This window comes from Streptomyces sp. NPDC044064, assembly GCF_056434245.1.
The window spans coordinates 1-57,499 of the sequence record NZ_JBWKFN010000034.1 but is presented as its reverse complement, the minus strand read 5'-3'; the positions used below and the strand labels follow the sequence as shown (position 1 = coordinate 57,499).

The following is a 57,499-nucleotide window of genomic DNA, read 5'->3' as shown; positions in this document are numbered from 1 at the left end:
GGCCACGTGCTGCCGGAGCAGGACGGCGCGCTGCGCGTGACCGGGCTGCCGCTGCCCCGGATCAGTGATCTGGCGCACGAGGCGGACGTACGGCTGTGGGAGCTCTCGCCGCACCAGGCCTCGCTGGAGGAGGCGTACATGCGGATGACGCAGGGCGCGGTCGACTTCCGCTCGACCATCGACCAGAAGACGGGCCTGCAGCAGCCCCTGCCGCCCGGCGCCCAGCCGCCCATGCCGGTTCCCGGCCAGGGCCAGCCGGGCTGGTACGCCCCGCCGCCGCCCCAGCAGGGCGGCGCACAGCCGTTCGCGATGCCGGCGCCCCCCGCGGGGCCGTACGGCGCCGCGCCCGCCGGTGCGCAGGGCGCTCCGGGCGCGGGTGCGCCCAACCCGTACGCGGCCCCGCAGGGGCAGCCCCCGGTGGCCGCTCCCCCGGCCCCGGCCGCAGCACCGTCCCAGCCCGCTCCCGCGGCCCCGGCCGCCGACCTGACCAAGTCCGAGGACGCCCGATGAGCACCCACCAGCCCCCGATGCCGCAGGCAACCGCGGCCGCGCCCGAGTGGCAGGCGGCGCCCGGCGGTCCGTACCCCGGTTACAACTCGCCGATCCCGGTCGTGCGCACCCACCTCGGGCACGCGCTGGCGTCCGAGTGGACGAAGATCAAGTCGGTGCGGTCGACGATGTGGACGCTCGGCGTCTTCGTCCTGCTCGTGGTCGGCATCGGCCTGCTGGCCGGTGTCACCGTGTCGAACTCCAGCTCCGACCTGGGCGGCGAGAGCCCGCTCACCCTCGGCTTCTTCGGCCTGCTGATCGGCATCATGTGCATCATCACGCTCGGCGTGCTGACCACGGCCTCCGAGTACGGCACGGGCATGATCCGTACGACGATGACCGCGTGCCCGAGCCGGGGCCGGGTGCTGGCGGCCAAGTCGATCGTGTTCTTCGTGATCGCCTTCGTGGTGACGCTGGCCACCGTGTCGTTCGTGGCGATGGTGCAGGCGTCGATGCTGAAGGGCCACGGCGCGGGCACCCCGTCCAGCGGGGAGTGGCTGAAGGCCACGTTCGGCATCAGCCTCTACATCGCTCTGCTCGGGCTGCTCTCGCTGCTCGTCGGCTCGATCATCCGGCACTCCGCGGGCGCCATCACGATCATGATCGGCACGGTGCTCGCCCCGCTGGTGCTCGCGCTGTTCATGAACGCGGAGTCGCTGCAGAAGGTGCAGAAGGCGCTGCTCGAGTACTCGATCCCGAGCCAGATGGGCGTCTTCTACGACAACACCCTGAGCCAGTCCGGCCCGACGGGCTGGGACCCGCTGTGGATCATCCTGGGCGTCACGGCGGCCGTGTACGCCGGCGCCTACGCGCTGCTGCAGAGCCGGGACGTGTAGCTCAGAACCTCGGCGCGTGACGGGACCGCTGCACCCGGGTGGTGCGGCGGTCCTTCGCGTTCCAGCACGCCTTGTGCCAGTGGCGGCGGTCGTCGACGCCCGAGTGCTCCGGCCAGGCCACCACGTGCGGGACACCGGAGGGGATCATCTGGTCGCAGCCGGGGCAGCGGTAGGTCTTGCCCTCGGCGCTCGCCCCGGCGACATGGCGCACGCTCCACTCCTCGCCCTGCCAGCTCTCCGTGGACTGCCAGCCGCCGTACCGGCCGGCACGGTCGTCCTCGGCGCTCAGGCCGGACGGCCCGGCTGCCTTCGGTCGGTTGCGACGCGGGGACACGGGACACCTCTCGGAGCTATACAGGGAGCACGGGCTGCATCCAAGCCTACGCGGCCCCGATGGGGGTACCCGTAGCGCACCAACCCGTACAAGTCCCCCTCCCGGGCGGCTCATTCTGCAGACAATCCGCAAATCTCCCCGCCAGGCCGTGTCCTAGGCACGTGTCAGACGGTTATGCCGGTCGGGGGAGCTCCGGTCGGAGCCAAGGAAGCAGGAAGAGCGATGCACGTAGGAAGTTTTGTGCTGGCGGCCCAGTTCCCGGGCCAGGGGCCGGGGGAGGCCCTCTACCGGGCGGTCCGCTCGGCGGAGGTCTCCGAGGAGGCCGGGCTGGACACGGTGTGGCTGGCCGAGCACCACTTCGTGCCGTACGGCACATGCCCGTCGGCGATCACCCTGGCCGCGCTGCTGCTCGGCCGCACCCAGCGTATCCGGGTCGGTACGGCGGTCAGTGTGCTGCCGACCGCACACCCGGTCGCCCTCGGCGAACAGGCGGCGCTGCTGCACATGACGAGCGGCGGCCGGTTCACGCTGGGCGTGGGTCGCGGCGGCCCATGGGTGGACCTGGAAGTGTTCGGCACGGGCCTGGACGCGTACGAGCACGGGTTCCCGGAATCACTCGATCTGCTGGTTCGCTGGCTGCGCGAACCGTCGGTGTCGGCCTCGGGTAAACGGTTCTCCTTCCGTGAGGTGCCCGTCGTGCCGCGCCCGTCGGAGGCGCTGACGGAGACGCCGGGGCCCGAGGTCGTCGTCGCCTGCACCTCGCCGGCCAGCGTGCGGCTGGCCGCCGAGCGCGGGCTGCCGATGCTGCTCGGCATGCACGTCGGGGACGAGGAAAAGGCCGAGATGGTCGCCCTGTGGCGGCAGTTCGCGCGGGCCGCGGGACGGCCCGGCGAGGAGATCGCGGGTGCGGCCCACGTCTCGGCCGGCGTCTGCCAGATCGCGGACCGGCGCACGGACGCGGCGGAGACGCTGCTGAAGGCGATGCCGGGGTGGCTGAAACAGGGCCTCGACGCCCACGTCACGGTCGACGGCCGGACGCGTGCGATGCGCGATCCGCTCGCCTACACCGAACTGCTCTGCGGGCTGCACCCGGTGGGTACCCCGCGGCTGGCCGCCGACCGGCTCGCAGCCACTTCGGAGCGGACCGGAATCTCCCGGTTCGCCCTGCTCGTCGAGGGGTCGGGCGACCTCGCCGCGACGGAGGAGAACCTGCGGCGACTGGGCGCCGAGGTGCTGCCCCAGCTGCGCTGACAGGCCGTCGACTCCCTTCCGCCGTAGGGCGCTTGCCGCCCCAGTACGAACGCACCTCCCCGCGGGTGGAGCGGCAAGCAAGCGGCTCACAGAGTCGGGAGCACGGCAGCCGCGTGTCAGCAGTCCCGAAGCTCCGGCGACTGGTTCAGCAACTGGCTGCGCACCGAGGTGAAGCGGGCCAATGTCTCGTCAACCGAGGCCTCCAGAGGGAACACCGCCACCCGGTGGCAGTTCTGGAAGGCCAGCCGCACACCGAAGTGCCGCTGCAGCGCTCCGCGTATGGCGTCACTCGCGAGCGCACGCAGCAGCTGACCGCGTGCCTGCTCGTCCGGCGGGGGCGTCTGGTTGTCGGCGAAGGGACCGCCGTCCACCTTCAGCTGGGCCACCAGGGAGCTGATCATCTCCCACGCATAGGGCAGGGAGGTCCGGACGCAGTCGACGAAAGCTGCTTCGTCGACCTCGCCTCGCTCGGCCTGTTCGAGTAGGGCCGGTGAGACGTCGAGCGACATGGGTTCTCCTCTCGCACCCCCGACGAGCAGGGGTTGCCTGACAGATAAGGAAGTTCGCGATTTCGAACACGCTCGGTACACGGGTCGCGACCTCCCGTTTACTACGGTAGGCAACGGTCGGTGACCACACCAGCAGAATGCGTATATGGAACGACCCCTTTGGGCACACAATCGGCCAGGGATGAACACGAGTTTCCCGGATGAATGGGGTGACCCACCGGGTCACGGTTGACGCCGGGGGCGGGCGGTGGGGAGGGCGAATCGCGTCCACCCATGGGTGTCGAGTAGCGTTGCCGACCATGCGTCTCGTCATTGCCCGATGCTCGGTCGACTACGCCGGCCGGCTCACCGCCCACCTGCCCTCGGCGCCCCGCCTGATCCTGGTCAAGGCGGACGGCAGCGTCTCCATCCACGCGGACGACCGGGCCTACAAGCCCCTCAACTGGATGTCGCCGCCCTGCACCCTCAAGGAGGGCACGGGCGAGGACGAGGGCGTGTGGACCGTCGTCAACAAGGCGGGCGAGAAACTGATCATCACGATGGAGGAGATCCTCCACGACTCCTCGCACGAGCTCGGTGTGGACCCCGGTCTGATCAAGGACGGCGTGGAAGCGCACCTGCAGGAACTGCTCGCCGACCGCATCGAGACGCTCGGCGAGGGCTACACCCTCATCCGCCGCGAGTACATGACCGCGATCGGCCCGGTGGACATCCTGTGCCGGGACGCGGACGGGCAGACGGTCGCCGTGGAGATCAAGCGCCGCGGTGAGATCGACGGCGTGGAGCAACTCACGCGCTACCTGGAGCTGTTGAACCGCGACCCGCATCTCGCGCCGGTCCGCGGCGTCTTCGCCGCCCAGGAGATCAAGCCCCAGGCCCGGGTCCTCGCCACGGACCGCGGCATCAACTGCCAGGTCCTGGACTACGACGCGATGCGCGGGATCGAGGACGACAAACTGCGGCTGTTCTGACCGGCCGGCCAGGTACGAGCAGAAGGGCGGGTCCGGACCGGACCCGCCCTTCTGCCGTGCGCGCGGGACGTCACATCACGACGGCCTGACCGCTGCCCACCGGCGCGCTCGCCGAGTCGCTCGAGGTGGGGGACGACGAGCCGGTCGTCGTGCTCCCGGTCGTGCCGGCGTCGGTGCCGCCCGTGGTCGTACCGCCGGTGGTGCTTCCGCCCGACGTGCCGCCCGTGGTCGAACCGCCGGTGGTGCCTCCCGTGGTCCCGCCCGTGGTCCCACCGGTGGAGCCGCCGGTGCTGCCCCCGGTCGTGCCGCCCGTGGAGCCACCGGTGCTCCCGCCCGTCGAGCCGCCCGTGGAGCCACCCGTCGTCCCACCCGTCGAGCCGCCGGTCGTGCCGCCCGTGGAGCCACCGGTGCTCCCGCCGGTCGAGCCGCCGCCCGGCGAGCTGGACGAGCCCGACGGCCTGGGCGTCCTGGACGGCGTGCCCGAGGTCTTGCCACCGGTCGGCTTGCCGCTGCCGGAGGGCCGGGTCGTGGCCGAGGGCGACGACGGGTCGTCCGAGGTGCCGGCGGTGTCCGGGTCCGTCGGGGTGTCGGCGGGCTTACTGGTACTGCCGGTCGAGCCGCTGTCCTTCTTCGGGTCCGCGCCCAGGCCGCCGTCGTCCAGTCCCTGGGTCGCGGACGGATTGACGCCGACCTGTCCGGCCGGGTTCTTGTCCGCGCTCTCGTGGGACGTCATGCCGAGCGTGACGACCGTGCCGAGGACGGCGGCGAGCAGGGCGCCGGAGCCGGCCGCGACCATGTTGCGCCGGGCCAGACGGCGGAAGCCGCCGATCGACTTGAGGGACGGGGGCTCGTGGGTGACCAGGGTGTCGTCGGCTGGGGCGTACATCGGCTGGTAAGGCACCGGCAGCCCGCCCGGAGGCGACGCCGACTCCTCGTGGCGGGCGTCCGGTATCTCCTCGCCCGCCATCGGCCCGGGCACATCGCCCGCGATGTCGGCGACCAGGGCAAGGGCCCGGCGTCCGGCGACGGTGCCCCGCTTGTCGGCGAGTGCCGCGCGCAGGCCGCTCGAGGACTCCAGCTCGGCGCGGGCCCGGTCGAGCTGTCCACCGCAGAGCGCGAGGATGCCCAACTCGTGGTGGAACCAGGCCTGTTCGGATACCTCGGCGGAGAGCCGGGAGGCCTCGGCACCGGACCGCAGCGCCCGTTCCCAGGCGCTCCAGTGCAGCCCGGCGGCGAAGGCGGGCGCGGCCGTGCGGGCGAGCCGTACCGCGACACTCTCCTCGCCCTCGACCGGTGGCACGGTGTCCGGCACCACGACCGCGAGCGCGGCGAGGACCGCGTCGGCCTCGGCGGACACCCGCCCGGGCGTGACCGAGGGGTGCCCGGCCCACCAGGCGTAGTGCTCGGCTGCGGTCAGGGCCTGGGCAGCCGCGTCGGCGGCGTACCCGGCGGCCTCGAGCTGGGCGGGCACCCCGGCCGCGAGGCGGTAGCGGGAGCCGACCGGAGAGACCAGTGCGCAGCTCGCGAGTTCACCGAGCGCGGCGTCCGCGTGGGTGTCGCCGACCAGCGCGGGCAGATGTGCCTGGTGCGGCACCTCGCCGCCGAGGGCGACGGCGAAGCGCAGGGTGGCGCGGGCGGAGGCGCTGAGCCGGGAGGCGAGCAGCGGCGCGGGCGCGGCGGCCTCGCCGAGGGACGGCAGCGGGACGTCCTCCGCCTCCGCCGCGTCCAGGGGTTCCTCGACCGGAATGCGTACGTCCTCGAAGACGCCGTACTCGTCCACCGCGCCGGTGCTGGCGCGCAGTTGGTCGCGCTGCCGGAGCAGGGCGCCGGCCTGGACGAACCGCAGCGGCAGCCCCTCGGACTCGAACCACAGGTCGCCGGCCCAGTTGGCCTCGTCCTCGGTGAGGACCCGGCCCACGGCGCGCTCCAGGATCTCCACGCCGGCCGCGCGGTCCAGGCCGGTGAGGAAGACCTCCTCGACGTCGGAGTCGGCGGCGGGCGCGGGGACGTCCGGGGTGGCGGCGAGCAGGAAGGCGCACTCGGGGGTGGCGGCGAGCAGTTCGTCCAGGGCGGCGCCGCCGAGTTCGAGGTCGTCCACGACCACGACCGCGCCGATCTCTGCGACCAGTTCGAGCAACCGGCCCCGTTCGGGCCGGTACAGGGGGGCGTCGTAGACGGCGTGGAAGAGGTCGTGCAGCAGGTCGGTGGCCGTGCGGCGGAAGCCGGTGAGGTGGACCACGCCGTCGGGGGCGAGGTCCAGGCAGTCCTCGGCGACCAGGTCGAGCAGCGCGGTGCGGCCGGAGCCGGCGGGGCCGGTGAGGCGCGCGGACCGGCCGCGGGCGAGGAGGCGGACCAGGCGCTCGCGGTCGTCCTGACGCTCGAGGAGGGCGGGCGTGGGCTGCGCCGGACCCGCCGGCACGGGCGGGCGGGCGGCGCGCTCGGTCTCGGCGCGCTCGGCAGCGGTCCGCTTGCGCGGGGACCCCGGCCGCTGGTGCGGCGGGCAGGGTTCTATCTCGCTGCCGTCGACCGGATTGACGGTCAGCAGGAAGTCGCCGGAGACCAGCTGCACCGTGCGGGCGACCGCGGGCGTGCTCTGGCCGAAGTCGGAGGTGAGGGATTCCCGGGGCGGGCGGCGGCTCTGAGCCTGGCCGTGCTCCCCGGGTCCCGGAGTGATCGGGTCCATAGGTTCAAGCCCCCCAAGAGCGTCGTGTGCCCGGACGTACCGGCCCCTCCCGGCCTTGCTGCACACCGCGCTGTCGCGTCTGGTCCGGGCCCGCTCGATCGAGGGTTGCGAGGCAGCGGGCGACCGAACCCTAAACCTTCGCACAGTATCTACGACAGAGCGGGGTGCCGCGCGGTCCGAAGCATCACGGTCCGGTGAGGATTGCCCTCGACGTACGCTTCGGCAGCTGCGTCCGGGTCTCCCCTGTCGCCCGGTTCACACCCGATCGGGGTGTTCACCCGGGACGCGTCATACGCGGGGGAGCGACTCCACCCCGATGCCGCCCTCGATGGCGAGGATGCGGTGCAGCCGGGTGGCCACCAGGAGGCGCTGCATCTGCGGCGGGACACCGCGCAGCACCAGACGGCGCCCGCAGCGGCCGGCCCGCCGGTGGGCGCCCATGATCACCCCGAGTCCGGTGGCGTCCCAGGAGTCCAGTTCGGACAGGTCGAGCACCAGGTCGCCGACTCCGGTGTCGACGGCCGAGTGCAGGGCCGTACGGGCGTCCGCCGCGCTGCGGACGTCGAGGCGGCCCCCGACGACCAGCTCGGCGTGGTCGCCCCTGATGTACATATGCGCTCCCCGTTGAGTGCGGTGTGGCGTACTCCGTGACGGTGCTGGTGCTGTGCAACGTCTGACTGCCTGAACGGCAGAGCGGTTGCTGCTTGTAAGCGAACCGATACCGAATTCACCCCCGGGAGTGAAGCTCCCGGGGTGTGCGTCCGGTCCTGTACGGATCAGTACTTGTAGAAGCCCTGCCCGCTCTTGCGCCCGATGTCACCGGCGTCCACCATCCGGCGCATCAGCTCCGGCGCGGCGAACTTCTCGTCCTGGGACTCGGTGTAGATGTTGCTGGTGGCGTGCAGCAGGATGTCGACGCCGGTCAGGTCCGCGGTGGCCAGCGGGCCCATGGCGTGGCCGAAGCCCAGCTTGCAGGCGAGGTCGATGTCCTCGGCGGTCGCGACGCCGGACTCGTAGAGCTTGGTCGCCTCGACGACGAGCGCGGAGATGAGCCGGGTGGTCACGAACCCGGCGACATCGCGGTTGACGACGATGCAGGTCTTGCCGACGGACTCGGCGAACTCCCGCGCGGCGGCGAGGGTTTCGTCGCTGGTCTTGTAGCCGCGGACGAGCTCGACGAGCTGCATCATCGGCACCGGCGAGAAGAAGTGCACACCGACGACCCGCTCGGGGTGCTCGGTGGCCGCCGCGATCTTGGTGATCGGGATGGCGGAGGTGTTGGAGGCGAGCACGGTCTCCGGGCGCACGATCTTGTCGAGCGCGCGGAAGATCTCGTGCTTGACCTCCAGCTTCTCGAAGACGGCCTCCACGACGATGTCGGCGTCGGCGGCGGCGTCCAGGTCGGTGGTGGCGGTGATGCGGGCGAGGGCGGCCTCGGCGTCGTGCGCCGCCAGCTTGCCCTTGCCCACGAACTTGTCGTACGAGGCCTTGATGCCGTCGGTGCCACGCTTGATTGCCTCGTCGGTGACGTCGCGCAGAACGACGTCCCAGCCCGCCTGTGCGGCGACCTGGGCGATGCCGGATCCCATGAGACCGGCCCCGATGACGGCGAGCTTCCGTGCCACTCCGACTCCCTCAACGCTGTTGACGTCTGGCTCTTCGGCGGACCATAGCGCTCCGGAGCCGCTGTGTGACCGGTAAGTAACGCGCGTCACGTCTCAATTGACGGACATCACACCGGCAGGGGTCAGGACGAGCCACGGACGGCGTAGTTGAGGACCTTTTCGCTCAACAGGTCCTCGATGTCGTCGAGGAGAACGAGCACCTCTCGTGACACTTCGCGCGGTTCGCCCCCCTTGACCATCTCGCGTGAGATGACCGCCATGACCGTACTGTGCACCCAGCCGATCTGACCTGCCATCAGAGTGGGCAGTTCGTCGTCGTCGGCGGCGCCGGTCTCCTCGCGCAGCGCCTGTTCCAGGTTGGCCTGGACCTCCTGGGCGATGGCCCACAGCCGGGAGCGCAGCGCGGGGGCCTCCTCGATGACCCGCATGAAGCTCGCGTACCCGGGGATCAGACCGACCCGGGGCGAGACCGCCTCGACCTCCTCGCGCAGCTCGCGCAGGACCGCGCCGATCGCGGACTCGCCCACGGGGCGGCCCCGCACCCAGCGGGCGAGCCGGTCGACCATGCCAGCGGAGCGGTCGAAGAAGAGGTCCTCCTTCGCCGGGAAGTAGTTGTAGACGGTGTTGACGGAGACGTTCGCGGCCTCGGCGATCTCCGCGACCGTCACGGCGTCGAAGCCGCGCTCCAGGAACAGCCCCGTGGCGACATCCGAGATGTACTGCCTGGTCTGCCGCTTCTTCCGCTCCCTGAGCCCCTCGGTCATGTCCGCATCCTAACTTTGCTGGGCCCACTGAAAACTTGGGGTCATTGCAAAATTTCAGGGACTCTGTTTTTCTGAGGGCATGGCAGCAGTCATCAGCGCGGCCGGACTGGCCCGCACCTTCCAGACGAGATCCGGCCCGGTGGAGGCCGTGCGATGCGTCGACCTCACCGTCCGCGAGGGCGAGATCCTCGGCTTCCTCGGCCCCAACGGCGCCGGCAAGACGACCACTCTGCGCATGCTCACCACGCTGCTGAAACCCAGCGGCGGCGCGGCCACCGTCGCCGGGTGCGACCTGGCGACCGACCCGGCCGGAGTGCGCCGGGCCTCCGGCTACGTCGCCCAGTCCGGCGGGGTGGACCCGCAGATCACCGTCCGGGAGGAGCTGGTCACCCAGGCCCGGATGTACCGCCTGCCGAAGGCCGAGGCCGTCGGACGCGCCGCGGAACTCGCCCGGGAGCTGGGCCTCACCGAACTGCTCGACCGGAAGACGGGCGCCCTGTCCGGCGGGCAGCGGCGGCGCCTCGACATCGCGATGGCGCTCACCCACCGGCCGAAGGTGCTGTTCCTGGACGAGCCGACGACCGGACTGGACCCGGGCAGCCGGGCCGACCTGTGGGACCTGGTCCGCCGGCTGCGCGACGAGCACGGCACCACGGTCTTCCTGACCACCCACTACCTGGACGAGGCCGACGCCCTCGCCGACCGCCTGGTGGTCGTCGACCGGGGCGTCGTAGTGGCCGACGGCACGCCGAGCGCGCTCAAGCTCGCCCACGGCGGCTCGATCGACGCCACCCTCCAGGACACCTTCCTCGCCATCACCGGCCGCGGCCCCGCTCCGTCTGCCGACACCGCCCCCGTCGCCGTATAGGACCGTTCACATCGGACCGCTCACGGAATCAGAGAGATGCTTCTTCACGACACCGGCCTCGTCTACGGCCGTTACCTCCGCCAGTCCCTGCGCTCCCGCTTCGCGCTGCTCTTCGGCGTGCTGACCCCACTCCTCTATCTCCTGTTCTTCGGCCCGCTCCTCACCGGCCTGCCGCTCGGCGGGAAGGGCAGTTCCTGGCAGGTGCTGGTGCCCGGACTGCTGCTCCAGCTCGGGCTGTTCGGGGCACTGTTCGCGGGTTTCACGATCATCATGGAGAACGCCCAGGGGGTGGTGGAGCGGATGCGGGTGACGCCGGTCAGCCGGCTCGCCCTGCTCCTGGGCCGGGTGCTGCGCGACGCCACGGTCTTCGTCTTCCAGGCGGTGCTGCTGGTGCTCGCCGCGGTGGTGATGGGCCTGCGCGCACCCCTGCCGGGCATCCTCATCGGCTTCGGGTTCGTCGCCCTGCTCACGCTCTCGCTGGCCTCGCTGTCGTACGCGCTGGGCATGCGGGTCCGCACCCCGCAGGAGTTCGGTCCGCTGATCAACGCGCTGTCGATGCCGTCGATGCTGCTGTCCGGCCTGATGCTCCCGATGACCCTCGCGCCCACCTGGCTGGACGTGCTCTCGCACTTCGTCCCGTTCCGCTACCTGGTGGACGCGGTGCGCGACGCGTACGTCGGCCAGTACACGAGCGCGCACATGCTGTACGGCGTCCTCGTCGCGGTCGGCTTCACGGGGCTCGCCGTGACAGTGGGCACACGGGTGTTCCGGACGGCCGGAGCGTAACTACGCTGGCCATATGGTCAATCTGACGCGCATCTACACCAGGACCGGCGACCAGGGCACCACCGCCCTCGGTGACATGAGCCGGGTCACCAAGACCGACCTCAGGATCTCGGCGTACGCCGATGCCAACGAGGCCAACGCGGTGATCGGCACCGCGATCGCGCTGGGCGGCCTGGAGGAGGAGGTCGTCGAGGTCCTCACCCGCGTCCAGAACGACCTGTTCGACGTGGGCGCGGACCTGTCGACGCCGGTGGTGGAGAACCCGGAGTTCCCGCCGCTGCGGGTCGAGCAGTTCTACATCGACCGGCTGGAGGCGGACTGCGACCGCTTCAACGAGCGGCTGGAGAAGCTGCGCTCCTTCATCCTCCCCGGCGGCACCCCCGGCGCGGCCCTGCTGCACCAGGCCTGCACGGTGGTCCGCCGAGCCGAGCGCTCCACCTGGGCGGCCCTGGAGGTGCACGGCGAGCACATGAACCCGCTCACCGCGACCTACCTGAACCGGCTCTCCGATCTGCTGTTCATCCTGGCCAGGACCGCGAACAAGGAGACCGGGGACGTGCTGTGGGTGCCGGGCGGGGAGCGTTAGCGCTCCTGCTCGGAGGCGTCAGCGCTCCCGCTCGGAGGCGTTGGCGGCCTCGGTCACCTCGGTCGTCCTGGGGAGTCTGGGGAACAGCGTGTAGCTCGCGGCGATCACCACGTTGATCCCGATCACCCACACCATCCTCAGCTGCCACGCCCGCAACGAGCCGGTGTCGCCGTCGTCGCCGACGTACCAGGCCGCGCCCTGCAGCAGGGCGAGGGCGACGAGCGCGGACAGGATCCAGCGGCCCGCGACCTTCCACTCGTGGACGGCGCGGGCCGTGCCGTACTTCGGGGGCTTCACGGGCGGCGGGCCACCGGCGAAGCGGTGGGCGACGCGGGCGTCCGCCCACCCGACCGTGGAATGGCCGAGGCCGACGGTGAAGCCGATGTAGACGGCGGCGAGGCCGTGCCGCCAGTCGGGTTCCGCGCCGTTCTTGAGGTCGATCGCGGTGACCACGAACAGCACGACCTCCAGCAGCGGCTCGCACAGCAGCAGCGCGAGGCCCGTGCGGGGCATGCGCCACAGGTAGCGGAAGGCCAGCCCGGCGGCCAGCAGCACCCAGAAGGCCACCTCACAGGCGACGATCAACCCGACGATCAAGGCTCTCCCCCTTCGCTCACCTTTCCAGGCTGCCGTCGGCCGGACCGCGCAGCATCGTCGGCGCGGGCGAACCCGCCGTAATCGAAAGTTGCAGTCGGGGACCCTTCCCCAGGCGCACGCGTGGTGGCCGCGGGCCGTGTTGGATGGGGTCATGCCCCTCGCACTCCCCCGCCCGCACCGCGACGACCTGCGCATCACCGTGGGCGGTCTGCTCGGCGGGGTGCTGCTGTGGGTGCTCGGGATCCACCCGCGCGTGGCCTCGGACAACCTCGTGCTGTGGCAGGCGCCCTGGGCTCCGCTGGTGCCGCTCGCGATCACCGCCGCCTGTGAGCCGCTGCGGCGCATCCGGCCCCGCGTCGGCCTGTTGGCCGGCACCGTCGCGCTGACAGTGGACACGGTGACCCTCGGCAGCGTCGTCACGGTCGTGCTGTACACCGACCTGATGTACGCGGCCGTCCTGTACGGCAGCCCCGCCGCCGCCCGGCGGATTCCCTGGATCACCGGGATGCTGACGGTCCTCGGCGGAGTCGTGCCCGCCGCCCTCTGGCGCGACCCGCAGGCGCTGTTGATCGGTGTGGGCGTCGGCGTGGTCGCGTTCGCGCCGGCCTCCACGGGCTGGGTGGTCCGCAACCACCGCGACGCGGCCGAGACGGCCCGGCTGCGCGCCGAACAGACCGCGCTGCTGGCCGAGATGGACCGCACCCAGGCGGTCGGCGCCGAACGGGCCCGGTTCGCCCGGGAGTTGCACGACATGGTGGCCAACCACCTTTCGGCGATCGCCATCCACTCGACGGCCGCGCTCTCCCTGGACGACCCGAAGACCTCCATGGACGCGCTGGCGGTCATCCGGGAGAACAGCGTCGAGGGGCTGGCAGAGATGCGGCGGCTGATCGGGATCCTGCGGGACGGCTCCGGCGACCGGGAGCCCGCCGCGTCGCCCACGCTCGACGGCCTCGGTGCCCTGGTCGACGGAGCCCGCTCGAACGGTCTGGAGGTGACCCTCGACGCCGGCCACGACAGTGTGCCCGTGCCGGTCGAGCTGGCCGCCTACCGGATCGTGCAGGAGTCGCTGACCAACGCCCTGAAGCATGCGGCGAAGGGGCGTGTCCATGTCGCCCTGCGGCAGGAGGACGGCGCACTTCAGGTGCGGGTGACCAGCCCGTACCGGCCCGGCGACAGCCCTCGCGCCCCCGGCTCCGGCGCCGGTCTCACCGGGATGCGGGAGCGGGCCGCGCTGCTCGGCGGCAGCTTCGAGGCCGGGCCCGAGGGCGGCCGCTGGGCCGTACGCGCCGCTCTTCCGCTCACCGAAGGAGACCCCGCATGAACCGCGCCGTCCGGGTGCTCGTGGCCGAGGACCAGTCCGCCGTCCGCGCCGGTCTGGTCCTCATCCTCGGCAGCGCGCCCGACATCGAGGTGGCCGGGGAGGCGGCGGACGGGCAGCGGGCGGTCGAGCTGGCCCGGGAGCTGCGGCCGGACGTGGTGCTGATGGACGTTCAGATGCCGCGGCTGGACGGGGTGTCGGCGACCCGGCAGATCGTCGCGGAAGGGACGGCGGACGTCCTGGTGCTGACCACCTTCGACCTCGACGAGTACGTGTTCGGGGCACTGCGGGCGGGGGCGGCCGGGTTCCTGCTGAAGAACACCGAGGCACGCGATCTGCTGGAGGCCGTACGGACGGTGGCGCGCGGGGAGGGGATCGTCGCACCGGCCGTCACCCGGCGGCTGATCGCCGAGTTCGCGGCGAAGCCGGTGCGCGAGCCGACGGCCGACCCGGCCGTGCTGGACAGCCTCACGCGGCGTGAGCGCGAGGTGCTGTCGTGCATCGGCGAGGGGCTGTCCAACGCCGAGATCGCGGCACGGCTGGAGATGGCGGAGGGCACGGTGAAGACGCACGTCAGCCGCCTGCTGGCGAAGCTGGAGCTGCGCAGCCGGGTCCAAGCGGCGGTGCTGGCGCAGGAGTTGGGGATCTAGCGGGCCCGTCGGGCAAGTGGTCCAGACCTATTGACCTGTGGTCCAGACCTTTCTATTCTCGCGGCACCGTGGGCGTGAAGGCTCAGTCATGCCCCTGACACCCCCGACACAAGAGGGAGGCGCAGCATGCGCTTCAGACACAGAGCCGCGGCAGGGTTCGCGACCCTGTTGCTCCCCCTGGCCGGTCTGGTCGGCCTCGCGGGCCCCGCCCAGGCCGCGACGAACGCCACCGCCACCTACACCAAGTCCAGCGACTGGGGAACCGGCTTCGGCGGTCAGTGGACCATCAAGAACACCGGCACCAGCAGCATCAGCTCCTGGACCGTCGAGTGGGACTTCCCCTCCGGTACGTCGGTCACCTCCGCATGGGACGCGGACGTCACCAACTCCGGCACCCACTGGACCGCCAAGAACAAGTCGTACAACGGCACCCTGGCCCCCGGCGCCACCGTCTCCTTCGGCTTCAACGGCGCCGGTTCCGGCTCGCCGTCCAACTGCAGGCTCAACGGCGACAGCTGCGACGGCACCACGGTCCCCGGTGACGCGGCCCCCTCGGCGCCCGGCACCCCGACCGCGTCCTCCGTCACCGACACCTCGGTGAAGCTCGGCTGGAGCGCGGCCACCGACGACAAGGGCGTCAAGAACTACGACGTGCTGCGCGACGGCAAGGTCGTCGGCACCGTGACGACCACGTCGTACACGGACACCGGCCTCACCGCCGGCACCGACTACTCCTACACCGTGCAGGCCCGCGACACCGCCGACCAGACCGGACCGGTCAGCGGCGCCGTCGCCGTGCACACCACCGGCGGCGGCACCACTCCCCCGCCCACCGGCAACAAGGTCAAGCTCGGCTACTTCACCGAGTGGGGCATCTACGGGCGCAACTACAACGTCAAGAACCTGGTGACGTCCGGCTCGGCGTCGAAGATCACGCACATCAACTACGCCTTCGGCAACGTCACCGGCGGCAAGTGCGCGATCGGCGACTCCTACGCCGACTACGACAAGGCGTTCACCGCCGACCAGTCGGTCAGCGGCGTCGCGGACACCTGGGACCAGCCGCTGCGCGGCAACTTCAACCAGCTGCGCGAGCTGAAGGCGAAGTACCCGAACCTCAAGGTGCTGTGGTCCTTCGGCGGCTGGACCTGGTCCGGGGGCTTCGGCGAGGCCGCCAAGAACCCGGCCGCGTTCGCGCAGTCCTGCTACGACCTGGTCGAGGACCCGCGCTGGGCCGACGTCTTCGACGGCATCGACATCGACTGGGAGTACCCGAACGCCTGCGGCCTGAGCTGCGACACCAGCGGGGCCGCGGCCTACAAGAACGTGATGGCCGCGCTCCGCGCCAAGTTCGGCTCGAAGAACCTGGTCACCTCGGCCGTCACCGCCGACGGCTCCTCCGGCGGCAAGATCGAGGCCGCCGACTACGCGGGCGCCGCTCAGTACGTCGACTGGTACAACGTGATGACGTACGACTTCTTCGGTGCCTGGGACGCCCAGGGTCCGACGGCCCCGCACTCCCCGCTCACCTCGTACAGCGGCATCCCGAAGGCGGGCTTCACCACCGCCGACGCGATGGCCAAGTACAAGGCGATCGGTGTCCCCGCTAGCAAGCTGCTCATCGGCATCGGCTTCTACGGCCGCGGCTGGACCGGTGTGACGCAGGACGCCCCGGGCGGCACGGCCACGGGCCCGGCGGCCGGCACCTACGAGCAGGGCATCGAGGACTACAAGGTGCTGAAGACGTCCTGCCCGGCGACCGGCACGGTCGCGGGTACGGCGTACGCGCACTGCGGCAGCAACTGGTGGTCGTACGACACCCCCGCCACCATCGCCACGAAGATGGCGTGGGCCAAGAACCAGGGCCTAGGCGGCGCGTTCTTCTGGGAGTTCAGCGGTGACACCAGCAACGGCGAGCTGGTGAGCGCCATCAGCAACAACCTGTAAGACCCTCAAGCAACATTGACGCTCCCCCAGACTTCGTCCGGGGGGACCCCCACCCAGCGGGTGAATGTGGCTACGCCACATTCACCCGCTGACCGGGCGGGGCTGCCTCCAGCCACGCGAGAAAACCGGTCAGCGCGTCTTCGCTCATCGCGAGTTCGAGGCGCGTGCCCCGATGGGTACAGGCGAGGACCACCGCGTCGGAGAGCAGCGCCAGCTCCTCCTCGCCCTCGGGCAGCCGGCGGCCGGCCACCTCGATGGCGGCGCGCTCCAGAGTCCGGCGCGGGCGGGGGGCGTAGGAGAAGACGCGGTACCACTCGATGCGGTCGCCGTTGTAGCGGGCGACGCCGTAGCTCCAGCCCTTGCCGTTGGTGTCCGGTTTCTCGGGCACGTCCCAGCGCAGCGAGCAGTCGAAGGTACCGCCGGAGCGCTGGATCAGTCTGCGGCGCAGTCCGAACAGGAACAGTCCCACCACCACGAGCGCGATCACGATCCCGCACACAGTCAGAGCGAGGACCATCGGCACCGACCTCCTCGTCTCCTAGGCGATGAAACTGAGTAATGAAAAGGAAAAAACACCCACATCTGCCTCAGCCGCGACCGGCACCGGATTGCTCCGGGCCGGCCGCGGCTGAGTGACGTCATACTGCGCGCTGGATCAGCGCGCCGCGGTCGCCGCCCGCAGGCGGACATCCGCACGACGCTCGGCTTCGGCGTCGTCCTCCGCCTTCGCGCGCTCGAGCTCGCGCTCCGTGCGCTGGACATCGATCTCGTCCGACAGCTCGGCGATCTCCGCCAGCAGCGAAAGCTTGTTGTCCGCGAACGAGATGAAACCGCCGTGCACCGCGGCGACGACCGTTCCACCATCACTCGTACGGATGGTCACCGGGCCCGACTCCAGCACACCGAGCAGCGGCTGGTGACCGGGCATGACGCCGATGTCGCCGGACGTGGTGCGCGCGACGACCAGGGTGGCCTCGCCGGACCAGACCTGGCGGTCGGCGGCGACCAGCTCGACGTGCAGCTCAGCAGCCATGGGTGGCTCCTCGGGTCACCACCCGGCGGTAGTGCCGGGTGTTGGGGTCAATTCTAATGGGCGTGGAGAGAGGGGCTGGACACACCCCGGGAAGGGTGGGTCCGCGCCCCTCTCAGATGAGCGCGAGGCTCAGGAGACGCCCAGCTCCTTGGCGTTGGCCTTGAGGTCCTCAATGCCACCGCACATGAAGAACGCCTGCTCGGGGAAGTGGTCGTACTCACCGTCGCAGATCGCGTTGAACGCGGCGATCGACTCGTCGAGCGGCACGTCCGAGCCGTCCACGCCGGTGAACTGCTTGGCGACGTGGGTGTTCTGGGACAGGAAGCGCTCCACACGACGGGCACGGTGGACAACGAGCTTGTCCTCCTCGCCCAGCTCGTCGATACCGAGGATCGCGATGATGTCCTGGAGGTCCTTGTACTTCTGCAGGATCGTCTTCACGCGCATGGCCGCGTTGTAGTGATCCGCAGCGATGTAGCGCGGGTCCAGGATCCGGGACGTGGAGTCCAGCGGGTCCACGGCCGGGTAGATGCCCTTCTCGGAGATCGGACGGGACAGAACCGTCGTCGCGTCGAGGTGGGCGAAGGTGGTGGCCGGGGCCGGGTCGGTCAGGTCGTCCGCGGGGACGTAGATCGCCTGCATCGAGGTGATCGAGTGACCACGGGTCGAGGTGATGCGCTCCTGGAGGAGGCCCATCTCGTCGGCCAGGTTCGGCTGGTAGCCCACCGCGGAGGGCATACGGCCGAGCAGGGTCGACACCTCGGAACCGGCCTGCGTGAAGCGGAAGATGTTGTCGATGAAGAACAGCACGTCCTGCTTCTGGACGTCACGGAAGTACTCGGCCATGGTGAGGCCGGCCAGCGCGACGCGCAGACGGGTGCCCGGGGGCTCGTCCATCTGACCGAAGACCAGGGCGGTCTTGTCGATGACGCCCGAGTCGGTCATCTCCTCGATGAGGTCGTTGCCCTCACGGGTGCGCTCACCGACACCGGCGAACACGGAGACACCGTCGTGGTTGTTGGCGACGCGGTAGATCATCTCCTGGATGAGCACCGTCTTGCCGACGCCGGCACCACCGAACAGACCGATCTTGCCGCCCTTGACGTACGGGGTCAGCAGGTCGATGACCTTGACGCCGGTCTCGAACATCTCGGTCTTCGACTCGAGCTCGTCGAAGTTCGGGGCCTTGCGGTGGATGCCCCAGCGCTCGCCGTCGTACTTCTCGTCGACGTTCAGCACCTCACCGAGGGTGTTGAACACCTTGCCCTTGGTGAAGTCACCGACGGGCACCGTGATGGAGTTGCCGGTGTCGGTGACCACGGCCTGGCGGACCAGACCGTCGGTGGGCTGCATGGAGATGGTGCGGACCAGGCCGTCGCCCAGGTGCTGGGCGACCTCGAGGGTCAGCGTCTTCTTCTCGCCGGCGTTGGCCGGGTCGGCCACCTCGACGTGAAGGGCGTTGTAGATCTCCGGCATCGCGTCGACGGGGAACTCCACGTCGACGACCGGGCCGATGACCCGGGCGACGCGGCCCGTAGCCGCCGCGGTCTCAACAGTGGTGGTCATTATCGGTCACTCCCCGCGGTCGCGTCGGCCAGGGCGCTCGCGCCACCGACGATCTCGCTGATTTCCTGGGTGATTTCGGCCTGGCGGGCCGCGTTGGCAAGACGGGAGAGCGTGTTGATCAGCTCGCCCGCGTTGTCGGTGGCCGACTTCATCGCGCGCCGCGTGGCGGCGTGCTTCGAAGCGGCCGACTGGAGCAGCGCGTTGTAGATACGGCTTTCCACGTAGCGCGGCAGCAGGGCGTCGAGGACGTCCTCCGCCGAGGGTTCGAAGTCGTACAGCGGGAGGATCTCGCCCGTGGGGACGGCCTCTTCCGCGACTTCTTCGAGACGCAGCGGCAGCAGCCGGGCGTCGAGCGCGGTCTGCGTCATCATCGAGACGAACTCGGTGTAGACGATGTGGAGTTCGTCCACGCCGCCCTCGGCCGTGTCCTTCTCGATGGCCTCGATCAGAGGCTCCGCCACCTTCTTGGCGTCTGCGTACGACGGCTCGTCGGTGAAGCCCGTCCACGACTCCGAGACCTTGCGCTCACGGAAGTTGTAGTGGGCGACACCACGGCGGCCGACGATGTACGTGTCCACCTGCTTGCCCTCGCGCTCCAGGCGCGCGGTCAGCTGCTCCGCCGCCTTGATGGCGTTGGAGTTGAAGGCGCCGGCCAGACCGCGGTCGCTCGTGAGGAGCAGGACCGCGGCACGGGTCGGGTTCTCCGCCTCCGTGGTGAGCGGGTGCTTGGTGTTCGAACCCGTACCGACCGCCGTGACCGCACGCGTCAGCTCGGTCGCGTAGGGCGTGGAGGCCACCACCTTGCGCTGCGCCTTGACGACGCGCGAGGCGGCGATCATCTCCATCGCCTTCGTGATCTTCTTGGTCGCGCTGACGGATCGGATGCGACGCTTGTAGACCCGGAGCTGGGCTCCCATGAGTCAGGTCCCTTCCTTACGTCACTTGGCGGCAGCGGCAGGAACGTCCTCGCCGAGCAGCTTGCCGTCCGAGGTCTCGAACTGCTTCTTGAACTCCGCGACGGCGTCGTCGATCGCCTGGATGGTGTCGTTCGACATCTTGGCGCCCTCGCGGATCGAGGTGAGCAGACCAGACTCCTTGCGGTGCAGGTAGTCCAGCAGCTCCTTCTCGAAGCGGCGGATGTCGACGACCGGAACGTCGTCCATACGGCCGTTGGTGCCGGCCCAGACGGAGACGACCTGGTTCTCGGTGGCCATCGGCTGGTACTGGTCCTGCTTCAGCAGCTCGACCATGCGCTGACCGCGCTCCAGCTGCTGCTTCGACGCGGCGTCCAGGTCGGAACCGAAGGCGGCGAACGCCTCCAGCTCACGGAACTGGGCGAGGTCCACGCGCAGACGGCCGGAGACCTGGCGCATCGCCTTGTGCTGTGCGGAACCACCGACTCGGGAGACGGAGATACCGACGTTCAGCGCGGGACGCTGACCGGCGTTGAACAGGTCCGACTCCAGGAAGCACTGGCCGTCGGTGATGGAGATGACGTTGGTCGGGATGAACGCCGAGACGTCGTTGGCCTTGGTCTCGACGATCGGCAGACCGGTCATCGAGCCGGCACCCATGTCGTCGGAGAGCTTGGCGCAGCGCTCCAGCAGACGGGAGTGCAGGTAGAAGACGTCACCCGGGTAGGCCTCACGGCCCGGCGGGCGGCGCAGCAGCAGGGACACGGCGCGGTAGGCGTCGGCCTGCTTCGAGAGGTCGTCGAAGATGATGAGGACGTGCTTGCCCTCGTACATCCACTGCTGACCGATGGCCGAACCGGTGTACGGCGCCAGATACTTGAAGCCGGCCGGGTCGGACGCCGGGGCCGCGACGATGGTCGTGTACTCCAGGGCGCCGTTCTCCTCCAGCGCGCGGCGCACGCCGGCGATGGTGGAGCCCTTCTGGCCGATGGCGACGTAGATGCAGCGGACCTGCTTCTTCGGGTCGCCCGAGCGCCAGTTGTCGCGCTGGTTGATGATCGTGTCGACGGCCAGGGCGGTCTTGCCGGTCTGGCGGTCACCGATGATCAGCTGACGCTGACCACGGCCGATCGGGGTCATCGCGTCGACGGCCTTGTAGCCCGTCTCCATCGGCTCGTGCACCGACTTGCGCTGCATGACCGTGGGGGCCTGCAGCTCGAGGGCGCGGCGGCCGGACGTCTCGATCTCGCCGAGGCCGTCGATCGGGTTGCCGAGCGGGTCGACGACACGGCCGAGGTAGCCCTCGCCGACCGCGACGGAGAGGACCTCACCGGTACGCGTGACCGGCTGACCCTCCTCGATGCCACTGAACTCACCGAGGACGATGGCACCGATCTCGCGCTCCTCGAGGTTGAGGGCGAGGCCGAGGGTGCCGTCCTCGAACTTCAGCAGTTCGTTGGCCATGGCCGAGGGCAGGCCCTCGACCTTCGCGATGCCGTCGCCGGCAAGGGTGACCGTACCGACCTCCTCGCGCGAGGCCGCGTCCGGCTTGTACGACTGGACAAAGTTCTCCAGCGCATCCCGGATCTCCTCCGGCCGGATCGTGAGCTCCGCCATCTGGGTTCCCTGCTCTCCTTGTTGGGCCCGAAGTTTCGGTGGGGGTCTGGGGGCGACCCCCAGGAATCCTCTTCACGGCCCAACCAGGGCCGTAAGTACGTACTGCTTTTCTCGAATGCCGGGTGCTGCTAGCTCGCCATGCGGCGGGCCGCGTCCTCCAGCCGGTCCGCGAGGGAACCGTTGATGACCTCGTCACCGACCTGCACCCTGATCCCGCCAACGACCTCGGGGTCGACGTCCAGGTTGAGGTGCATCCGGCGGCCGTAGAGCTTGGTCAGGGCGGCGCCGAGGCGCTGCTTCTGGCCGTCGCTCAGCGGCACCGCCGAGGTGACGACGGCGACCATGCGGTCCCGGCGCTCGGCGGCGAGCTTGGACAGGGACTCCAGTCCCGACTCCAGGCTACGTCCACGCGGCGCGGTCACGAGGCGCGTCACCAGACGCTCGGTGGCGGGCTTGGCCCGGCCGCCGAGGAGCCGGTGCAGCAGCTCGACCTTGGCCGAGGCGCTCGCGGAGCGGTCGGTGAGCGCTGCGCGCAGCTCGGTGTTCGAGGTGACGATCCGGCCGAACCGGAACAGCTCGTCCTCGACGTCGTCGAGCGTGTTGGCCTTCTCCGCCGCCGTGAGGTCGGCGATGTTCGCCAGCTCCTCCAGCGAGTCCACCAGGTCACGCGACTGCGACCAGCGGGAACGAACCATGCCGGACACGACGTCGACCGTGGTCTCGCCGACCTGGCCGCCGATCAGGCGCCGGACCAGCTCGGCCTTGGCCTCACCGGGCTGCGCCGGGTCGGTGAAGACCCGACGCAGGCTGGGCTCGCGGTCGAGCAGCGCGGTGACGGCCGCCAGCTCGTCCGCGAGCTGGACGGCGTCCACGGACGTGGAGTCCGTCAGCGCGTCGAGACGCTCACGTGCGGCTGCCAGGGCCTCGCGGCTCGCTCCGTTCATCGCGTGGCCTCGGCCTTCTCCTCGAGCTCGTCGAGGAAGCGGTCGATCACACGGCTCTGCCGGGCGTGGTCCTCGAGGGACTCACCGACGAGCTTGCCGGCCAGATCGGTGGCGAGCTTGCCGACGTCCTGACGCAGGGCGCCCGCGGCGGCCTTGCGGTCTGCCTCGATCTGGGCGTGACCGGCGGCGACGATCTCCTCGCGCTGCCGCTGGCCCTCGGCCCGCATCTCGGCGATGAGGGCGGCACCCTGCTCCTGCGCCTCCTGGCGCAGGCGGGCGGCCTCGTGCCGGGCCTCGGCGAGCTGGGCCTTGTACTGCTCGAGGACGCTCTGGGCCTCGGTCTGCGCGGCCTCGGCCTTCTCAATACCGCCCTCGATGGCCTCGCGACGCTCTTCCAGAACCTTGTTGATGGTCGGGAGGAGCTTCTTGGCGAGGAAGATGAAGACGATGGCGAAAGCAATCAGGCCGATGACAAGCTCTGGGATCTCGGGGATCAGAGGATTCTGCTCCTCTGTCGCCGCCAGCGTTACCAGGGCGTTCACATCAGTGCCTTCCGTCTAAGGGAGTTGCGTCGAAGCGCGCTTCAGCTACGGAAGAGGAAGCCCATGACGATACCGATCAGCGCCAGGGCCTCACAGAAGGCGAAACCCATGATCTGGTTGGCGCGGATCAGACCGGCAGCCTCGGGCTGGCGGGCGAGAGCCTGGGTGCCGTTACCGAAGATGATGCCGACGCCGATGCCGGGGCCGATCGCAGCGAGGCCGTAGCCGACCGAACCGAGGTTGCCGGTAACGCCGTCGGCGGCAAGGAACTGGAGAGCGGACATGCCGGATCTTCCTTCTCTTTACGCGTACCGGTGGGGGTTGGCCACCGGACAGTCAGGTTGGACAGGGAGGGCGAGGAGGCTCAGTGGTGCTCGGCGAGAGCGCCCTGAACGTAGTTGCAGGCGAGGAGTACGAAGACGTACGCCTGAACAGCCTGGATGAAGAGCTCGAACGCCGTGAGCAGCACGGTCATCACGAACGAGGCGCCAGCGTAGATGATGCCGACTCCGTTCAGCAGGTACCAGCTGCCGATGGTGAAGGTCAGCAGCAGCAGGTGGCCGGCGAACATGTTCGCGAACAGTCGGACCGCGTGCGTGAAGGGGCGGATCAGGACGTTCGAGAAGAAGTCGATGATCACGATCACCGGCAGTACGGCGCCGAGCGACTTGTCGTAACCGGTGATGTTCTTCAGACCGCCGAGGAACCCGTGCTTCTTGAACGTCAGGAACATCCACAGGATGTAGACGATGGCCGCCAGACCCGCCGGGAAGGCGATCATGGAGGTCACGGGGAACTGTGCCAGCGGGATCACGGACCACAGGTTCATGATCCAGATGAAGAAGAACAGCGACACCATGAGCGGTACATACTTCTCGCCCTCGCGCTTGCCCAGCGTCTCGTAGACGATGCCGCGGCGGACGAAGTCGTACCCGGCCTCACCGATCATCTGGAGCTTGCCCGGCACGAGCTTGGGCCTGGCGAACGCGGCCCAGAAGAAAGCGACGATCGCGACCGTGCCCAGCAGGGCCAGCAGCATCGGCTTGTTGAACTCGAACCCGCCGACAGTGAAGAGCGGCTTGAAGACAAAGGAATGCAGGCCGGGAGCCGGGAATCCACATCCGGTGAAGATGTGACAGTCGGACTCGAAGGCGAGCACCTGCGTCGGGTCAGCACTCACCGCGGGCTCCTTCATCGTGGCGCATAGATACGGCAACCTCGTTGTGTCGGCGCGACGCGGGGCCGCGGTTCGGCACGGGACTGGTGTTACGGATGTGGGGGCGGCTGTGGGGCATCTCGCCTCGCGATTGAACAGGCGTCAGCTCAGATGCCCGCGCCCGCGATGCCGCAGTTGGCACCGGACGATAGCAGCATCTCCTGCGTGCCTTTATCCCGGCCCTACCTCTCACCGTGAGTGCCCTGTCTGCTCGGGCTTGTCGCCCGTCGACGAGGCATCAGGTTCGACGTAGAGGATCTTGGCCTTCATGTGGGCACGGGTCTGCGCGACGATCCACGCCAGAGTGGTGACCACGAGAACGATGGCGAAGACACGGGGATTGAACAGGTTCGTGTCCTTGAACACGGCCACGAAGACGACCAGCAGGAGCAACTGGGCCGTGTAGAGCATCAGCCCCATGCCCTGGAAGAGCTGCGGAAGCGACTTCGCGATGCGCTGCAGAACGTAGAGACCGGACCCCATGAAGAGGCACACGACCGCCGTCGCGACGACAGCCCCGATCGCTCCCTTGCCGCCCGCGACCACTGCGCCGACGACGACGCAAAGTGCGCCGACGACAGCCGTGGGTACGGCGGCCTGGGCCAGGATCCGGGCGTCATTGGACGGCATGGCGGCAACTCCGCTTTCACAGGGGGCAGGTGTCGTCATGGACGAGCGTAGTCCCGGGCTGAGTGATCGAGACCTCACGCCATTGGACCGACGCACTTCGGTCCTTCGGCTCTATCCGGGGTTCTCGTGAACCGTATCACAAACTATTTGATGAGGTCTTTACCTGGTAGGTGTGCGGGGGGGGGGGGGGGGGGGGGGGGGGGGGGGGGGGGGGGGGAAAAAGGGGGGGGGGGGGGGGGGTGGGGGCGCCCTGTTTCTCCCCCCCCCCCCCCCCCCCCCTCCCCTCCCCCCTCCCCCCCCCCCCTCTCCTTCCCCCCCCCCCCCCCCCGCCTCCCCCCCCCCCCCCCCCCCCCCCCCCCCCCCCCGCGTCTGTGCAAAAACCGGGGTGCCTTGTCTGGTATTGGGACCCTTTGCTCCCCCACGACTTGGCAATGCTCTAGTCAGATTCTTACCTTGCCGAGTTACTCGGTCCCGGCCTCCTCCGCTGACGCGGCCAGCTTGAGAGCCTCCTCGATCAGGGTCTCCGCGATCTTGGATTCGGGCACGGTCCGCACGACCTCGCCCCGGACGAAGATCTGCCCCTTGCCGTTGCCGGAGGCCACACCCAGGTCCGCCTCCCGGGCCTCGCCCGGTCCGTTGACCACACATCCCATCACCGCGACCCGCAGCGGGACGTCCATGCCCTCCAGGGCGGCGGTCACCTCCGCGGCCAGGCGGTAGACGTCCACCTGGGCCCGGCCGCACGACGGACAGGAGACGATCTCCAGCTTGCGCGGGCGCAGCTCCAGCGCCTGCAGGATCTGGATGCCGACCTTGACCTCCTCCACCGGCGGCGCCGACAGCGACACCCGGATCGTGTCCCCGATGCCCTGCCGGAGCAGGGCGCCGAAGGCCACGGCCGACTTCACCGTGCCCTGGAAGGCGGGGCCGGCCTCGGTGACACCCAGGTGCAGGGGGTAGTCGCACGCCTCGGCCAGCAGTTCGTAGGCGCGGATCATCACCACCGGATCGTTGTGCTTCACGGAGATCTTCAGATCGTGGAAGTCGTGCTCCGCGAAGAGGGACGCCTCCCACAGCGCGGACTCCACCAGCGCCTCGGGGGTCGCCCTGCCGTGCTTGGCCAGCAGGCGGGCGTCCAGCGAACCGGCGTTGACCCCGATCCGGATCGGGGTGCCCCGGTCCTTGGCCGCGCGGGCGATGGCCGCCACCTGGTCGTCGAACTTCCTGATGTTGCCCGGGTTCACCCGGATCCCGGCGCAGCCGGCGTCGATGGCGGCGAAGACGTACTTCGGCTGGAAGTGGATGTCGGCGACGACCGGCAGGGACGACTTGGCCGCGATGACGGGCAGCGCCTCCGCGTCGTCCTGCGACGGGCACGCGACCCGGACGATGTCGCAGCCCGCCGCCGCCAGCTCGGCGATCTGCTGGAGGGTCGCGTTCACGTCGGCCGTGACCGTCGTGGTCATCGACTGCACCGAGACGGGGAAGTCTCCGCCGACGCCCACCGCGCCCACGTGCAGCGCGCGGGTCCTGCGGCGCTCCCCCAGGGTCTGCGGCGGTACGGCGGGCATACCGAGCTGGACCGTCATTCTTGTCGTTCCCTCCTGGTCGGTGTGGTGACGCTGGTGTCACAGGTCACCGTGGTGCCCCTGATATGAAGTGGTGCCCGTGGTGTGTTTGGTGCCCGTGGTACCTGCGGGGCCGGTGGTGTCCTCGGGGCCGTCCAGCGCGCGCAGGGCCGTGCGGAGGATCCCCTCGGCCGTCAGACCCGCGCGGGCCAGGATGTCCTCGCGCCGGCCCTGGGCCAGGAACCGCTGGGGCAGGCCCATGACCTGGACCGGGCGGCGGGCGCCGGCGTCCGCGAGCGCCTGGGCCAGAGCGGCCCCGGCACCGCCGGACCGGCCGCTGTCCTCGACGCTGACCACCGCCCGGTGCGCGAGCCCCAGGTCGATCAGGGCGGGTGCGACCGGCTGGATCCAGCGCGGGTCCACCACGGTGACGCCGACACCGCGCTCGCGCAGCAGCTCCGCGGCGGCCAGGCAGACGGGGGCGAGCGGGCCGACGGACACCAGCAGCACGTCGGGGTCCGCACCGGAGCGGTGCAGCACGTCCAGGCCGGCGACCGTGTCGAGGGCGGGTACGGGGTCGGCCGCCGCACCCTTGGGGAAGCGCACCGCGGTGGGTGCGTCGTCGACCGCAACGGCCTCCCGCAGCGCACGGCGCAGGGTCTCGGCGTCACGCGGAGCGGCCACCCGCAGCCCGGGCACGAGCTGGAACAGGGACAGGTCCCACATGCCGTTGTGCGACGGGCCGTCGTCGCCGGTGGCCCCGGCCCGGTCCAGGACGAAGGTGACCGGCGCGCGGTGCAGCGCGACGTCCATGAGCAGTTGGTCGAAGCCGCGGTTGAGGAAGGTGGCGTAGACGGCCACGACCGGGTGCACGCCGCCGAGCGCGAGTCCGGCGGCCGCGGTGACGGCGTGCTGCTCCGCGATGCCCACGTCGAAGGTCCGCTCGGGGAAGCGCCGGGCGAAGGTGCTGAGCCCGGCCGGCTCCAGCATGGCCGCGGTGAGGGCGACGAGGTCGCTCCGGCGCTCGCCGAGGTTGGCCAGCTCCGCCTCGAACACCGAGGTCCAGGACGGCCGGGGCGCCACCGGGGCGGCGCCCGCGGCGGGCCTGGCGCGGACCACGTGGCAGCGGTCGGCCTCGTTCTGCTCGGCCGGGGCGTGTCCGCGTCCCTTCTGGGTCACGCAGTGCACGACCACCGGCCGGCCCAGCGCGACGGCCCGCCGCAGCGCCTCCTCCAGGGCGTCGACGTCATGGCCGTCGACGGGACCCAGCTGGGCCAGCCCCAGGTTCTCGAACAGGCCGGGCAGTCCGGGGTCCCGGTCGCCGGCCCGGCGGGCCGCGAGGTGCTCGGCTATGCCGCCGACGGTCGGCGCGTAGCTGCGGCCGTTGTCGTTGAGCACGATCACGACGGGGCGGTGCGGTGCCGCCGCGATGTTGTTCAGCGCCTCCCAGGCCATACCGCCGGTGAGGGCGCCGTCGCCGATCACGGCGACGACGCTGCGGTCGGTGACCCCGCGCAGCGCGTGCGCCCGGGCCAGGCCGTCGGCGTACGACAGGACGGTCGAGGCGTGGGAGTTCTCGATGACGTCGTGCGCGGACTCCTCGCGCGAGGGGTATCCGGACAGGCCCTCGGGCCGGCGCAGCGCGTCGAAGGCGCCGGCGCGGCCGGTGAGGATCTTGTGCACGTAGGTCTGGTGGCCTGTGTCCCACAGGAGCGTGTCCCGGGGCGAGTCGAAGACGCGGTGCAGGGCGAGGGTCAGTTCCACCACGCCCAGGTTGGGCCCGAGGTGGCCTCCGGTGCGGCCGACCTTGTCGACGAGGAAGCCGCGGATCCGGGCCGCGAGTTCCTCGACCTGTGCCGTGGTCAGGTCGCGCAGGTCCGCGGGGCCGCGCAGCTCGGTCAGCGGGGCGAGGGGGCGTTCGATACTGGTCGTCATGGGGGTCCTCACCGGTTCTCGTCGGCCAGCGGCGTGCGCGGGGCCCGCCCGGTGACCGGGTCGGCCAGTCGCGAGGGCATGGCGAAGACCACGTCCTCCGGGGTCCCGTCGTCCGTGCGGATGTCGGCGAGCCCGAGTTCGGTCAGGCGGTCCACCAGGCCGCGCACCAGAATCTCCGGCGCGCTGGCGCCGGCGCTGATGCCGACCGTGCCGACCGACTCCAGCCAGCGCTCGTCCAGGTGCGTCACGTCGGGGACCAGATGGGCGGAGCAGCCCTCGCGGCGGGCGACCTCGACCATCCGCAGCGAGTTGCTGGAGTTCTCGGAGCCGACGACGAGCACCAGGTCGCACGAGCGGGCCAGGGACTTCACGGCGTTCTGCCGGTTCTGGCTCGCGTAGCAGATGTCGTCGCCGTGCGGGCCGACGATGTCGGTGAAGCGCCGGTGCAGGGCCTGGACGACCTCGGCGGTCTCGTCGAAGGACAGGGTGGTCTGGGTCAGGTACGCCACCGGGGTGTCGTCGGGAAGGTCCAGCCGCGCGACGTCCTCGGCGCTCTCCACGACCAGGGTCCTCGCGGGCGCCTCACCGCGGACCCCCTCGACCTCCTCGTGGTCCTCGTGCCCGACCAGCAGGATGGTGCGCCCGTCACGGGCGTAGCGGACCGCCTCCTGGTGCACCTTGGCCACCAGCGGGCAGGTGGCGTCGATGACGTCGAGCCGCCGTGCGGCCGCGCCCGCCCGCACCTGCGGGGAGACGCCATGGGCGGAGAAGACGCACACGGCGCCCTCGGGCACCTCGTCCTCGCTGTCCACGAAGACCGCGCCGCGCCGCCGCAGTTCACCGACGACGTGATGGTTGTGCACGATCTCCTTGCGGACGTACACGGGCGCGCCGTACAGGTCCAGGGCGCGTTCGACGATGCCGATGGCGCGCCGTACGCCCGCGCAGAAGCCGCGGGGTTCGGCCAGGAGGACGCGCCCGCGGGGCGTCGTCTGCTCGGTGGTCATAGGGGCCTTCCTTGCGTCTGGAGTTCTGTCCGGGGGTGCGCCTCGTGGGCGCGCCACAGGGCGGCGTAGTGGCCGCCCAGCGCGAGGAGTTCGGTGTGCGTTCCGTCCTCGCACACGCGGCCGTCCCGCAGGACGAGCACGCGGTCGGCGCGGGCCGCCAGGGCGAGCCGGTGGGTGATGACCAGCGTGGTGCGCCGGGCCGCGAGCCGGTCGGTGGCCGCGTCGACCATGGCCTCGGTGGCGGGGTCCAGGGCGGACGTCGCCTCGTCGAGGAGCAGGACGGCGGGCGCGGCCAGCCGGGTCCGGGTGAGGGCGATCAGCTGGCGCTGGCCCACGGAGAGGTTGCCTCCGCCCTCGGTGAGCCGGTGGTGGTACCCGTGGGGCAGCGCGGTGATGAAGGAGTGGGCGCCGGTCAGCCGGGCCGCCGTCTCGACCTCGTCGTCCGTGGCGTCGGCACGCCCGTAGGCGATGGCGTCCCGGACGGTCCCGGCGAACAGGTAGGGCTCCTGGGGGATGAGGCCGAGCCGTTGCCGGTAGGCGCTCAGGTCGAGTTCGCGTACGTCCTGTCCGTCGACGAGGACGGCGCCGGCGGTGGGGTCGTAGAACCGTGCGACCAGTTTCAGCAGGGTCGACTTGCCCGACCCGCTCCCGCCGACGACGGCCACCCGCTGCCCGGCGGGGATCCGGACGCTCAGGCCGGTCAGGGCGGCCGCCCGGCGTGCCACGCGGCCCGCGGTGTCCTGCGTGCCGTCCGCGTACCGGAAGTGGACGTCGTGGAGGACGATCTCGCCGCTCAGCGGACCCACGGGGCGGGGCCGCGCGGCCTGCGGTGTGCCGGTGGGCAGCCGCAGCAGCTCGTCGATCCGGTCGAGGGAGACCCGTGCCTGCTGGAAGGTGTCGTACAGCTGGGAGATCTGCTGGACGGGGAGGAAGAACAGCTCCAGGTACAGCAGGTAGGCGACGAGTGTGCCCGCGCTCATGGAGCCGCGTTGGACCTCGTGCGCCCCGTAGGCCAGCAGGCCGGCCGCGCAGACGGCGGCCAGGCACTCGATGAAGGGGAAGTACAGGGCCATCAGGTACTGCGAGCGGATCCGCGCCCGCCGGACCGCGTCGCTGTGTGCGGCGAACCGGCGCAGGAACGCCTCCTCCTGGCGGAACGCCTGGATGACGGGCATGCCCTGCGCGCCTTCCTGCAGAGCGGCGTTGACCGTGGCGGTCCGCTCCCGCGCCAGCCGGTAGGCGACCAGCGACCGGCGGCGGAACACGGCCGTGGCCAGGTACAGGGCGGGCAGCAGAAGCAGGGCCGCCAGGAGCAGGACGGGGTTGGCGACCAGCAGGACGACCAGGACCCCGCCCATGGTCAGCAGGCCGGCGAGGAAGCCCGTCAGCCCTGTCTGCAGGAACCCTGAGACGGCGTCCACGTCGGTGGTCATCCGGGTGAGGGTCCGGCCGTCGGCCTCCCGCTCGTAGTGGTCCAGGCCCAGCCGGTGCAGCTGGGCGGCCATGCGGACCCGCAGGGCGTACAGCAGGCGTTCGCCGGTGCGTCCGGTGACCCGCAGGGAGCCGCGCTGGACCAGCCAGCGCAGCAGCGTGACGGCCAGGGCGGCGGCGCACGCCGCCGACAGCGCGGCGGGAGCCGCACCGTCGGTGATGCTCTCGATGCCCCGGCGCACGGCGTAGGGCTGGGCGAGACCGCACAGGACGTCGGCGGACACCAGGGCCAGGCCTGCCGCGAGCGGCAGCCAGAAGCCCCGGGTGAGCCTGCGGAGCCCGAACGTGCCGCCGACGTCACGGGCCAGCGCGTCCTCGTCCACCGCCGGGTCCTCGTCGTCACCGGAGGGCCCGGGCGTGGACGCGGAGGCAGGCGCGGAGGCGGACGCGGACCGCGTGTGCGGACCGGGCGCGGGACCGGTCGGCGGCGCGGGCCGGGCGGACGGCTCGGCCGGGGCCGCGTCGAAGTGGGCACGGTAGAGGGCGCAGCGGGTGTGCAGTTCGTCGTGGGTGCCCAGGTCGGCGAGCCGGCCGCGGTCCAGTACGGCTATCCGGTCGGCCAGGGCCAGGGTCGATCTGCGGCGTGCGACCACGAGTGTCGTCCGGCCGTCGGCATGGACGCGCAGGCCCTCGTGGATCGCCGCCTCCACGGCGGGGTCCACCGCGGAGGTTGCGTCGTCGAGGATCAGCAGACGGGGCCTCAGGAGCAGGGCGCGGGCCAGGGCGAGGCGTTGGCGCTGGCCGCCGGAGAGGGTCCGGCCCCGTTCGCCGACCTCGGTCAGGTAGCCGTCGGGCAGGGCCGAGACGAAGCCGTCGGCCTGGGCGAGCCGTGCCGCCTCGCGGATCTCGTCGTCGTCCGCGTCGGGACGGCCCAGCGCGATGTTGTCGCGGATGCTCCCGGCGAACAGGAGACTCTCCTCCGGCACCAGGGCGAGGGAGGCACGCAGCGATTCCAGGCTCAGTTCGCGTACGTCCGTGCCGCCGATCCGGACGGCGCCCGTGCGCGCCTCGTGGAACCGGGCCGGGAGCAGGGCGAGCGTGGACTTGCCTGATCCCGGCCCGCCGACGACGGCGACCGTCTCGCCGGGTTCGATCCGCAGCGACAGGTCGTCGAGCACGGGGCGGTCGGGCGTGTACCGGAAGACGACGTGGTCGAACTCGACGGCCAGGGGCCCGTCGTCGGGCAGTCGGGCGGCGCCGTCCGCGCGCCGCGGCGGTGCGTCGGTCAGCTCCAGCACGCGTGCGACGGCGGCCGTGGCCTGCTGGACGGAGTTCGCCAGACCCGCCAGGATGCCCAGCGGACCCGCCAGCTGGATGAGGTACATCGAGAAGGCGACGAACGTGCCGAGGCTCAGCCGGCCCCCGGCAGCCGCCCAGCCGCCGAGGGCCAGGACGGCGATCTGGGCGAGCGCCGGTACGGCCTGCAACGGCGGCTGGTAGCGGGCGACCAGCCGGGTGACGCGCATGCGCGCGGCGTACAGCCGCCGGGCCGCCTCCGTGTACCGGGCGGTCTCCCGCTCCTCGCGGCCGAAGGCCTTGACGAGTTGGACGCCGGCGACGGAACTCTGTACGACGCCCGCGGCGGTGGCCGACCGGTCCTGGGCCTGCCAGGTGGCGGCCAGCAACTGCGGGTGGCTGCGCCGGGCCAGGGCCCACAGGACGGGGACCATGAGCAGGCTCACCGCCGTCAGCGGCAGGGAGAGCACGGCCATCACGGCGAGCACCCCGACGACGGTGGTGACGTGGGAGACCACGGCCGGCAGCATGGCGACCAGGCTGTGCACCCCGTTCAGGTCGACCGTGGCGCGGCCCATGAGCTGTCCGGGGCCCAGGTCCTGCTGCCCGGGACCGTCCGGGCGGGACACCGCCCGGAACAGCGCCACGCGCAGATCGTGCTGGACGTCGGCGGCGAGCCGGCTGGCGTGGAAGCGGCGCAGAAAGGTCAGCGCGTACCGGGCCGCGGCGACGACCAGCAGCAGGATCGTCCACGGGAGCAGGGGGCGCTCGCCCGCGACGACCACGTCGTCCAGCACGATCTGGGTGATCAGCGGCACCGCGACGCTGGTCGCCGTGGCGCCCACGGCGCCGGCCAGCGACTGCGCCAGGGCCCCGCGGTGACGGAGACAGTGGCCGAGCAGGCGCCGCAGTGGACGGCCGCGGGGGGCTTCCGCGTCAACAGCGGGTGGCGCCACGTCGGTTCCTTTCCTGAGCTTGCGTGTGGTCGTCACTGGAACGCGGCTGTCCGCCAGTCGCCCAGGTCCGCGAAGAGTGGGGTCGCGGGCCGGCCGCTCACGGCGACGGACAGCACCGCGCGGGTGCTCCCGGCCGGGGTCACGACCGTGGTCACGGTGTCGGTGCCGGTGCCGGTGCCGGTGCCGGTGCCGGGCGGGAACGGCAGCCGGCGGCCGGCCGGTCGGGCGGGCGGCCAGTCGGTCGGCACGGCGACCGGCCGGGTGAGTCCGCCGCGGCGCAGGCCGTGTCCGAGGGCCTTGCCGATGGCCTCCTTGCGGGTCCACAGCACCAGGAACGCCTCGTCGCGCTCGTGCCGGGGCAGGCCGGCGATCCAGTCGGCAGGGGTGTCACCGAGCCACCGGCGAGCCAGTGCGGTGGCGGGCAGCGGCCGGACGAGTTCGATGTCCACGCCGAGTGCCGCCGGACCGCGAGAGAGGGCGACGGCGAAGACGCCCGTGGCGTGGCTGAGGCTGACCTGCACACCGGCTGCGGGCCCGGTGAGCCGGGGGCGGCCACCGGGGTCGTGTGCCACCCGGATCAGGTGGGCCGGGCTGCAGGTCAGTTCGGCCGCGGAGGCGACGAGCGCGGCATGCGTGGCAGCGCGCTCGTCGCCCTCGGGGGCAGGCCCCCACCGGACGGCCGGCCGCGTGGGGTCCGGCGGGCCGTCGGTGCGGGGGAACGGGACCTGCCTCCTCATCCCGCCATCTGGCGGACGAGGCTCTTGGGCCGCATGTCGGTCCAGTTCTTCTCGATGTGGTCCAGGCAGGCCTGCCGGCTGTCCTCCGCGTGGGCCACTTCCCAGCCCGCGGGTATCTCGGCGAAACCGGGCCACAGGGAGTACTGGCCCTCGTCGTTGACGAGTACCAGGTAGCGGCCCGCTTCGTCCTCGAAGGGATTGGACATCTGATCCTCTTTCCTTGGTTGTTGCTCTGGGTTCCGGTCAGGAAACGATCTTCTCGAGCACCCGGACCGCGTTCTCGGCCCCGTTCTCCACGGAAGTGAGGCGGGCCAGCCGGTCGACCGCGCCGGCGATGCCCGGGTCCTTGACGGCCTGGTCGACCGCCTTCGTGAGGGTGTCGGCGGTCAGGTCCCGGTGCGGGACGGGCTGCGGTGCGACGCCCAGGCCGTGCAGGTGGTCGGCCCACATCAGCGCTTCCTTCTGGAAGGGACAGATCACCTGGGGGACGCCGGCGCGCAACGCCGTGTTGTGCGCTCCGGTTCCGCCCGGGTGCACCACGGCACGGACCCGGGGGAAGAGCCAGTCGTACGGAATTTCGTCCTCCACCAGGATGTTCTCCGGCGGATTCGGAATGGCCGCGCCGCCCCAGCCCGTGACGACGATCGCGCGGACTCCCGTTCTGCGGACGACCTCCAGAATGATGCGGCCGACTTCTTCGGGGTCCGTTCCCATGTGACTGCCGAATCCGAAGAACACCGGCGCTTCGCCGTCGCCCAGGAATTTCAGCAGCCGTTTCGAAGGCTGCCACCGCGCACCGCTCGGGAGCATCCAGAATCCGGTCGTGTGGACCCACTCGGGCCAGTCGTCCGCCGGCTCGATCACATGCGGGCTGAAACCGAGGAGTACCGGCGCCGGCGTGCCGTCGGCCCGGAACCTGTTGTCCAGGGCGCCTTCGCGGGGCGGAAGTCCGAGGACGTCGGCCCGCCAGCGGCCGAACATCTCGGCGAGCGGCCCCTTGATCGGGTTGTCGTTCGCCCGGGCGTGCCGCTCCAGGTTGTCCGGCCGCTGCTCGAAGGTGCCGACCTCGGGGGGATAGCGCCGTGAGGCGACGAAGTGCGGGTAGAGGCTGGCCAGTACGTGCGGAACCCCGAGTTTCTCGGCGATCTGGTGGACGGCCTGACGCGACGAGTGGGAGTGGATCACCACGTCCGCGCCTTCCGCGGCGGCGTCCCACATGTCCTTCAGCATGATCGGGTACAGCCGCGGGAATATCTCCGCGAATATGCGTTCCCGGGCTTTGTCGTACTGGTCGCCCTTGCCTTGCGAGTTGACCAGGATCTCCCGGACGTCGGGCCGCTGGTGGAGCCGCACGGCCTCGTCGTCCACCGGAGCGAAGTCCACTCCGTATTCCGCGGCCATGGGGCCGTAGAGGCGGGGACCGACGAGTCTGGCCGAATGTCCGGCCTGATCGAGAGCGAAGGCCAGCGCCAGATAGGGCTGCATATCCCCACGAGTGCCATGGGAATAGATCAGTGCTCGCACCGCTTCGAACCCTCCCGTTCCTGACGAGTCGGGCGCGACACCAGCGGCATGGCCCGAGGAAGTACCTTCGGCACGTTAGGGCCTGGCGTAATCGAGCGGCTCTAGGAAATCTGTACAGGACAAATGCCTCTTGCGGACGCTGCGACGGAATGGAAACAGTTGGCCGTTCCGACGCGCACGGGAGGCGAAACGTTGAAAGTCCTGGTCTACTGCTACGGAAATAGAGGCGACGTCCAGCCATATCTGGCACTGGCCTACGCACTGCGCCGCGCGGGACACGAGCCCGTGCTCGCGGCGCCTCGTCTCTTCGCACCGCTCGCCGACCAGTACGGCGTACCGTTCGCCCCGCTGGACGACGCCGCCGTCACCGTGCGCTCCCGGGCGGACATCCGCCGCCTCCAGGCGCACAGCGACCGGCCGACCGCCCGGATCGAGGAGCAGCGCCGGGAGGTCCGCCGGCAGATGGTTCCGCACTACGCGGCCGTGCTCCGTGATCTGTGGGAGGCGGCGGCCTGCGGTCCCGACGTGATCGTCCACTCTCATGCGTTCCGTGAGGTGATTCCGCAGATCGCCGAGCGGCTGAAGGTTCCGCACGTCCTCGGCTCCCTCTATCCCAACTTCGTGGTCTCGCGCGACTATCCGGCGTTCGGCATGCTGTCGGACGTGTTCTCCGGCAAGGAGGACACGAGCCGGACGGACGTACGTACGTATCTGCCGCCCGCCGTCGTCGAGGTGGTGGACCAGTGGCGCAGGGACACCCTCGGACTTGCGCCGCGGGAGGGCTACCTCGACTTCCGGTTCGCCGCCGACGGCGCGCCCGCACCCGTGCTGCACAGCTTCAGCCCGCACGTCCTCGCCCCGGGCTCCGACTGGCCCGACTCGGTGCACACCGACGGTTTCTGGCACCTTCCGCCGCCGCCGGGCTGGCAGCCGCCGGACCGGTTGCTGCGCTTCCTGGAGGAGGGCGAGAAGCCCGTTCTCATCGGCTTCGGCAGCGCCCTCGGGACCGACCCCGAGCGGACCACCGCCCTGGTGCTGGACGCCGTGCGGGAGAGCGGCCGACGGGCGGTGATCGTGGCCGGCTGGGGCGGCCTGGACGTCGCCGGCGCCCCGGACGGCGTCCTGGCGCTGGACGAGGTTCCCTACGGATGGCTGTTGCCACGGGTGTGCGTGGCCGTCAACTCCGGCTCGCTGGGCGCGCACAACGCCGCCCTCTCGGCGGGAGTCCCCCAGGTCGTCTGCCCGTTCGAGGTGAACCAGCTGATGTGGGGCGAGCATCTGCACCGCCTGGGAGTGGCGCCCGCCCCGCTGAAGCAGCGTGAGCTGACATCGTCCGCCCTGGCACAGGCGATCGGGACGGCCGCCACGGACCCGGCCGTCGCCGCGGCCGCCGCCGGGCTGGGCGAACGCCTGCGGGCCGAGGACGGGGCAGCCTCCGCGGTGAGGTTCCTGGAGAGGGTCCAGCGGTGACGGGGGCCGCCACGGCGAGCCGGCTCTCGCCCACCGACACCGCACTGTCGGCCCGGCTGGCCCTCTCGGCCCGGTGCACCGACGGGGTGACCAGCACCGCCGCGTTCTTCGACTGGCTCGCCGAGCGTCAGCTGCACCATGCGCAGAAGACCGAGCGCATACCCTTCGCCGAACTCGACAAGTGGGGGTTCGACCCGGACACGGGGGACCTGGGCCACGCCAGCGGGCGGTTCTTCTCGGTGCAGGGGCTGCGGGTGCGCTCCGACTTCGGTGCGGTGCCCGCGTGGTCCCAGCCGATCATCAGCCAGCCGGAGGTCGGCATCCTCGGCCTCGCCGTGCGTGAGATCGACGGCGTGCTGCACTTCCTGATGCAGGCCAAGTCGGAGCCGGGGAACGTCAACGGTGTGCAGCTCTCCCCCACCGTCCAGGCGACGCGCAGCAACTACACGCGGGTGCACGGCGGTTCGTCGGTGCCCTACCTGGACACCTTCCGCACACCCGAGCGCGGGCGGGTGCTGGCGGACGTGCTGCAGTCCGAGCAGGGCTCCTGGTTCCTGCGCAAGCGCAACCGCAACATGGTGGTCGAGGCCGGGCCCGAACTGCAGGCCGGCGAGGACTTCTGCTGGCTGACGCTGGGACAGCTCAACTCCCTGCTGCGGTGGGAGAACCTGGTCAACATGGACGCGCGGACCGTGCTGTCGTGCCTGCCCGACTGGGACCGCGTCGAGGGCCCCGGGAGCGCCGTGCACACCGGGCAGGAGATCCGCAGCTGGCTGACCGACCGCCGGGTCGCGCACGAGGTCGTCACCGAACGGCTGCCGCTGCAGGCCGTTTCCGGCTGGCACCGGACGGCCGACGCCGTCGCGCACGAGGAGGGACGGTTCTTCAGCGTCGTCGCGGTGCACGTGGGCTCGCGCAGCCGGGAGGTGCCGTCCTGGACCCAGCCGCTGCTGCGGCCGCACGGCCAGGGCATCGCCGCGCTGCTCGTCAAGCGCGTCGGCGGTGTCCTGCACGCGCTGATGCACGCACGCGTCGAACCGGGTTTCGTGGACACGGTGGAGCTGGGGCCGACCGTGCAGTGCGTGCCCGACAGCCACGCCCACCTGGCCGCCGCCGACCGGCCGCCCCTTCTGGATCTGGTGCTGGGCGCCGACCGGGCGCACACCCTGTTCGACACCGTGCTGTCGGAGGAGGGCGGCAGGTTCGACCAGGCGCAGAGCCGGTACTTGATCATCTCGGTGGACGACCGGGTCCCGGTCGAGGAGAACGCCGGCATGCGCTGGCTGAGTCCGGGCCAGCTGGAGGATCTGCTGAAGTACAGCGGCCAGCTCAACATCCAGGCCAGGACGCTCGTGGCCGCCCTCAGGACGGTGCGATGACCCAGGACCACGGCACCCCGCCGGTACGCGTCGGGGTCCTGGGGGCCGCCTCCATCGCCTGGCGGCGGGTACTGCCCGCGATGACGGCCTGCCCTGACGTCGAAGTCGTCGCCGTGGCCTCCCGGGACCCGCTGCGGGCGCGCCGGTTCGCCGACCGCTTCGGCTGTGCGGCCGTCACCGGCTACGAGGCGCTGCTGGAGCGCGCGGACGTCGAGGCGGTGTACGTTCCGCTGCCCGCGGCGCTGCACCGCCGGTGGGCGGCCCGCGCGCTGGAGGCCGGCCGGCATGTGCTGGTCGAGAAGCCCATGGCCACGACGGCGCCGGAAGCCCGGGAGCTGACCGCGCTCGCCGAGCGCCGCGGCCTGGTGCTGCGGGAGAACTACATGTTCCTCCACCACCCGCGCCACCAGGCCGTCTCCGAGCTGCTGCGGGACGGACGCATCGGCCGGCTCCGCATGCTGCACGCGTCGTTCTGCGTCCCCCCGCTCTCCCCCGGCGACATCCGGTACACCGGCGAACTGGGGGGTGGCGCGCTGCTGGACACGGGCGTCTACCCGCTGCGGACCGCGGTGCACTTCCTGGGGCGGGGGCTGCGGGTGACCGGCGCCACCCTCCGGGTCCGGCCGCGCGACGGTCTGGACGTCTCCGGGCAGGTCCTGCTGGCCGCCGACTCGGGTGTCCTCGCCTCGCTGGACTTCGGCTTCGAGCACAGTTACGGGGCGCGGTACACGTTGTGGGGCGACCGGGCGCGGCTGAGCGCGGACCAGGCCGTCAGCCCGCCGGCCGAGCTGCGGACGCAGCTGCTGATCGAGGAACAGGACCGGGTGGAGCAGCTCCTGCTGCCGCCCGCCGACCAGTTCCAGGCCTGCGTCGCGGAGTTCGCGGCGGCGGTCCGCGGGGCCGGCTCCTCCCGCGGCACCGGCCGGACGGCGTGGCACGCGGACGCGGTGGCGACGCTGGAGCTGGTGGACGCGGTCCGGGAACGGGCGGTGCGGGTGCCGTGCGAGGACGGCGGTACGGAGACCGCGTGACCCGGGGGCACTCCCCGAACGCCGAAGGGCCCGCTCGCGCGGGCCCTTCGCCATGAGTGCCGGATTCAACGACGCAGCGAGGCGTAGTGGGCCTGGGCCTCGGCGTACGAGGGCAGCAGCCCCAGACGCTCCACCTCGGCCAGGGAGGGGGCCGAGGCGTCCTTCTCGGACAGCAGCGGTTCGACGTCCGCCGGCCAGTCGATGCCCAGCTCCGGGTCGAACGGGTCGATGCCGTACTCGCGGTGCGGGGCGTACCCCTCGGAGCAGAGGTAGCTGACGGTCGCGTCGTCGGTCAGAGCCAGGAACGCGTGCCCGAGCCCCTCTCCCACGTACAGGGCCCGGCGGTTGTCGTCGTCGAGCCGTACGGCCTCCCACCGGCGGTAGGTCGGGGAACCCACCCGCACGTCGACGACCACGTCGAGCACCGCGCCCCGCAGGCACTGTACGTACTTCGCCTGGCCCGGCGGCACCTGGGCGAAGTGGATGCCGCGCAGGGTGCCGCGTCGCGAGACGGAGCAGTTGGCCTGCGCCAGGCGGAAGTCCTGGCCCGTCACCGCGCCGAACTCGGCTGCCCTGTACCACTCGTAGAAGGCGCCGCGGGCGTCCTGGTGGACCGTGGGCTCCACGACCCAGGCGGGACCGACGTCCAGTGCACGCATCATGTCTGCTGCTCCGTTTCCACCATCTCGGGCAGCGCCGCGGCGAGCGCGGCGCGCCAGTCTCGGATCGGCTCGACGCCCGGCTGCCGGCGCCGGCACGCGAGCACGCCGTACGCCGGACGGCGTGCCGCGCGCCCCAGGGTGCTGCCGGCGACGGGGCGGACCCGGTCCGGGTCGGCGTCCAGCAGCCGGAACACCTCGCGGGCCAGGCCGTACCAGGTGGTCCGGCCGGCACTGGTGCCGTGCCGGACGCCCGGCCGGGCGGTACCGGCGAGCGCCGCGCGGCCGAGCCGCACCAGCAGGCCGGCGAGATCGGCGCTCCAGGTCGGCTGCCCGTGCTGGTCGTCGACGACGTCGACGGTGTCCCGGTCCCGCTCGGCCCTGATCATCGCGCGCACGAAGTTGGGCCCGCCGGCGCCGTAGAGCCAGGCGGTGCGTACGACGTGCCCGTGGTCGGGGAGGCGTTCGAGGACGGCTCGTTCCCCGGCGAGTTTGGTGCGGCCGTAGGCGTTGACCGGCCCGGTCGGGTCGGTCTCGGCGTACGGGCTGCGGGCGTCGCCGGGGAAGACGTAGTCGGTGGAGACGTGCAGCAGCCGGGTGCCGGCCGAGCGGCAGGCGTCGGCCAGGTGGCCGGGTCCGACGCCGTTCACGAGGAGGGCCTCCGGCTCCCGCTCCTCCGCGGCGTCGACGGCGGTCCAGGCGGCGCAGTTGACGAGGACGGCGGGGCGGTGGGCGGTCACCAGGCGTCGCACGGCCGCCGCGTCGGTGATGTCCAGCCCGGCCCTGCCGAGGCCGATCACCTCCTCGCCGTCCCGCCGCAGCTGGGCCGTGACGTCGCGGCCCAGCATGCCGGTGGCGCCGACGACCAGCCACGGCGCGCTCACAGGGCCGCCCGCGTCAGCAGCGGTTCCCACCAGGAGCGGTTGTCCCGGTACCAGCGGACGGTCTCCGCCAGGCCGGTGGCGAAGTCCTTGCGCGGCCGGTAGCCCAGCTCGTCGCGGATCCTGCTCCAGTCGACCGAGTAGCGCCGGTCGTGGCCCTTGCGGTCCTCGACGTGACTGACGCGGTCCCAGCCGGCGCCGCAGGCCTCCAGCAGCATCGAGGTGAGCTCCTTGTTGGTGAGCTCGGTACCGCCCCCGATGTTGTAGACCCGGCCGGGCCTGCCACCGGTGCGGACCAGCTCGATGCCCCGGACGTGGTCGTCGACGTGCAGCCAGTCCCGTACGTGCTCGCCGTCGCCGAACAACGGCACGTCGCCGCCGTCCAGGAGCGTGGTGACGAAGCGCGGGATGAGCTTCTCCGGGAAGTGGTGCGGGCCGTAGTTGTTGGAACAGCGGGTGACCCGGACGTCGATGCCGTGCGTGTGGTGGTACGACAGAGCGACCAGGTCGCTCGACGCCTTCGACGCCGCGTACGGGGAGTTGGGGAGCAGCGGCGCGGTCTCGGGCGTGGAACCCGTCGGCACCGAGCCGTACACCTCGTCGGTGGAGATGTGCACGAAGGTGCGAAGGCCCGTGCGCAGGGCCGCGTCGAGCAGGGTCTGGGTGCCGAGCGCGTTGGTGCGCAGGAACTCCGCGGCGCCCGTGATCGAGCGGTCGACATGCGACTCGGCCGCGAAGTGCACCACCTGGTCGCTGCGGGCCGTCAGCGGTCCGACGAGCGCGGCGTCGCAGATGTCGCCGTGCACGAAGGTGAATCGGGGGTCCTGCCTGACCGGGTCGAGGTTCGCCGGGTTGCCGGCGTAGGTCAGGGCGTCGAGGACGGTGACGCGGACGTCGCCCGGGCCCTGCGGGCCGAGCAGGGTCCGCACGTAGTGGGAGCCGATGAAACCGGCTCCGCCCGTCACGAGGATGCTGGTCGTCATGGGGAGATCTGCACCTTGCTGTGGTCGCCGAGGATGAGCCGGTGTGCTGCGGGAGCCCGGGGCGCCGGGGTGACTTCCACGTTCCGGCCGATCAGGGACGCCTCGATGCGGCGCACCCCGGTGATGGAGGAACCGGGCAGCACGATGGAGAACTCGATCTCGCTGTCCTCGATGCGGCACCGCTCGGAGATCGAGGTGAAGGGACCCACGTAGGAGCCGCTGACCTCCACACCCGACGCGATGATCACCGGGCCGACGATCCGGGAGCCGCGGACCGTCGCCCCGTCCGCGATCCGCACCCGGCCGACGATCTCCGTGGCCTCGTCGACGTCCCCGGCGACCATGGGCTCGATGGTCTCGAGGACGGTGCGGTTGACCTCCAGCATGTCGCCGACGTTGCCGGTGTCCTTCCAGTAGCCGGAGATCGTGGTGGAGCGTACGTCGCGCCGCCGGTCGATCAGCCACTGGATGGCGTCGGTGATCTCCAGCTCTCCGCGGGCGGAGGGCGTGATGGCGGCGACGGCTTCGTGGATCGCCGGGGTGAACAGGTAGACGCCGACCAGGGCCAGATCGCTCTTGGGTTCGGCCGGCTTCTCCACGAGGCCCACCACCCTTCCCCCCTCGTCGAGTTCGGCGACGCCGAAGGCGGTGGGGTCGGGCACCCGGGTGAGCAGGATCTGCGCGTCGGGCCGCCCGGTGCGGAACTCCTCGGCGAGTGCGGTGATGCCGCCGACGACGAAGTTGTCGCCGAGGTACATCACGAAGTCGTCGTCACCGAGGAAGTCCCGGGCGATGCGCACCGCGTGGGCGAGGCCCAGCGGGGCCTCCTGGGGCAGATAGGTGACGCGCAGGCCGTCGAATCCGCCCTCGTCGACGGCCGCACGGATCTCGTCCGCGGTCTCCCCGACGACGATGCCCACGTCCTTGACGCCCGCGTCGGCGATGGCCTCCAGCACGTAGAACAGGACGGGCTTGTTGGCGACGGGGACCAGTTGCTTGGCCGAGGTGTGGGTGATGGGCCGCAGCCGGCTGCCGGTGCCGCCCGCCAGGACGAGAGCCTTCATGTCCACGACACAACCGTGTCGCGGTCGACGAAGCCGAAGATGCCGGCGAGCGTGGTGCGGCGGCTTCCGGCGCTGGTGTTGGGCTCCACCGCATGGATGTGCGCACCGTTGAAGACGTAGATGTCACCGGCGTTGATCTCGAGCCACTGGCACTCGATGCCGTCGAGGGTGTCCATCGGGTACGGGGAGCCGGTGTGCTCCAGGCCCAGGCGGCGCTTGCTCGCCTCGTCCGGCTGGATGTTCCACAGGGCGAGCCGGCCGCCGTCGCCGTTCTCCAGGCATATGTTGAGCGCGCAGATCTGGTGGTCGAGCACGCGCTGGATCTCGAAGTCCGCCTGCCCGGGGTGGGCGCACTGGGAGCTGTCCTCGTGCGGGTCCAGGGTGTACTCGCCGGCGGCGTGCCAGGAGCGCAGCAGTCCTCGGCACGCCTGGCGGCCACCGTGCTCGGCGCGGCGCACCGTGACGTCCTGCGGGGCGAGGGCCCCGGCAAGTCCGTCGTAGAACTCGGTCAGCGGATCCCGCTCGATGCCGAGCACCTGCTCCAGCGCCGGCGTGGTGCGCTCGGACTCGTCGAGGTATTCCTCGGTCGTCTTGTGGAAGTGGTACGTGCCCAGGTAGTAGCTGGGCGCGACGGCGGTCCGCTTCTCCCGGTCGTCGCTGTCCCAGAAGCGTGCGGACAGCTCCGCGCAGATCTCCGGATCGACCGCGCCGCGGAAGACGACGCCCGCGCTCCTGCCCCTGAGCACGTCGACGACGGCCCGGGGGTCGAAGGTGCGGTACTCCTTGAGGCGGAAGTAGTCGGGGTCGCCGCTGAATCCGGTGAGCCGGCGGCCGGCGGCGGGCCCGGCGACGGCTTCGCCCGTGGCCTCGGTGGTGATCGCCATGTGGTCTTTCTCCCTTGGTTGTCAGTGCGCCGGCGCTGCCCCGAGCGCCTGCCGTACGACCTCGCAGACGCGGTCCACGTCCTGCGGGGCCAAGGCCGGCCCGGACGGCAGGACCAGGACGCGTTCGGCCAGCGCCTCGGTGCCGGGCAGCGGCAGCGGCGTGTGGATGTCGGCCCGCTGCGCATAGGGCCGCATGCGGTGGCAGCCCGGGTGGAAGTACCTCTGGACCAGCACGTTCTCCTGATGGAGTGCGGAGAGCAGCCGGTCGCGGTGGACTCCGGTGACCGTGGCGTCGATCTCCATGACGACGTACTGGTGGTTGCTGCGCTCCCCCGGGCCGGGGCCGCGCAGCCGTACGCCGGGGACACCGGTGAGCCCGGCCCGGTAGTGCTCGTACCGCAGGGCGTTGGCCGCGGTGATCTCGTCCATGTGCTCGAGGGCGGTGAGTCCCATGGCCGCGGAGATCTCGTTCATCTTGGCGTTGGTGCCGAAGGTGAGGACCTCCCGGCCGGGACCGAACCCGAAGTTGCGCATGCGGTCGACGCGTTCGGCGAGTTCGGGGTCGTTCGTGACGACGGCGCCGCCCTCGAACGCGTTGATGAACTTGGTCGCGTGGAAGCTGAGGATCTCGCCGTCGCCGAAGCCGCCGACCGCGCGGCCGTCCAGCTCGCAGCCCAGGGCGTGCGCGCCGTCGTAGAGCAGGCCGAGCCCGTGCTCGTCCGCGATCGCCCGCAGTTCGTCGTCGGGGCAGATCCGGCCCCAGAGGTGAACGCCGACGATGCCGCTGGTGCGCCGGGTGACGAGCCGGCGCACATGGGCGGGGTCCAGGGTGCCGGTGTGCGGGTCGATGTCGGCGAAGACCGGGGTCAGGCCCTGCCACTGCAGTGCGTGGGCGGTGGCGACGTAGGTGAACGACGGCACGATGACCTCGCCGGTCAGGCCGCGGGCCCGGGCCAGCACCTCCAGGGCGGAGGTGCCGTTGCTGGTGGCCAGGACGTGTGCGGCACCGGTGAGCCGGGTGAGCCGGTCCTCGAACTCTCGCACCAGCGGGCCGTTGTTGGTCAGCCAGCCCCGGTCGAGGGCCTGTGAGATGCGCTCGAACAGGCGTCGGCGGTCCGGGATGTTGGGGGTGCCGACGTGCAGCGGCCGGTCGAAGGCGGGGTGTTCGCGGAGGCGGGGCGGGGCGGGCCGCTCCTGGTCGACCGCGCTCCCGATGCCGTCATGCGTGGTGAGCGACACGGCGTGCTCCTGTCTGCTCGTGGTGGACTCGTTCCAGAACCCGGACGGCGTTTCGGGCGCCGTCCTCCTCCCGGACCAGGGCGGCGACCCCGGCGACGGTGCGGGCGATGCCGGGATCGGTGACGGCGATACGGATGGCCTCGGCGAGGGCGTCTGCGGTCAGGTCGCGCTGCAGCAGGGGCGCGGGAGCGACGCCGAGTTCGTGCAGGCGCCCGGCCCACACCAGCTGTTCCTTGTGGAAGGGGCAGCTGACCTGCGGGACGCCGGCCTCGAGAGCCGCGTTGTGGGCGCCGACGCCGCCCGCGTGGACGGCTGCCCGTACCCGCGGCAGCAGCCAGTCGTAGGGGACCTCGGTGACGGTGAGGATGTCCGTGCCCGGCTCCGGGATCTCGATCCCGCCCCAGCCCGCCACCACCACGGCGCGCACTCCGGCGCGCCGCACCGCCTCCTGCACCAGGCGGCCGGTGGCTTCAGGGTCAGGGGCCAGGGAACTCCCGAAACCGACGAACACCGGCTTCTCACCGGACTCCAGGAACCGCCGCAGATCCTCCGGCGGGGTCCAGTCGGCGGCCGGAGGAAGCGACCAGAACCCGGTGGTGTGGACCCACTCCGGCCAGTCGGCGGACGGTTTCACCACCTGCGGGCTGAATCCGTGCAGGACCGTGGCCGGGGTGCCGTCGGCGCGGTACCGGAAGTCCTGGGCGTTCTCCCGCGGCGGCAGTCCGAGGATCTCGGACCGCCACTCGGCGAGCGCACGGGCGGGAAGCGCCGTGAAGACGTTCTCCTCCTGCCCGGGCTTTTCGGGAATTCGGTAGGCCCGCTCGAAGAACGTGTAGTCCCGGGACGGCACGAAGTTGGGGTAAAGGGTCGCCAGAACGTGCGGTACGCCGAGCCTTTCGGCTATCTGGGGCACCGCTTCCCGGTGGTTGTGCGAATGGACGACAATGTCGGCGCCGCCGTCCGCGGCCACCTCCCACATGTCCCTGAGCATCGCGGGGTACATACGCGGGAACGACTCGACGAAGATCTTCTTCTTGAGTTCCCGGTCGGCTTCCGTCAGAGCGTCACTGCGCTGCAGGACGTCCCTGAACTCGGGCCTGGTCATGAGCTGGACGAGTTCGTCGTTCAGCGCCGCGAACGGAACTCCGTATTTCTCCGCGGACGGGGAGAAAAGGCGGGGGGCCGCCAGGACCACGCTGTGTCCGGCCTGTTGCAGCGCCACGGAAAGCGCCAGATAAGGCTCGACGTCCCCCCGGCTTCCATGGCAGTAGACAAGCGCCTTCATCCGTCCCCCCGTCTGTTCGTCATTCGGATCGCTGTCACATTAGGAGAGGGAAGTACCGGGGAGCTGGACGCCGCCTCGACGCCCAACTGCCCCCGGCGGAAGGTGAAAAGGGACCACGGTCCCGGAGGGTCAGGGCAATGCGGTGAGACCCGGTTCGGGGGCGTTGACCAGGACGGCCGTGTTGCCCGCCGGATGACGGTTGTCGTAGACGAGCTGGTGGGCGTCGGCGATCTCCCGGAACGGGAGGGTCAGGCTCAGACACGGGTCGACCCGGCCGGAGGCCACCAGGTTGATGGCCGCCCGGGTCTCCCGGACGTTGGCGGCGTGCGAACCCTGCAGACGCTTCTGGAACATCCACAGGAACCGCAGGTCGATGTCGCCGTTGTAGCCGCTGGTGCCCGCGCAGGTGACCACCATGCCGGCGTTGTCGCAGACGTAGACGGAGGTGGCGAGGGTGTCGCGGCCCGGGTGTTCGAGGACGATCCGGGGCGATCTGCGTTCGCCGAGGATGTCCCAGATCCGGCGCCCGAAGGCCCGGGCCCCCGACTGCCACTGCCGGTACGCCGCGGCGTCGCCCGCGTCCGGCAGCCTGCCCCAGTGGTCGAACTCGCGGCGGTTGATCACACCGCGGGCTCCGAGGCGCAGGCAGTGCTCCGCCTTGTCGTCGTCGGAGATCACCGCGATGGGGATGCCGCCGAAGTAGTCGGTGATCTGGATGGCCATGGAGCCGAGGCCCCCGGACCCGCCCCAGATCAGGACGGGGTCGCCGGGCTGCACGGTGTGCGGGGCCCAGCCGGTGAGCATCCGGTACGAGGTCGAGCCGCCGCCCAGGAAGCAGCCGGCCTGCTCCCAGGTCAGGTGCGGCGGCTTGGGGTGCACCTGGTACTCGTCGACGACCGTGAACTGGGCGAAGGAGCCGAAGTTGAGCTCGTACCCCCAGGCCTTCTGGGACTTGGAGGCGGTGGGGTCGACGCCCATGCGGATGTCGGGGGCCGACTCGTCCCACTGGACGCCGGCGATGATCACCTGGTCGCCGACCTTGTACTGGGTGGCGCCCTCGCCGACCGCCCACACCACGCCGGCGCCCTCGGAGCCGGCGATGTGGAAGTCGTGCGGGTCGCCCTGCTTGCGGCGGGCGGCGATCACGTCGGCGGGGGTGCCGAGGCCGGCCCACACCCCGTTGTAGTTGACGCCGGCCGCCATCACCATGACCAGCACCTGGCCGCGGCCCACCGGCGGCACCTCGACCGGCTCGACCTGGATGGCCTGCCGCGGCGGGCCGTACCGCTCGGGCCGGATGAGGGCCGCGTACATGTGGCTGGGGACCTCGCCGAGCGGGGGCAGCTCACCGATCTCGTAGATGTCGCGGGTCATCGTCCCTCCTCCTCGCCGAGGTTCTCCAGCCGCTCGGTGACGATCCGGCCGACCTCGGCGATCGGTCCGGGCAGCAGCATCTGTTCGTGCCGGCCGGGGACGGTGCGGGCGTCGACGCGGCCGTCGACGTACGGCTGCCAGCGCGCCGTTCCGGCGTCGGCGCCCGGGCCGTCCGCGCCGGCCGCGAGGAGCAGCAGGTCGCCCCTGAAGACCTTCGGGGTGAAGCCCCGGCGCAGCTCCACGTTGTCCTGGAACGTCTGCGCCACCGTGACCAGGTGGTCGGCCAGCAGGTCGGTGAGCGGGTTGCCCTGGGCGCGCAGCACCGTGGCGACCGTCTCCTCGTCCGGTTCGGCGCCGCCGGGCAGCTGTTCGCCGAGGCCGGTCGCCTCCAGCAGCGCCGCCATCAGGTTCTGCTCCCCGGACGCGGGCGCGGCGGGCGCCGCCACGGCGGAGGACACGGGGAAGGAGTCGAGGACGGCGACCAGGCCGACCTCGGCCCCGTCCGCCTGCAGCCGGGTCGCCACCGCCTGGGCGACGAGCCCGCCGAAGGACCAGCCCAGCAGGTGGTAGGGGCCCTCGGGCCGGGCGGCCCGGATCCGCTCGGCGAAGTGCTCGGCGATCTCCTCGATGCCGCCGGGCCGGTAGCCGGGGGTGCCGAACGCCCTGGCCTGCACGCCGTACACCGGTACGGACGCGGGCAGATGGCGCAGCAGTCCCGCGTACCGCCAGCTCAGACCGCCGCCCGCGTGGAAGCAGAACAGGGCGGGGCCGCTCCCCTTGGCGCGCAGCGGCAGCAGCACGTCGAGGGCGTTGTGCTCGTCGGGTCCGCCGCCCGCCAGCCGTTCGGCGAGCGCTCGCACGGTCGGCGAGGTGAACAGGGCCTGGATGCTCAGCTCGCAGCCGAGCACCGAGCGGACGCGGCTGACCAGGGAGGCGGCCAGCAGGGAGTTGCCGCCCAGCAGGAAGAAGTCGTCGTCGATGCCGAGGCCGGGCACACCGAGGGCGTCCGCGAACAGCTCGCACAGCACCGTCTCCTGGGGGCTGCGCGGCCGTCCGGCGGAGTCGTCGGTGCGCTGCCGGTCGGGTGCCGGCAGGGCCTTGCGGTCCAGCTTGGTGTGCGAGGTCAGCGGCAGCCTGTCGAGGACCACCAGCGCGGACGGCACCATGAACTCCGGGAGTCCGACGGCCAGATGGGCCTGGAGCCCGGCCAGGTCGGGGGCCGGGGCGCCGGCGTCGGGCACCACGTAGCCGACCAGCCGCTTGTCGCCGGGGCGGTCCTCGCGGACCAGGGCGACGGCCTGCCCGATGCCGGGGTAGGCGCTGAGCGCGACCTCGACCTCGCGCAGTTCGACACGGAAGCCGCGCAGCTTGACCTGTTCGTCGGTCCGGCCGACGAATTCCATCAGCCCGTCGGCGCGCCACCGGACCAGGTCGCCGGTCCGGTACATCCGGGTGCCGCGCTCGCCGAAGGGGTCGGCGACGAACCGCTCGGCGGTCAGGCCCGGGTTGTTCTCGTAGCCGCGGGCCACACCGGTCCCGGCGAGGTACAACTCACCTACCACGCCGACCGGTTGGGGCCGCAGTCCGGGGCTGAGCACATAGGCCCGGGTGGCGTCGATCGCGGCGCCGATGGGGACGCTCTCGGGCACCTCGTCGCCGGGCCGCATCGAGTGCCGGGTGGAGAACACGGTGGTCTCGGTGGGTCCGTAGCCGGCGGTGACCACGGTGTCCGTGCCGGCGCAGGCCTCCAGGGCCCGGCGGACGGCGTAGGCGGGGACCACGTCACCCCCGGTGCGGATCTCGGCCAGGCCCCGGAAGCACTCCGGGTGGGTCTCGGCGAGCAGCCGGAACAGGCCTCCGGAGGCCCACAGTCCGGTGATGCCCTCTTCGACGACGAGGGAGGCGATGGCCTCCAGGTCGACCTTGCCGGGCGGGGCGATGACGACCTCGCCGTGGTTCAGCAGCGGCACCCACCACTCGAGGGTGGACACGTCCCAGGCGTGCGGCGAGTGGAACAGCACGCGCCGGGTGGCGTCCAGTTGCCACCAGTGGTCGGCGGCGAGCTCCACGACGGCGCGGTGGCTGACCGCGACGCCCTTGGGGGTGCCGGTGGAGCCGGAGGTGTAGATGACGTAGGCCAGTTGGTCGGGCAGGACGGTCACGTCCGGCGCGGTGTCCGCCTGGGCCGGGATGCCGGGGTCGGTGTCGACGGCGACCACCGTGACCCGGCCGGAGAGCTGCCCGGTCCAGTGGGCGGCGCGTTCGCCGTCGGTCAGCAGCACCGGGGAGCGGGTCTCGTCGAGCAGCAGCCGCACCCGCTCGTCGGGGTAGGTCGGCTCCAGCGGCACGTACACCGCGCTCGCCTTGAGGACGGCCAGCACGCTGACGATCAGGTCGACCGAACGGTCCAGCAGCACACCGACCCGGGTCTCGGGGCGCACCCCGAGCTCGATGAGCCGGCGGGCCGTGCGGTTGGCGCGCTCGTCGAGCTCGCGGTAGGTCAGGCGGGTGTCGCCGAGCCGTACGGCGATGTCGTCCGGGCCCTCGGCGACGGCCTGCGCGAACCGGCGGGTCATGGTCGGCGGGTCGGCGGGGAGGTCGAGAGGGCCGCCGTTCCAGCCGTCGATCAGCTGTTCCCGCTCGTCGGCGGCGGCGATGTCGACGGTGGCGACGGGCTGTCCCGGCGCTGCGGTGATGCCTTCCAGGACGTGCACGAGCCGGTCGAGCAGCGTCTGCACGGTCCGGGTGTCGAACAGTTCGGGCCGGTGGTCGAGGCGCAGCCGGAGGCGGCCGTCGCCCACGGAGGCGATCAGGGCCAGCGGATAGTGGGCCGCGGCGCGTCCCTCCACGGCCGTCGCGCGCAGGGCGCCCTCGCGTCCGCCGCCCGAGGCGGTCGGGAAGTTCTCGTAGACGACGAGGGTGTCGAAGAGGTCCCCGGCGACGCCGGTCAGCCGCTGGATGTCGGCGAGCCCGACGTGGTGGTGCGCGGTGAGCGCGGACTGCTCGTCCTGCAGCCGGGTGAACAGCGCACGCCAGTCCTCGGCCGGGTCGAGGCGGACCCGGACGGGAAGGGTGTTGATGAACAGCCCGACGATGGACTCGATGCCGGGGATCTCCGGGGGACGGCCGGAGACCGTGGTGCCGAACACCACGTCGTCGCGGCCGAGCAGCCGGCCGAGCAGCACCGCCCAGGCGCCCTGGAGCACGGTGTTGACGGTGACCGCGTTCTGAGCCGCGTACGTCTGGAGCGCGGCGGTGGTCTCGGCGGACAGCGACCGGCCGACGTCCTGGGGCATCTGGGTGGGCGCCCCGGATCCGGCGGGGGCCAGCAGGGACGGCTCGCCCAGCCCGTCCAGCGCCCGGCGCCAGGCCTCCTGGGTGGCCGTCCGGTCCTGTCCGGCCAGCCAGACGAAGTAGTCGCGGTAGGGCACGACCGGCGGCAGAGCGGCCTGTTCGCCGTGGTAGAGGGCGACCAGGTCGCGCAGGAACAGCGGCATGGACCAGCCGTCGAGCACGATGTGGTGCTTGAGGATGACGAGCCGGTGCCGCTCCTCGCCCAGCCGGATCAGCAGCAGCCGCACCAGCGGGGCGGTGGCCAGGTCGAAGCGGTGGTCGCGGGCCGCGTCGGTGAGCCGGGCCAGCTCGGCCTCCCGGGCGGCCTCGCCGAGGCCGCTCAGGTCGGCCTCCTCGAAGGGCAGTTCCACCCGGCGGGCGATGACCTGGACGGGGTGGCCGTCGCCGCGGTGGACGAAGCGGGCCCGCAGGTTGGGGTGGCGGTCCAGCAGGGCCTGCCCGGCCGCGCGCAGCGCCACGGGGTCCAGCGGCCCTTCCAGGTCGACGCTGAGCTGCATCGCGTACACGTCGGGGCCGGTGTCCGTGTAGAGGGTGTGGAAGAGCAGGCCCTCCTGGAGCGGGGACAGCGGCAGGACGTCCTCGACGCCGCCCGGCGCGGTCTCCAGCGCGTCGATCTCGGCCTGGGTGAGGGAGACCAGCGGCAGGTCGGACGGGGTGAGCCCGCCGGCGTCCGCACGTTCGGCGGCGGCGGCCAGCTCGCCCAGCGCCGCGAACCAGTCGTCGGCGAGCTGCCGGACCTGGTCCCGGGTGAACAGGGCCCCGGGCCAGGAGAACGTGGCGTCCAGCAGGGGTCCCTCGGCCGTCTCACGGGTGACGGCGCTGATCTCCAGCGGGTGCGCGAACGGCAGTCCGGCGTCGGCGGGCACGACCCGGGTGTCCATGCGCGGCTCTCCGGACCAGCCCGGGACGCCACGTCCGGTGCTGTCGCCGAGTGCCGTCGCGTTGACGCGGCCCAGGTAGTTGAACCCGATCTGCGGGGTGGGGTGGGCTGCGAGCAGTCCGGCGGTGTCCGGGTTGAGGTAGCGCAGCAGCCCGTAGCCGAGGCCGTTGTCGGGCACGGCCCGGATCTGCTCCTTGACCCGCTTCAGCGCGGCGGCCGGGCCGTGGGTGCCGGGGTCGAGGCGCAGCGGGTGGATGGCGGTGAACCAGCCGACCGTACGGGACAGGTCGACGTCGTCGGCGATCTCCTCACGGCCGTGGGTCTCGACGTCGACGAGCACGGCGGAGCCGGAGCCCCAGCCGTTGCGCTCGCGCCAGCGGGCCGCGGCGCGGGCGAAACCGGTGAGCAGCACGTCGTCCATCCGCGCCTGGAAGCGTTCCGGTACGGCGGTGAGCAGGGTGCCGGTGATCGTGGCGGGCAGCCGGACCGAGAGGTGCTGGGCGCTCTCGCGGGTGTCGCGGGCGGCGCGGAACGCCTCGGCGCCGAGGCGCGGTTCGGGCTCCTCCAGCATCCGGGTCCACAGGTCGAGTTCCGCGGCCCGCTCGGGCGTCTGGGCCTCGGCCAGCAGCAGCTGGGCCCAGCGGCGCGGGGAGGTCCCGACGGGCGCGAGGCCCGGGGTCCGCCCCTCGGCCGCGGCCTGCCAGGCGGTGGCCAGGTCGGGCACCAGGATCCGCCAGGACACGCCGTCCACGACCAGATGGTGGGCGACGACGAGCAGCCAGCCGGGCCGGCCGGCGCCGCCGTCGAACCAGACGACCTGGAACAGCACGCCGTCCTCCGGGTCGAGGCGGCGGCGTGCGGCCTCGCCCTCCTCGGTGACCAGGGCGGTCAGCGCGGGGTCGGCCGGGTCGTCGGGGAAGCCGCTCACGTCGACGCGGGTGATGCGGTCGTCGGCCCGGACCTCGCCGGCCGGCCGCACGGTGAGGCCCCAGGTGACCGAGGCGGCGGAGCCCGACAGCCGCATGCGCAGCGCGTCGTGGTGGTCGACGACCGCCTGGAGCGCACGGCCGAGGGCGTCCCGGCCGAGGCTCGGGACCCGCAGCAGCACCGACTGGTTCAGTCCGGCGATGGGGCCGCGCCGCTGCGCGAGCCAGCGCACGACCGGGGTCGGCGGTACGGCGCCGACGCCGTCGTCGGCGGGCGCGGCGGGGCCGGGCCGGGTGTCGGTGACCGCGGCGGCCAGCTCGGCGACCGTCTGGTGCCGGAACATGTCGCGCGGCGACACGGCCAGGCCCGCCTCCCGGGCCCGGCTGGCGACCTGGAGCGCGGTGATGCTGTCGCCGCCCAGGGAGAAGAAGTTGTCGGCCACGCCCACCCGGGGCAGGCCCAGCACGCCGGCCATCACCCGGCACAGCAGTTCCTCGCGGTCGGTGCGCGGGGCACCGTCGGTGCCGTCCTGGCCGGCGGGCCCGGCGGTCGCGGCCGGGGCGGGCAGCGCCGCCCGGTCGACCTTGCCGTTGACGGTCAGCGGGATCCGGTCGAGCACCACGAGCGCCGACGGCACCATGTACTCGGGCAGCACCTCGGCGAGCCGGGCCCGTACGGCGGTGGTGTCCAGGCCGGTGCCGGGGGCCGCGGCGAGATAGCCGACCAGGCGGGGGCGGCCGGGCTCGTCCTCGCGGACGGCGGCCACCGCCTGTCCCACCCCGGGGCAGGACGCGAGCGCCGTCTCCACCTCGCCGAGTTCGATGCGCAGGCCCCTGATCTTGACCTGGCCGTCGGCGCGGCCGACGAACTCCAGCTCCCCGTCCGGGCGGCGCCGGACCACGTCACCCGTGCGGTACATCCGGGTGCCCGCCGGGCCGAACGGGTCGGCGACGAACCGCTCCGCGGTCAGCGCGGGCCGGCCGAGGTAGCCGCGGGCCACGCCGGCGCCCGCCACGTACAGCTCGCCCGGCTCGCCGTCGGCCACCGGTGCGAGACGCTCGTCGAGGACGTGCAGGCGCAGGTTCGGCAGCGCGCCGCCGATCGGCGGGATGCCGGGTACGGCCGGGAGCGGGCCGGCCATGGTGCAGGAGACGGTGGTCTCGGTGGGGCCGTAGCAGTTGAACATCCTGCGGCCGACCGCCCACCGGGCGACCAGGGAGTCCGGCGGGGCCTCCCCGGCGATCACCAGGGTGCGTACGGACGGCAGGGCGTCCTCGGGCAGCCTGGCCAGCACGGCGGGCGGGAGCGTGGCGTGGGTGACGCCCCGCTCGCCGATCAGCTCCGGCAGCCGGGCGACCTGGTCGAGCATGTCGGCCGGGCCCAGCACCAGGCAGGCGCCGCAGCTGAGCGGGGTGCAGATCTCGGACAGCGCGGCGTCGAAACTCAGCGAGGCGAACTGCAGCACCCGGCTGCCCGGTCCCATGGCGTACGGCTCGACGCGCGCCCGCACCAGATTGGGGATGCCGCGGTGCTCGACGACGACGCCCTTGGGCCGGCCCGTGGAGCCGGAGGTGTAGATGACGTAGGCGGGCGTGTGCGGGGTGAGCGGGGCGGTGCGGTCGGCGTCCGTGAGGTCGTCGGCCGCGAGGCCGGCCAGCTCGGCACGGGTGCCGGGCGCGTCGAGGACGATCCGGGTCGTGCCGGGCGCAGCCGGGAGCCGGTCCTGGACCGCGCTCGTGGTCAGCGCCAGCGCCGGGGCCGCGTCCTGCAGCATGTACGTGATCCGGTCGGCCGGGTACTCGCTGTCCAGCGGCAGATAGGCGGCACCGGACTTCAGCGCGGCCAGGACCGCGACGACCATGTCGGGCGAGCGCGGCACCATGAGCGCGACGACCCGCTCGGGTCCGGCGCCGTGCCGGACGAGCAGCCGGGCCAGCCGGTTGGCGCGTTCGTTCAGCTCGGCGTACGTCAGGGTGCCGGCCTCGCCGGTCACAGCGGGCGCACCGGGGGTGCGGGCCGCCTGCTCCTCGATCATCCGGGGTATCAGGGAGCCGGGGTGCGGTTCCCTGCCGTCGTGTGGTGCGGTCTCCAAGTCCTTCTCCAGCGTGGAAATGTCGAGGTCGCCGAGGGCCCGGTGCGGGTCGGTGGCCACCTCCTCGAGCAGTCGGGTGAAGTGCGCCGTCATCGCCTCGGCCGTCGGACGGTCGAAGAGGTCGGTCGCGTAGGCGAGCGTTCCGGTGAGGCCGGCGGGCTCGCCGTCGGGTCCCCGGCGTTCCGTGACGCGCAGGGACAGGTCGAATTTGGCGGTGCCGCCCTCCGCGGTGTCCGGGCGGGCGACGCTCTCGGCGGTGAGGCCGTCCAGGACCGCGCCGTCGCGCTGGAAGGCGTCCAGCACGAGCATCACCTGGAACAGCGGGTGCCGGGCCAGCGAGCGCTCCACGCCCAGCTGCCGGACCAGCTGTTCGAACGGCAGGTCCTGGTGGGCGTAGGCCGCGAGGTCCGTCTCCCGCACCCGGTCCAGCAGTTCGCCGAAGGTCGGGTCACCGCCGGTGTCGGTGCGCAGCACCAGCGTGTTGACGAAGAAGCCGACCAGGTCGTCGGCGGCCGCGTCGGTGCGTCCGGCGACCGGGGTGCCGACCGGGATGTCGGTGCCGGCGCCGAGCCGGGTGAGCAGCGCGGCGAGCGCGGCCTGGAGCACCATGAAGAGCGTGACCCGGCCGGACCTGGCGAGGGCGAGCAGCTCCTGGTGCAGTCGGCCGTCCACCTCGAAGGGGACGAGGTCGCCGTGGTGGCTCGCCTCGGCCGGGCGGGGCCGCGCCGCGGGCAGCTCCAGTACGTCGGGCAGACCGGCGAGGGCCTGCTTCCAGTGAGCGGCCTGCCGGGCCGCCTCGCTGTCCGGGTCGCGCACGTCGCCGAGCAGCTCGCGCTGCCACAGGGCGTGGTCGGCGTACTGGACGGGCAGCGGGGACCGGCGCGGGGCGGCGCCGGAGCGGCGGGCGGAGTAGGCCTCGGTGAGGTCGCGGACCAGGGGGCGCATCGACCAGGCGTCACCGGCGATGTGGTGCAGCACCAGCACCAGCACGTGATCGTCCGGGCCCAGCGCCAACAGGGTCGCCCGCAGCGGGAGTTCCGCGTCGAGCCGGAACTCGTGGCGTACGGCGGCGGCCACCGCGCCGTCCAGCGCGGAGCCGGTCACCGCCCGCACCCGCAGCTCCGGGACCGCGTCCGCGGGGTCCAGGACGCGTTGGTACGGCAGGCCGTCCCGCTCCGGGTAGAGCGTGCGCAGCACCTCGTGGCGCGCGACCACGTCTGCGAGGGCGGCCCGCAGCGCGTCCACGTCGAGTTCGCCGCGCAGCCGGGTGGCGAGCGGCAGGTTGTAGAGCGCGCCGGTCTCCTCGATGGCGTCGAGCATCCACAGGCGTTGCTGGGCGAAGGACAGCGGCAGGGTCTCGGGCCGTTCCCCGCGCACCAGCGCGGGACGGGCGGCCGCTGCCGTGTCGACGTACCGGGCCAGACCGGCCACCGTCGGCGCCTCGAACAGCGCCCGCACCGGCACCTCCACGCCCAGCACCGTGCGGATCCGCGAGACCAGGCGGGTCGCCAGCAGCGAGTGACCGCCCAGCTCGAAGAACCCGTCGTCGATACCGACCCGTTCCAGGCCGAGGGTCTCGGCGAACAGCCCGCACAGGATGTCCTCCTGCGCGTCGCGCGGTTCCCGTGTCGCCCCGGCGCTCAGCTCGGGCACGGGCAGCGCCTTGCGGTCGGTCTTGCCGTTCGGGGTCAGCGGTACGGCGTCCAGCACCACGATCGCCGAGGGCACCATGTACTCCGGCAGCGACGCAGTCAGCGCCGCGCGTACGGCGGCGGTGTCCTCGGTGCCGACCACGTATCCGATCAGCCTCGGCACGCCGTCGGGTCCGGGCGACACGGCGGCGACGGCCGCGCCGACTCCGGGCTGGTCCCGCAGCCGGGCCTCGATCTCGCCGAGCTCGATGCGGTGGCCGCGGATCTTGACCTGGTCGTCCGCCCGGCCCACGAACACCAGCCGGCCGTCGGCGTTCCACCGGACCACATCGCCCGTGCGGTACATGCGCGAGCCCGCCGGACCGAACGGATCGGCCACGAACCGGCCCGCCGTCAGCCCCGCACGGCCCAGATAACCACGCGCCACACCGTCACCGGCGATGTACAACTCCCCCGCCACACCCGGCGGAACGAGCCGCAGGGCACCGTCGAGGACGTACACCCGCTGGTTGGCCAACGGACCCCCGATCGACACCTCCGCCCCGGTGACCGGAGCCGACGTCGACCAGATCGTCGTCTCCGTCGGGCCGTACATGTTCACCACCGACGCGGCCGACGCGGACAGCTCCCGGGCCAGGACCGGATCCAGGGCCTCGCCGCCGACCAGCACACGCAGCCCCTCGAGGGCCTGCGGCGCCTCGTCCAGCAGCGCCCGCCACAGGCTCGGCGTCGCCTGCATCACCGACACGCCCTCGGCCTGGGCGAGTGCGGCCAGGGCCTGCGGATCGCGCACGGTCTCGCGGGAGGCGAGCACCACCGTCGCGCCGGAGACCAGCGGCCCGAACACCTCCAGCAGCGCGATGTCGAAGCCGAAGGTCGTCACCGCCAGCCAGCGGTCTCCCGGCGCCGGGCCGACGACCGGGCGCATGCCCGCCAGGAAGTTGCGCAGGGCCCCGTGCGGGACCACCACACCCTTCGGGCGTCCCGTGGAACCGGAGGTGTAGAGCACGTAGGCCGCGTCCTCGGGCGTCACCGTCACCGGGTGGACGGCCTCGGGGGCCGGGGGCACCTCTTCCACGAGCACCGCGCCGGGCACCACGGACGCCGTCTCCCGCGACGCCAGCACCACAGCAGGCGCCGCATCCCCCAGCA

At 71.8% G+C, this 57,499-nt stretch carries 46 protein-coding genes (1 of these 46 cut by a window edge); 13 read left to right on the top strand and 33 right to left on the bottom strand.

The annotated features are described in order from the left end of the window. A protein-coding gene (locus AC07DS_RS38490; protein ID WP_479153155.1) for an ABC transporter ATP-binding protein crosses the window boundary here: on the top strand, positions 1 to 510 show its 3' end. It extends 738 nt beyond the left edge of the window; 510 of the gene's 1,248 nt are visible here — the last part of the coding sequence; its start codon lies beyond the left edge, outside the window; it ends in the stop codon at positions 508 to 510. Beyond that, positions 507 to 1,385, top strand: coding sequence for an ABC transporter permease (locus AC07DS_RS38485; protein WP_479153153.1), 879 nt, complete (start codon positions 507 to 509; stop codon positions 1,383 to 1,385). The genes AC07DS_RS38490 and AC07DS_RS38485 overlap by 4 nt, the downstream gene beginning before the upstream one ends. Before the next feature lies 1 nt (position 1,386). On the opposite strand, the gene AC07DS_RS38480 is transcribed toward AC07DS_RS38485, so the two are convergent. After that, positions 1,387 to 1,719, bottom strand: coding sequence for an ATP/GTP-binding protein (locus AC07DS_RS38480; RefSeq protein ID WP_479153151.1), 333 nt, complete (start codon positions 1,717 to 1,719; stop codon positions 1,387 to 1,389). Between the two features lie 222 nt (positions 1,720 to 1,941). On the opposite strand from AC07DS_RS38480, the gene AC07DS_RS38475 reads away from it, so the two are divergent. Further along, complete coding sequence (locus AC07DS_RS38475; RefSeq protein ID WP_479153149.1) at positions 1,942 to 2,970, top strand: LLM class flavin-dependent oxidoreductase; 1,029 nt, start codon at positions 1,942 to 1,944, stop codon at positions 2,968 to 2,970. Between the two features lie 116 nt (positions 2,971 to 3,086). Here the strand turns inward: AC07DS_RS38475 and AC07DS_RS38470 are convergent, their stop codons facing one another. Beyond that, entirely contained in the window at positions 3,087 to 3,479 is a 393-nt protein-coding gene (locus tag AC07DS_RS38470; protein ID WP_479153147.1) for an SCO5389 family protein, read from the bottom strand. Between the two features lie 299 nt (positions 3,480 to 3,778). On the opposite strand from AC07DS_RS38470, the gene nucS reads away from it, so the two are divergent. Further along, on the top strand, positions 3,779 to 4,450 hold the full coding sequence (gene nucS, locus AC07DS_RS38465) for an endonuclease NucS (RefSeq protein ID WP_031171882.1): 672 nt from the start codon (positions 3,779 to 3,781) through the stop codon (positions 4,448 to 4,450). 70 nt (positions 4,451 to 4,520) lie between these two features. On the opposite strand, the gene AC07DS_RS38460 is transcribed toward nucS, so the two are convergent. The 4 genes from AC07DS_RS38460 to AC07DS_RS38445 form a co-directional block, all read right to left on the bottom strand. Next, entirely contained in the window at positions 4,521 to 7,133 is a 2,613-nt protein-coding gene (locus AC07DS_RS38460) for an ATP-binding protein (RefSeq protein ID WP_479153145.1), read from the bottom strand. Between the two features lie 288 nt (positions 7,134 to 7,421). Next, positions 7,422 to 7,745 carry an STAS domain-containing protein gene (locus tag AC07DS_RS38455; RefSeq protein WP_030656141.1) on the bottom strand — a complete coding sequence of 108 codons (324 nt, stop codon included), beginning with the start codon at positions 7,743 to 7,745 and terminating at the stop codon, positions 7,422 to 7,424. 164 nt (positions 7,746 to 7,909) lie between these two features. Then, a complete protein-coding gene (locus AC07DS_RS38450; protein WP_479153143.1) occupies positions 7,910 to 8,758 on the bottom strand; it encodes a 3-hydroxyacyl-CoA dehydrogenase family protein in 849 nt (282 codons plus the stop codon). A gap of 122 nt (positions 8,759 to 8,880) precedes the next feature. Further along, the gene (locus AC07DS_RS38445) at positions 8,881 to 9,522 is read right to left on the bottom strand and encodes a TetR/AcrR family transcriptional regulator (RefSeq protein WP_479153141.1); all 642 of its coding nucleotides are present in this window, start codon (positions 9,520 to 9,522) and stop codon (positions 8,881 to 8,883) included. 79 nt (positions 9,523 to 9,601) lie between these two features. Between AC07DS_RS38445 and AC07DS_RS38440 the strand changes: the two genes are divergently transcribed. From AC07DS_RS38440 to AC07DS_RS38430, 3 genes are read left to right on the top strand one after another with little or no spacing between them, the layout of a single operon-like run. Continuing rightward, positions 9,602 to 10,390, top strand: coding sequence for an ABC transporter ATP-binding protein (locus AC07DS_RS38440; RefSeq protein ID WP_479153139.1), 789 nt, complete (start codon positions 9,602 to 9,604; stop codon positions 10,388 to 10,390). A 36-nt stretch (positions 10,391 to 10,426) separates the two neighbouring features. Further along, positions 10,427 to 11,176 (top strand): ABC transporter permease, encoded by a 750-nt coding sequence (locus tag AC07DS_RS38435; RefSeq protein WP_479153137.1) that lies wholly within the window; start codon positions 10,427 to 10,429, stop codon positions 11,174 to 11,176. A gap of 13 nt (positions 11,177 to 11,189) precedes the next feature. Next, positions 11,190 to 11,762 carry a cob(I)yrinic acid a,c-diamide adenosyltransferase gene (locus AC07DS_RS38430; protein ID WP_479153135.1) on the top strand — a complete coding sequence of 191 codons (573 nt, stop codon included), beginning with the start codon at positions 11,190 to 11,192 and terminating at the stop codon, positions 11,760 to 11,762. 18 nt (positions 11,763 to 11,780) lie between these two features. Here AC07DS_RS38430 and AC07DS_RS38425 read toward each other — a convergent pair whose 3' ends face one another. Beyond that, the gene (locus AC07DS_RS38425) at positions 11,781 to 12,359 is read right to left on the bottom strand and encodes a hypothetical protein (RefSeq protein ID WP_479153133.1); all 579 of its coding nucleotides are present in this window, start codon (positions 12,357 to 12,359) and stop codon (positions 11,781 to 11,783) included. Positions 12,360 to 12,510: 151 nt separating this feature from the next. Between AC07DS_RS38425 and AC07DS_RS38420 the strand changes: the two genes are divergently transcribed. The 3 genes from AC07DS_RS38420 to AC07DS_RS38410 all read left to right on the top strand — a co-directional run bounded on the left by AC07DS_RS38420 (position 12,511) and on the right by AC07DS_RS38410 (position 16,277). Then, positions 12,511 to 13,683, top strand: coding sequence for a sensor histidine kinase (locus AC07DS_RS38420; protein WP_479153129.1), 1,173 nt, complete (start codon positions 12,511 to 12,513; stop codon positions 13,681 to 13,683). After that, entirely contained in the window at positions 13,680 to 14,330 is a 651-nt protein-coding gene (locus AC07DS_RS38415) for a response regulator (protein WP_479153126.1), read from the top strand. The genes AC07DS_RS38420 and AC07DS_RS38415 overlap by 4 nt, the downstream gene beginning before the upstream one ends. 126 nt (positions 14,331 to 14,456) lie before the next feature. Beyond that, on the top strand, positions 14,457 to 16,277 hold the full coding sequence (locus tag AC07DS_RS38410) for a glycosyl hydrolase family 18 protein (protein WP_479153124.1): 1,821 nt from the start codon (positions 14,457 to 14,459) through the stop codon (positions 16,275 to 16,277). 70 nt (positions 16,278 to 16,347) lie between these two features. Here the strand turns inward: AC07DS_RS38410 and AC07DS_RS38405 are convergent, their stop codons facing one another. The 17 genes from AC07DS_RS38405 to AC07DS_RS38325 all read right to left on the bottom strand — a co-directional run bounded on the left by AC07DS_RS38405 (position 16,348) and on the right by AC07DS_RS38325 (position 35,193). Beyond that, a complete protein-coding gene (locus AC07DS_RS38405) occupies positions 16,348 to 16,794 on the bottom strand; it encodes a DUF2550 domain-containing protein (RefSeq protein WP_145883641.1) in 447 nt (148 codons plus the stop codon). A gap of 138 nt (positions 16,795 to 16,932) precedes the next feature. Further along, on the bottom strand, positions 16,933 to 17,310 hold the full coding sequence (locus AC07DS_RS38400; RefSeq protein WP_094216090.1) for a F0F1 ATP synthase subunit epsilon: 378 nt from the start codon (positions 17,308 to 17,310) through the stop codon (positions 16,933 to 16,935). A 129-nt stretch (positions 17,311 to 17,439) separates the two neighbouring features. After that, the gene (gene atpD / locus AC07DS_RS38395) at positions 17,440 to 18,876 is read right to left on the bottom strand and encodes a F0F1 ATP synthase subunit beta (RefSeq protein WP_479153122.1); all 1,437 of its coding nucleotides are present in this window, start codon (positions 18,874 to 18,876) and stop codon (positions 17,440 to 17,442) included. Then, the gene (locus AC07DS_RS38390; RefSeq protein WP_479153120.1) at positions 18,876 to 19,793 is read right to left on the bottom strand and encodes a F0F1 ATP synthase subunit gamma; all 918 of its coding nucleotides are present in this window, start codon (positions 19,791 to 19,793) and stop codon (positions 18,876 to 18,878) included. Before AC07DS_RS38390 ends, atpD begins: the two co-directional genes overlap by 1 nt. A 21-nt stretch (positions 19,794 to 19,814) precedes the next feature. Then, positions 19,815 to 21,407 (bottom strand): F0F1 ATP synthase subunit alpha, encoded by a 1,593-nt coding sequence (atpA, locus tag AC07DS_RS38385; RefSeq protein WP_479153118.1) that lies wholly within the window; start codon positions 21,405 to 21,407, stop codon positions 19,815 to 19,817. Between the two features lie 128 nt (positions 21,408 to 21,535). Then, positions 21,536 to 22,351, bottom strand: a complete 816-nt coding sequence (locus AC07DS_RS38380) for a F0F1 ATP synthase subunit delta (protein WP_479153116.1) — start codon at positions 22,349 to 22,351, stop codon at positions 21,536 to 21,538. After that, complete coding sequence (locus tag AC07DS_RS38375; protein WP_145883646.1) at positions 22,348 to 22,893, bottom strand: F0F1 ATP synthase subunit B; 546 nt, start codon at positions 22,891 to 22,893, stop codon at positions 22,348 to 22,350. The genes AC07DS_RS38380 and AC07DS_RS38375 overlap by 4 nt, the downstream gene beginning before the upstream one ends. Positions 22,894 to 22,934: 41 nt before the next feature. Beyond that, a complete protein-coding gene (gene atpE, locus AC07DS_RS38370) occupies positions 22,935 to 23,177 on the bottom strand; it encodes an ATP synthase F0 subunit C (protein ID WP_094216096.1) in 243 nt (80 codons plus the stop codon). An 80-nt stretch (positions 23,178 to 23,257) separates the two neighbouring features. Beyond that, positions 23,258 to 24,088 (bottom strand): F0F1 ATP synthase subunit A, encoded by an 831-nt coding sequence (gene atpB / locus AC07DS_RS38365; RefSeq protein WP_145883647.1) that lies wholly within the window; start codon positions 24,086 to 24,088, stop codon positions 23,258 to 23,260. Positions 24,089 to 24,298: 210 nt separating this feature from the next. Further along, complete coding sequence (locus AC07DS_RS38360; RefSeq protein WP_479153113.1) at positions 24,299 to 24,739, bottom strand: hypothetical protein; 441 nt, start codon at positions 24,737 to 24,739, stop codon at positions 24,299 to 24,301. A gap of 461 nt (positions 24,740 to 25,200) precedes the next feature. Then, a complete protein-coding gene (gene ispG / locus AC07DS_RS38355) occupies positions 25,201 to 26,328 on the bottom strand; it encodes a flavodoxin-dependent (E)-4-hydroxy-3-methylbut-2-enyl-diphosphate synthase (protein WP_479153111.1) in 1,128 nt (375 codons plus the stop codon). A gap of 39 nt (positions 26,329 to 26,367) precedes the next feature. Then, entirely contained in the window at positions 26,368 to 28,242 is a 1,875-nt protein-coding gene (locus AC07DS_RS38350; RefSeq protein WP_479153109.1) for a 1-deoxy-D-xylulose-5-phosphate synthase, read from the bottom strand. An 8-nt stretch (positions 28,243 to 28,250) separates the two neighbouring features. Further along, positions 28,251 to 29,249 carry a 4-hydroxy-3-methylbut-2-enyl diphosphate reductase gene (locus AC07DS_RS38345; protein WP_479153107.1) on the bottom strand — a complete coding sequence of 333 codons (999 nt, stop codon included), beginning with the start codon at positions 29,247 to 29,249 and terminating at the stop codon, positions 28,251 to 28,253. Then, positions 29,246 to 32,932: an ABC transporter ATP-binding protein gene (locus AC07DS_RS38340; RefSeq protein WP_479153105.1), complete on the bottom strand. Its 3,687-nt coding sequence runs from the start codon at positions 32,930 to 32,932 to the stop codon at positions 29,246 to 29,248. Before AC07DS_RS38340 ends, AC07DS_RS38345 begins: the two co-directional genes overlap by 4 nt. A gap of 32 nt (positions 32,933 to 32,964) precedes the next feature. Continuing rightward, positions 32,965 to 33,669, bottom strand: coding sequence for a 4'-phosphopantetheinyl transferase family protein (locus AC07DS_RS38335; protein ID WP_479153103.1), 705 nt, complete (start codon positions 33,667 to 33,669; stop codon positions 32,965 to 32,967). Then, positions 33,666 to 33,875, bottom strand: coding sequence for an MbtH family protein (locus AC07DS_RS38330; RefSeq protein WP_479153101.1), 210 nt, complete (start codon positions 33,873 to 33,875; stop codon positions 33,666 to 33,668). The genes AC07DS_RS38335 and AC07DS_RS38330 overlap by 4 nt, the downstream gene beginning before the upstream one ends. A gap of 37 nt (positions 33,876 to 33,912) precedes the next feature. Beyond that, positions 33,913 to 35,193: a glycosyltransferase gene (locus AC07DS_RS38325; RefSeq protein ID WP_479153099.1), complete on the bottom strand. Its 1,281-nt coding sequence runs from the start codon at positions 35,191 to 35,193 to the stop codon at positions 33,913 to 33,915. A 192-nt stretch (positions 35,194 to 35,385) separates the two neighbouring features. Here AC07DS_RS38325 and AC07DS_RS38320 point away from each other — a divergent pair, with 192 nt between their 5' ends. The 3 genes from AC07DS_RS38320 to AC07DS_RS38310 are packed head-to-tail and all read left to right on the top strand — an operon-like array spanning position 35,386 to position 39,073. After that, positions 35,386 to 36,663, top strand: coding sequence for a glycosyltransferase (locus tag AC07DS_RS38320; RefSeq protein ID WP_479153097.1), 1,278 nt, complete (start codon positions 35,386 to 35,388; stop codon positions 36,661 to 36,663). Then, positions 36,660 to 38,042, top strand: a complete 1,383-nt coding sequence (locus AC07DS_RS38315) for an NDP-hexose 2,3-dehydratase family protein (RefSeq protein WP_479153095.1) — start codon at positions 36,660 to 36,662, stop codon at positions 38,040 to 38,042. The genes AC07DS_RS38320 and AC07DS_RS38315 overlap by 4 nt, the downstream gene beginning before the upstream one ends. Continuing rightward, entirely contained in the window at positions 38,039 to 39,073 is a 1,035-nt protein-coding gene (locus AC07DS_RS38310; RefSeq protein ID WP_479153093.1) for a Gfo/Idh/MocA family protein, read from the top strand. The genes AC07DS_RS38315 and AC07DS_RS38310 overlap by 4 nt, the downstream gene beginning before the upstream one ends. Before the next feature lie 65 nt (positions 39,074 to 39,138). Here AC07DS_RS38310 and rfbC read toward each other — a convergent pair whose 3' ends face one another. The 9 genes from rfbC to AC07DS_RS38265 all read right to left on the bottom strand — a co-directional run bounded on the left by rfbC (position 39,139) and on the right by AC07DS_RS38265 (position 57,497). After that, entirely contained in the window at positions 39,139 to 39,732 is a 594-nt protein-coding gene (rfbC, locus tag AC07DS_RS38305) for a dTDP-4-dehydrorhamnose 3,5-epimerase (protein ID WP_479153226.1), read from the bottom strand. Then, the gene (gene rfbD, locus AC07DS_RS38300; RefSeq protein ID WP_479153091.1) at positions 39,732 to 40,616 is read right to left on the bottom strand and encodes a dTDP-4-dehydrorhamnose reductase; all 885 of its coding nucleotides are present in this window, start codon (positions 40,614 to 40,616) and stop codon (positions 39,732 to 39,734) included. The genes rfbC and rfbD overlap by 1 nt, the downstream gene beginning before the upstream one ends. Then, on the bottom strand, positions 40,613 to 41,596 hold the full coding sequence (rfbB, locus tag AC07DS_RS38295; protein ID WP_479153089.1) for a dTDP-glucose 4,6-dehydratase: 984 nt from the start codon (positions 41,594 to 41,596) through the stop codon (positions 40,613 to 40,615). The genes rfbD and rfbB overlap by 4 nt, the downstream gene beginning before the upstream one ends. Continuing rightward, a complete protein-coding gene (locus AC07DS_RS38290) occupies positions 41,593 to 42,660 on the bottom strand; it encodes a glucose-1-phosphate thymidylyltransferase (RefSeq protein WP_479153224.1) in 1,068 nt (355 codons plus the stop codon). The genes rfbB and AC07DS_RS38290 overlap by 4 nt, the downstream gene beginning before the upstream one ends. Continuing rightward, a complete protein-coding gene (locus AC07DS_RS38285) occupies positions 42,657 to 43,544 on the bottom strand; it encodes a phytanoyl-CoA dioxygenase family protein (protein ID WP_479153087.1) in 888 nt (295 codons plus the stop codon). Before AC07DS_RS38285 ends, AC07DS_RS38290 begins: the two co-directional genes overlap by 4 nt. 21 nt (positions 43,545 to 43,565) lie before the next feature. Next, on the bottom strand, positions 43,566 to 44,783 hold the full coding sequence (locus tag AC07DS_RS38280; RefSeq protein ID WP_479153085.1) for a DegT/DnrJ/EryC1/StrS family aminotransferase: 1,218 nt from the start codon (positions 44,781 to 44,783) through the stop codon (positions 43,566 to 43,568). Further along, entirely contained in the window at positions 44,764 to 46,068 is a 1,305-nt protein-coding gene (locus AC07DS_RS38275) for a glycosyltransferase (RefSeq protein ID WP_479153083.1), read from the bottom strand. Before AC07DS_RS38275 ends, AC07DS_RS38280 begins: the two co-directional genes overlap by 20 nt. 129 nt (positions 46,069 to 46,197) lie before the next feature. Further along, positions 46,198 to 47,442: a crotonyl-CoA carboxylase/reductase gene (ccrA, locus tag AC07DS_RS38270; protein ID WP_479153081.1), complete on the bottom strand. Its 1,245-nt coding sequence runs from the start codon at positions 47,440 to 47,442 to the stop codon at positions 46,198 to 46,200. Beyond that, positions 47,439 to 57,497: an amino acid adenylation domain-containing protein gene (locus AC07DS_RS38265; RefSeq protein WP_479153079.1), complete on the bottom strand. Its 10,059-nt coding sequence runs from the start codon at positions 57,495 to 57,497 to the stop codon at positions 47,439 to 47,441. The genes ccrA and AC07DS_RS38265 overlap by 4 nt, the downstream gene beginning before the upstream one ends. Between the last annotated feature and the right edge of the window lie 2 nt (positions 57,498 to 57,499).

Bases quoted from the DNA above. Each gene is read 5' to 3' on its own strand.
- AC07DS_RS38485 (WP_479153153.1), top strand. From the start codon at position 507: ATGAGCACCCACCAGCCCCCGATGCCGCAGGCAACCGCGGCCGCGCCC.
- AC07DS_RS38475 (WP_479153149.1), top strand. From the start codon at position 1,942: ATGCACGTAGGAAGTTTTGTGCTGGCGGCCCAGTTCCCGGGCCAGGGG.
- AC07DS_RS38470 (WP_479153147.1), bottom strand. From the start codon at position 3,479: ATGTCGCTCGACGTCTCACCGGCCCTACTCGAACAGGCCGAGCGAGGC.
- nucS (WP_031171882.1), top strand. From the start codon at position 3,779: ATGCGTCTCGTCATTGCCCGATGCTCGGTCGACTACGCCGGCCGGCTC.
- AC07DS_RS38460 (WP_479153145.1), bottom strand. From the start codon at position 7,133: ATGGACCCGATCACTCCGGGACCCGGGGAGCACGGCCAGGCTCAGAGC.
- AC07DS_RS38455 (WP_030656141.1), bottom strand. From the start codon at position 7,745: ATGTACATCAGGGGCGACCACGCCGAGCTGGTCGTCGGGGGCCGCCTC.
- AC07DS_RS38445 (WP_479153141.1), bottom strand. From the start codon at position 9,522: ATGACCGAGGGGCTCAGGGAGCGGAAGAAGCGGCAGACCAGGCAGTAC.
- AC07DS_RS38440 (WP_479153139.1), top strand. From the start codon at position 9,602: ATGGCAGCAGTCATCAGCGCGGCCGGACTGGCCCGCACCTTCCAGACG.
- AC07DS_RS38435 (WP_479153137.1), top strand. From the start codon at position 10,427: ATGCTTCTTCACGACACCGGCCTCGTCTACGGCCGTTACCTCCGCCAG.
- AC07DS_RS38430 (WP_479153135.1), top strand. From the start codon at position 11,190: ATGGTCAATCTGACGCGCATCTACACCAGGACCGGCGACCAGGGCACC.
- AC07DS_RS38420 (WP_479153129.1), top strand. From the start codon at position 12,511: ATGCCCCTCGCACTCCCCCGCCCGCACCGCGACGACCTGCGCATCACC.
- AC07DS_RS38415 (WP_479153126.1), top strand. From the start codon at position 13,680: ATGAACCGCGCCGTCCGGGTGCTCGTGGCCGAGGACCAGTCCGCCGTC.
- AC07DS_RS38410 (WP_479153124.1), top strand. From the start codon at position 14,457: ATGCGCTTCAGACACAGAGCCGCGGCAGGGTTCGCGACCCTGTTGCTC.
- AC07DS_RS38405 (WP_145883641.1), bottom strand. From the start codon at position 16,794: ATGGTCCTCGCTCTGACTGTGTGCGGGATCGTGATCGCGCTCGTGGTG.
- AC07DS_RS38400 (WP_094216090.1), bottom strand. From the start codon at position 17,310: ATGGCTGCTGAGCTGCACGTCGAGCTGGTCGCCGCCGACCGCCAGGTC.
- atpD (WP_479153122.1), bottom strand. From the start codon at position 18,876: ATGACCACCACTGTTGAGACCGCGGCGGCTACGGGCCGCGTCGCCCGG.
- AC07DS_RS38390 (WP_479153120.1), bottom strand. From the start codon at position 19,793: ATGGGAGCCCAGCTCCGGGTCTACAAGCGTCGCATCCGATCCGTCAGC.
- atpA (WP_479153118.1), bottom strand. From the start codon at position 21,407: ATGGCGGAGCTCACGATCCGGCCGGAGGAGATCCGGGATGCGCTGGAG.
- AC07DS_RS38380 (WP_479153116.1), bottom strand. From the start codon at position 22,351: ATGAACGGAGCGAGCCGCGAGGCCCTGGCAGCCGCACGTGAGCGTCTC.
- atpE (WP_094216096.1), bottom strand. From the start codon at position 23,177: ATGTCCGCTCTCCAGTTCCTTGCCGCCGACGGCGTTACCGGCAACCTC.
- atpB (WP_145883647.1), bottom strand. From the start codon at position 24,088: ATGAAGGAGCCCGCGGTGAGTGCTGACCCGACGCAGGTGCTCGCCTTC.
- AC07DS_RS38360 (WP_479153113.1), bottom strand. From the start codon at position 24,739: ATGCCGTCCAATGACGCCCGGATCCTGGCCCAGGCCGCCGTACCCACG.
- ispG (WP_479153111.1), bottom strand. From the start codon at position 26,328: ATGACGGTCCAGCTCGGTATGCCCGCCGTACCGCCGCAGACCCTGGGG.
- AC07DS_RS38350 (WP_479153109.1), bottom strand. From the start codon at position 28,242: ATGACGACCAGTATCGAACGCCCCCTCGCCCCGCTGACCGAGCTGCGC.
- AC07DS_RS38345 (WP_479153107.1), bottom strand. From the start codon at position 29,249: ATGACCACCGAGCAGACGACGCCCCGCGGGCGCGTCCTCCTGGCCGAA.
- AC07DS_RS38335 (WP_479153103.1), bottom strand. From the start codon at position 33,669: ATGAGGAGGCAGGTCCCGTTCCCCCGCACCGACGGCCCGCCGGACCCC.
- AC07DS_RS38330 (WP_479153101.1), bottom strand. From the start codon at position 33,875: ATGTCCAATCCCTTCGAGGACGAAGCGGGCCGCTACCTGGTACTCGTC.
- AC07DS_RS38310 (WP_479153093.1), top strand. From the start codon at position 38,039: ATGACCCAGGACCACGGCACCCCGCCGGTACGCGTCGGGGTCCTGGGG.
- rfbC (WP_479153226.1), bottom strand. From the start codon at position 39,732: ATGCGTGCACTGGACGTCGGTCCCGCCTGGGTCGTGGAGCCCACGGTC.
- rfbB (WP_479153089.1), bottom strand. From the start codon at position 41,596: ATGACGACCAGCATCCTCGTGACGGGCGGAGCCGGTTTCATCGGCTCC.
- AC07DS_RS38290 (WP_479153224.1), bottom strand. From the start codon at position 42,660: ATGAAGGCTCTCGTCCTGGCGGGCGGCACCGGCAGCCGGCTGCGGCCC.
- AC07DS_RS38285 (WP_479153087.1), bottom strand. From the start codon at position 43,544: ATGGCGATCACCACCGAGGCCACGGGCGAAGCCGTCGCCGGGCCCGCC.
- AC07DS_RS38275 (WP_479153083.1), bottom strand. From the start codon at position 46,068: ATGAAGGCGCTTGTCTACTGCCATGGAAGCCGGGGGGACGTCGAGCCT.
- ccrA (WP_479153081.1), bottom strand. From the start codon at position 47,442: ATGACCCGCGACATCTACGAGATCGGTGAGCTGCCCCCGCTCGGCGAG.